We start from the raw sequence: 57,671 nt of genomic DNA, 5'->3' as shown, positions 1-57,671 counted from the left end.
CTACGATGCTTGTTCTTGCTGGTACTGGAGTCGTAACAGCTGTTCCATTGCTTCTTTTTGCAATGGCCGCTCAGAAGCTGAGTTTTACCGTTATCGGTTTTTTGCAATACATTGCTCCAACCTTTATGCTGATTATTGGGGTATTCATTTATCATGAACCCTTCTCGAGCATACAACTGACCGCCTTCATCTGTATTTGGATCGCTTTAAGTTTATTCACATATTCAAAACTACAAACAAGAAGGCGTCTTAAAAGGCTAGCCGCAATTAATCAGCCTGCATAATTATAATAAACTGAATGGAGATGAGTGAAATGAGTTTATTTAGAGGGTATATTGGAACCTATACAAAAGCCGAGAGTAAGGGTGTTTACACCTTTACGTTGGACACGGAGAAAAAAACCTTCCAAGAGCTAGAACTAGCAGCGGAGCTTGGAAATCCTACATATGTAAATCTGGATGAGGATCAAACGAATTTATATGCTGTGGTAAAGGATGGGGACAAAGGCGGCGTAGCCTCCTATACAGTCGATGCAAAGTCTGGTGCATTAACTCACCTAACGACAGAGCTCACGGATGACGGGTCACCTTGCCATGTTAGTGTAAATGAACAAACGGCTGTTACCGCAAACTATCATAGTGGTCGCATTACCTTGTTTCCTCTTCAAGCTGATGGAGGTGTCACTCCTGCTTCTTCCTTCGCTCAGCATGAAGGGACGGGACCACATGACCGTCAAGAGAAACCACACGCTCATTTCTCAGGATTCACTCCTGATCAACAATACATTGTCGCCGTTGACCTTGGAACAGACAAGCTTGTTACGTATACGTTTGAGAACAACGAGCTTATTAAAGCAGGCGAGTTTTCCTTTAATCCAGGATCAGGTCCTAGACATTTAGCGTTTCATCCTAAAGAAAAATATGTCTATGTGTTTACAGAGTTAAGCAATGAGATTGTGACACTTGCTTACGAGGATGTACCAAATGCATTTAGAGAAGTACAGGTTGTATCTACCCTACCTGATGATTTCATTGAAAATAGTCAGGGAAGTGCGATTCACGTTTCATCAGATGGTCGATTTGTATATGCAGCGAACAGAGGACACGATAGCATTGCGGTCTTTGAAGTAAATCCTTATTCAGGAGAACTGACATTAGTCCAGCGTGTATCCTCAGCAGGAAATTGGCCACGAGACTTTGTCTTAGACCCAACCGAATCATTTGTGATTGTGTCTAATGAAGAGACGGGAAATGTTGTCTTGTTTGAACGAAACAAGGAGGACGGCACCATCATAGAGCTTTCTTCCACTTTAGAGGTATCCAAACCCGTTTGCCTTAAATTTGTGAGTGCATCGATCAATTAACCTAAAGAACCAGGCTTCCTTACAGCAATGTTATAAGGAAGCTCGTTTTTTGTTTTACAGCATAAAGGAGTCCATACATCATGTCTACACATAATCAAAAGAAACAGCTTTTACTGCTGGTTGGTATTGCTGTCATTGCCTTTAACTTACGCCCAGCCATTACTTCCGTTGGTCCAGTTATAGCAGCTATTCGTACAGATTTTGACTTATCTAATGGAGCAGCTGGTCTCATCACAACATTACCGCTGTTATCCTTTGCCATCCTCTCTCCTCTCGCACCTAAAATAGGACAACGGCTTGGCTTTGAAGGCGCGATTGTTGCTGGTCTTCTTGTTTTATTACTTGGGATACTGCTTCGAGCGAGCGGCCTGCTTTCATTGCTTTTTGTTGGTACAGCTCTGATTGGTATTGGCATTGCGGTATGTAATGTGTTGCTCCCTGGCCTTGCCAAACTCCATTTCCCGTTGAAAGTTGGTCTCATTACAGCTTTGTATTCTACGTTAATGTCCGTCTTTGCCGCACTCGCTTCGGGTATTACTGTTCCGATTGCAGAAGGAGCTGGATTAGGATGGAATACGACACTTCTTTTATGGGCAGGTTTAGTATTTATCGGTTTAGCCGTCTGGCTGCCACAGCTACGTGGTAAAAATAGTGAGCCTCGTCCAGAAGAGGTTCAACCAGTAACTGGTTCGCTTTGGACATCCACCATTGCTTGGCAGGTTACTATTTTTATGGGACTACAATCCTTTTTATTTTATTCATCTGTCGCGTGGCTACCAGAGATCATGAAGAGCCATGGCATGAGTGTAGCTACTGCCGGTTGGATGCTTTCACTCATGCAATTTGCCGGCTTGCCGGGGAACTTTCTTGCTCCTATTCTTGCTGGGAGAATGACGAATCAACGAGTGTTAGTAGTAGGCATTGGAATTCTTTACACATTTGGCATTTGTGGAATTTTAATTGGTGGAAGCACTACCCTACTTATTCTTTCTATTTTAGTCATGGGACTGGCCTCAGGTTCAAGTATTAGTCTCGCGCTAACGTTCATAGGCCTGCGCAGTGCAACCGCGCACCAAGCTTCTTCCCTATCTGGTATGGCCCAATCACTTGGCTACCTATTAGCCGCTAGCGGTCCTATTCTGGTTGGCTTATTATTTGACTGGTTCCATACCTGGACCGTACCTCTTGTGCTTTTTCTTGTCATATTATGTGCCATGGTTTGGATTGGTTTAGGAGCAGCGAGAAACCAGTATGCACTTACGGAAAAAGAGATCTGACGCAACTAAGATTAGAAGGGGCCATTGCTGAGTCCCATCCCTTATACGTTCTGGCCTTTTGCAAGTTATAAACGTGACCTTCGCGCATAAAGCCCCGAGCGTCCACTTGCACCTGCTCCTTAACCCTCCCCCAATAAAAAACAGCTGGGCACTTAGCCAGCTGTTTTTCCTTATCCTAATGCCTCTTCAACGGTTGCATAGGTATAGCCAAGATCACGTGCAACGGCTTCATAGGTAATTCGACCGTTTGCTACGTTCAGGCCAAGTGCCAGCGAGGGGTTATCAAGCATGGCTTGTTTTGGTCCTTTGTCGGCGATAGCTTTTGCGTATGGAATGGTTACATTTGTTAATGCGATCGTTGAGGTACGAGGCACTGCTCCAGGCATATTCGCCACTGCATAGTGGATAACGCCATGCTTTGTATAGGTTGGATCATCGTGTGTGGTGATGGCATCTGCCGTTTCAATGATACCTCCTTGATCGATGGCTACATCAACGACAACGCTACCTGGTTTCATAGATTTAATCATATCTTCTGTTACCAATTTTGGCGCTTTAGCTCCTGGAATAAGCACGGCACCTATCACTAGATCGGCTTCGCGAACATGCTCTGCGATGTTTAATGGGTTGGACATAATGGTGTGGACGTCTCTACCAAATTGATCATCTATTTGACGTAGACGCTCAGCACTAAGATCAAGCATTGTGACGTCTGCTCCAAGTCCCACAGCAATTTTTGCTGCATTGGTGCCAACAACACCTGCTCCAATAATGGCCACTTTCCCACGTTTTACGCCTGGTACGCCGCCAAGTAAAATTCCTTTTCCTCCCTTAGGCTTTTCTAAAAATTGAGCACCGACCTGAGTCGCCATGCGTCCAGCCACCTCACTCATCGGTGTAAGAAGTGGTAACGTGCGGTTCACTTCAACTGTTTCATATGCTATCGCTGTTACTCCAGAGTCGGCTAAAGCCTTTGCTAACTTAGGCTCAGCAGCCAGATGTAAATACGTAAATAAGATTAATCCCTCACGAAAATAAGCATATTCTGATTCAAGTGGTTCCTTTACTTTAAGAATCATTTCAGCTGTGTCCCAGGTTTCTTTGGCTGTTGGTAGAACGGTGGCACCCGCTATTTCAAATTCGTGGTCGGAAAAGCCGCTTCCTTCTCCTGCTCCAGCTTCAATAAAAAGCTGATGTCCGCCATTTACCAATGTCGTGATACCCGCTGGCGTGATCGCTACTCGATTTTCATTATTCTTAATCTCTTTAGGTATCGCAATAATCATGTCTATTCCTCCTAGTCTCTACTGTTCCCACTTTTAGTATAGAAAAAAGAGGTAGTTTTTTCTTTGTAGAAATACAAGAAGTTCCACGACTCCATTTGTTTAATTTAACAAACAGACGGTTCTTACTTCTCCATCATGAGAATGTCGATATATAATCCCATTCGTGTTAACGGTTCTTTCAGTGAAAATTCGCCAATACTTTCTATCCGTTTGATCCGGTAGGTAAGGGTATTCACATGAACATGAAGCTGCTTGGCCGTGTCATTTGTGTTGCCGTCACGTTTGAGTAATTCAATCAGTGTCTCTAACAATTCGGTTCCTTGCTTCGTATCGTACTGTTGAATAAGCAAAAGGCCCGGGTGAGGGTTCTTTGAGCGGGTCATCTGATCTATATATTTTAAAATGCCAAGATCCTGATAAATATGAGCCGTATCTAGCTCTTGCGGAAAGCGTTTTTTTAAGGAAAGGATACTTAATGCCTCCTGATAGCTTTCGGAAACATGGTTTAAATGAAAAACATACGAGCCACAGCAGCTTTCTTTTTGCTTTATGACAAAACGATCTTGTAGCTGCCCAGTCAATTTTTGTAGAAATTGACGCTGATTCATCGTCTCTTCTGCTTTCACCAAACAAATCAGTTGGCGATCGTCCCAGAGGTACAATGGGATCATATCTGGATAAGAGGCCTGCAGCATATACTCGATGTGTCGTTTTGATTCATCATCTTGTTCTTCAAAAACAAGGATGCTCACAAATACAGACTCCTGCTCTTGCATTCTTGTAAGGTGCAGGTCGTTTTTGACTTTATCTGTAGATTCTCCAAGCAAGAGCTGCCATAACAATTCCTGCCTGCTTTTGTGAGTCTGCTTGCGCTCACGACTTAGCTTTAACAACTCCTGCTTAGCTGTAGCTGCCGCTTCCTTTAATAACTCCAACTCCAGATCCGTCAAGCTTTGTTTATCATCTGATACCCAGATATAACCAAGCACTTCATCCTGCTTCCAGATGGAGACGGCTACTCGGCTCCCTAAACCAAACTCAGCAATTTCCGTAACTCTTACAGGCTCCCTTGTTTGATTAAGTGCTGGAATAATGCCATCCTTCCAGAATCGATTAATCAAATGCTCGGGCACTCTTCGACCGATAATTGTCTGGACTCTGGCTTCGTCCGCACCATCTACATGCGTACTATATGCCAGCAGCTGATGATTTGCATCCTCAATTGTCACGGGACCATGCAAATGGTAGCTGATCATCTCAGCAAATTCTTCTAATGAACGAAATGGCTGGCGGAAAACGTGAGGTGTTACATGTGTCATAGGCTACCTCTCCATCGTACATTTTCTTGCATTAATTATAGCAAGCCAATTGACGATTTGACTATAGCACTCGGGTATTAACCCCTTTCTTTATAAAGCTCCAGAGCCTTTTTGCGTTGAAGCTTATGATCAACGATGGGTTTTGGGTAATCCTTCCCAATGACACAGCCTGCTTCCTTTTGAATCTCATCAGGCATGGTTTCCGGAGAATGGATATACTTTTTTGGCACATCCTTTAATTCAGGTAGGTATTTCTTTATGAAAGTCCCCTCAGGATCAAACCGCTCTGACTGGCGTGTTGGATTAAAAATTCTGAAATACGGAGCTGCGTCCGTCCCTGTGGAAGACGCCCATTGCCAGCCACCAATATTGGAAGCTGCTTCATAATCAATGAGACATTCTTCAAAATAACGCTCTCCTTCTCGCCAATCAATCAGTAAATCCTTTGTTAAAAAGGACGCTACCGCCATACGTAACCGATTATGCATCCAGCCTATTTGATGTAACTGCTTTATAGCGGCATCAATTAACGGGAAACCTGTTCTGCCTTCCTTCCATGCCTCAAGCAGCTGTTGATCGTCTCCCCAATCCATACCTCGATATTTTTCTATTAATTCCTCATCTTTACTTTTAGGATATTGTTTATAAATCATATTATAAAAATCGCGCCACGCCAGCTCCTGAACGAATGTCTCCATTCCTTGTGTCTGACTTCGATCCCCTTTCTCATCTTCTATCCAATGATAGACGGTACGAGCAGATACGGCACCTGTCCGTAAATAAGGAGAAAGCATACTTGTAGCAGATAAAGCAGGGAAATCTCGCTTTTTTTGATAGTCATCTACCTTTGATTCCGCAAAGTCTTCTAAACGTTTTAATCCATGCTTCTCTCCTGCATACTGCCATTTTCCCGTCTTTTGTTCCATTAACTTGTCATATGCATTTTGTCCCCGCTTAAACTGATCTCGAATATCTAGTGCGTGATGTTTTAGCTTATTTAGGTCAACATGCTGAAGTCGAGGCTTATCCTGCTTCAGCCATTGCTTATAATATGAAGAAAAGACTTTATAATGCTGCTCGTCCGGCTTTTTTACTTCATTAGCCCCATGAATCGTATGGTCGACACAAGGAAATATGGGGATAGATTTCTCCTCAAAAAAATCAACGACTTTCTGATCTCGTTTAGCTCCAGCTCCAGCTTCATCTACATTAAAATATACTTGATCAACATCTGGAAGCTGGTTAACGACTTGATTAAACGCTTCTTCAAGACTCCCCGTTATAAAATGAATGGGAAACCCCACTTCTTCACAATTTTCCACATGCTTCATTAATGTTTCATAATAATAATCGTGTCGTGGTGTAAAGGTTTGATTTAAGCCCGGTTGAATATAAAACAATCCCACTACTTGATCTTCATCTGTTAATGACTCTAACGCTTTCGAAAGAGCTGTGTGGTCATGTAAACGAAGATCCCTTCTAAACCATATAACCGTAGTACTCATAACGTTCCCCTTTTCATTTAATCTAACCTCTATTACCTACTTTTAAGCATTTTAAACAACTTTTCACTTACTACCACATGGTATAAATTACCATGTTTCATTTATAAAAATTAAGGAATTGTAGGAGTAAGAAACGGAAAGGATGATCTGACATGGTTCGAACAATTCTAATGATAATTGGTGCAATTGTAGTCATTGGTGCAGTGCTCTCATTTGTATTTTAGTCTTAAGCATTAATAGTATTTATATTAAAAAACACAGGAGCTCGCTAGAACACGAGCTCCTGTGTTTTTATTTGTCGTTTATCTTTTCAGCACGTCTCCTTTTTTTAATAATGGGAGATCCAGCTTTACAGTATCAGGGTACTTTATACCTTGTCCTGTATTTAAGATAACAACTGTTTCTTCATCACCAATCCATCCTTTTTGCTTTAGCTCTCTAGCCGCTGCAAAAGCTGCCGCTCCCTCAGGACAAATAAATGCACCTTCCATGGCCCCAATCGTGTGAAGCTCCTGTAGCATCACTTCATCATCAATGGCTACGGCACAGCCATTTGTTTGATAAATAGCATCCAGTACTAAGAAATCACCAAGCGCTTTAGGTACATTTATCCCAAATGCTTGGGTTTGGGAGTTTTCCCAGTACTCCGATAATGTTTTCTTATCTTGCCATGCCTGTACGATAGGAGCACAGCCTGTAGACTGTACAGCTACTAAACGAGGAAGGTTACCCTCTACCCAACCTAATTCCTTTAATTCTAATAAAGCTTTATAAATACCAATTAATCCGACCCCGCCACCTGTTGGATATAAGATAACATTGGGCATAGACCAATTTAATTGTTCCGCTAATTCTAGCCCCATGGTTTTTTTACCTTCGATTCGGTAGGGTTCCTTTAATGTAGAAGCATCATACAAGCCATAATCCTTTACTGCCTGAGCTACAACCTTACCCGCATCGCTTATTAATCCATCAATAAGATGAAGGCTCGCACCAGCAACCACACATTCTCTTCTCGTGATTTCAGGAGCATCTTCAGGCATAACAATGGTTGCTTTGATTCCAGCCCGCGCTGCATACAAAGACCACGCAGCTCCGGCATTTCCATTTGTAGGCATCGCAATCTCTTTAATACCAAGCTCCTTCGCTTTAGAAATTCCTACAGCAGCTCCTCTTGCTTTAAAGGAACCACTTGGAACCATCCCCTCATCCTTCATAAGCAGGTGAAATATCCCCATATCTCTTCCTATATTAGTCATGGGTACAAGCGGCGTCATGCCTTCTCCTAAGCTAACCAAATTTGTGGGCTCTTCTAATGGAAGCAATTCATGATACCTCCAAAGATCAGACTGACGTTCTGAAGGAATGGGTTCAGGCATGTCCTTCTTTAATGCTTCAAGATCGTAATGAACTAATAAGGGAGAGCCACATTCACATAAGTGATGAACCTCATTTTTTTGATAAGCTGTGTGACATTTTGGACATTCAAGATGCGATACATAACTGTACTTCATAGCCAATCCTCCTTCATGAACTCGATCAGTTGATCTTAAAAGAGCTGTACCAGATAGTGGGCACCGCTGTATATCTAATCGTGGATAGTGCGTTTTATGATTCGTTACAACAATTCGATTCTGTTAATCATCATCGTCTAAATAATCAGCTTCTTCAAGCATTTTATCGCATATCTATATAATTCGAATCTTAAGACCTATGTCCTCTACCTTAGTGAAGTAAACGATCCCTTATAATTACAAAAAAAAGATGGCCGTAGCCACCTTATACCTTATGCTTAGAATCCTTTTTCAATTGGACTATCCTCGTAACTGACCCAGTCGCTCCAGCTTCCAGAATAAAGCTTTACATTTGTAAAACCTGCCTCTTTTAACGCCAAGACATTTGGGCATGCTGTCACACCTGATCCACAATAAACAATGATTTCTTTAGTCTTAGGTAAGGATCTAAAGTGCTCAGTGAGCGCTTCATTCCTTTTCCAATGACCAGATTCGTCGAGTAGGTCCTCCCAGAAATAATTGAGTGCTCCGGGAATGTGGCCGCCTTTCTTATCCAGTGGTTCTGATTCGCCTGAATATCTTTCTGGCGCTCGTGCGTCAATTAAAATGGCATCGTCGTCCGCAAGTCTTTCAAGAACGTCTTGACGAGTAAGTCGCGCCTCTTGTCTAACATTAGCATCAAACGTTTTTGCTGTAGGCTTTGGTTCCTCTGCGCTGACATCATAACCTGCACCCTGCCACCCCTCAAATCCCCCTTCAAGAATATAGGTTTGGTTGTGTCCCAGATATTCTAATTGCCACCATAATCGACTAGCAAATGAGCCTTTGTTCTGATCGTATGCTACAACAATGGTATCTTGGTCTATTCCAATTCCACCAAAAAAGGAAGCCAGTTCTTGAACTTCAGGCAGTGGATGGCGACCGCCGTGCTTTCCACCTTTTTTAGATAAGTCCTCACCTAAGCTAACGTAAACAGCACCAGGGATGTGCCCTTCCTGATAAAGCTCCCTACCCTTATTTGGTTCGGTAAGTACATAACGTACATCTACAACAAGCAGAGATTCCGGTTTTTTATGCATCCATTCTTTTAATTGACCAGCGTTAATTAATTTGTCCATGCCATTCATCCCCTTTCTCAGAGTGTATATTTCTATCCTAGCACAGTTTGTTTTGTTGAGAAGCTACAAGTCGTTGCAGTCGATAAAATGAAATAGAAAACCCCTGTACCACATGTTCCTTGTGTGATACAGGGGTTCACTTAATGTTAGGCAATAAATTTTAACCCGATATAACGACTTCTTCCCTTTTTTCGCACCCAGCATATTTGAGCTTGTCGTTCAGCTAACTCTCTCTCAGCTGTTGTCACCGTAACAATCTGATCAATCTTTAAGCTACGATTTAGCTTAACACTGCATCCGGCTTCGCTGTAATCCAGTACAGTTGCCTCGACATATTGTCCATTTATGTCAAGCTGGCCGGGTAATGTGACATCTTTTCTAATAGATTGTCTGTTAAAGCTTGGGTCTTCTTTTTTTGTTCTCCGAATGAATCGATACATAGCACTTCCTAGATAAGCTTTGTCATAATACTTTTCAATGTTTGCGTTCACTGGCTCACTAAACAACACACGAATTAGCTCAGCGTAATTGCTTTGCTCAAGGTCAATAAACTTAATCCCCATCAACAATTTTCCATCCTTAGGATTAATCCATCTCTTCTCAATCTTTACATCCTTAACTCCAGCAAATGATACTGTAAAGACAGACTCATTTGACAAATAGCTCTCAAGGGATAAAGCATCTAACTCTATACGTGCTCCACTTTCACTGATGTTTAACACTCTAAAGGACACGGAAGCATCTTCGGCGTGCAGAACCCCTTGTAAATCAATAGGAAATCGCTCCGAGTTACGATGGCGCGGTCTCTCAAATGATAGAAAAATGGCCAAAATGATAGCTGCAGCATTATACAGCACCCAAAAAATATTAATATACAGTACATCTGGATTCACATGATATTGCTCTGGAAAAAGGTAATAGAGAACGACCTTAACCAACGCTGCTACTGTGAGACCAGCAAGCACCAGATATGGCATACTCGTCATCCATAAAAAGCGCCGTTGATCGGTTTGCACACCCTTCCTGGTGACATTAAACTTAAATTTCTTCTTTAAGAAGATTTCAGAAAGAACAGATATGGCCATATACGGGGCCATCGCTACCTCATATACATGGCTCCACAAAACGGTACGCTTCTTGTCGGCTAATGCTTTAAACATTAGCTGTGAGGATAAGAAGGCCGGTACCCAAAACCATAGGAGCTCATTAAAACTGACTTCAAGACTATAGATGTTAAATACTAAAAATAAGAGCGGCGCTAATAGAAACACCATTTTATAAAGACCAAAGAACCAGTAATGAATTCCATCCATATAGAGAAGCCTTTGCATAAAGCTTAGACCTTTTAACGTTAACGGATTCCATTTACGAATGACTTGAATATTTCCGCGACACCAGCGATCACGTTGCTTTAAGAGATCCGCATAGGTTTCAGGAGATAGTCCTACAGCCAGGGTTTCATTAATAAAGGCTGAATTGCGATTGTCAGATTGCAGGAGCATACCTGTTGCCATATCCTCCGTGATCACACCTGTTGCAAAGCCACCAACCTCTTCTAACGCCGTTCTACGGAAAAGAGCGTTGCTCCCTACATACATGGTCGCATTAAAACGGTCCTTCCCCTGCTCAAGATGGCGCATAAAGAAATCCTGTTCATTTGTTATACGGTCCTCAAAAAATAAATTATATTGAAATGGATCATCATTATAAAATACCTGAGGTGCCTGCACAAAGACCATTTTTTCATCTGTAAATTGACCGATTGTTCGCTCAAGAAAATTAGCTTGAGGAACCATATCAGCATCCATTGTAACAACAATTTCACCCTTCGATTTAGTTAACGCGTGATTTAAGTTTCCTGCCTTTGCATGACTATTATCCTTACGATCTAAATAGTGAATTCCAAACTCCTGACAGAGCTCTCTCACACTTTGACGACGGCCATCGTCACAGACATAGATGGTCAGAAGGTTTTTAGGGTACCGTATAAGCGTAGTTGCCGCAATTGTTCTTTTTAGAAGATCCTCAGATTCATTATATGTAGCAATAAATATATCCACAGTTGGAAGCTCTTTAAACTCAGATAAAGGAATATGCTTTCGGTTAAAAGGACGCCACGAAATAATACTAAATACAATAGATTGCAAGAAGCCTGCAATTTCCGTTAGCAAAAGCACGATACCAGCTATTATGCTAATCGTATTCATTGTTGGAAGAGTGTACGCTGCTCTCCACCCTAAATAAATGGCGTTTATCGCCAAGAATAATACAATTAATAATTGCTTAGACCAATGAAATTTCTTCGACAAAAGATAAACAACAACTAGGAAGATCGTCGATAACCCTAACCATTCCAGTAATGCAATTTCCATTTTTACTATTCCTCCTCAAATGGACATAAGTCTATTTAACTAGAAGCTTGGATTCATACTATAATTTCACGTAAAAAATAGCAATAGATTTTCAGACAAAATCCGCTAATTATCCCCTTATTTCACCTGTTAACGCTTCCAGATAAAAATAATCTCTTTTTGGCTTAAATAATAGTTGCGAGGCACGCTCTATTCGACTAAAATAATCTCAGTCAAAAATAAAGAAGATAAATTAAAGGATGTGGTTAACTTGGAGAAAGAACAGAAATTAAAGCGTACGCTTACGCTGGTTCCGCTTATTGTTATCGGACTAGCTTATATGGATCCGCTTGTTGTATTTGATTCTTATGGAATCGTGGCTCAAATCACGCAAGGACACGTGGCTGCTGCTTATATTTTCACAATTGTAGCTCTTCTGCTTACAGCCTATAGCTACGGAAAAATGGTCCAGGCATACCCTAAAGCGGGCTCAGCGTATACGTACGCACAGAAAAGTATTCACCCTCACGCAGGCTTTATCGCAGGTTGGACATTACTGCTAGATTATCTATTTCTACCAATGGTCAACTTTGCCATTGGTGCAGCTTATTTAGAAGCTGCCTTTCCTGGCATTCCTCCATTCCTATGGATACTTGGATTAGCCATCGCCATCACCACCATTAATGTATTCGGAATTAAATTAACAGCTAACATCACAGCATTATTTGTTACCTTTCAAGTAATCGTTGCGTTGGTTTTTGTTGGCTTTATCATTAAAGGCTTATCTTCCGGACTTGGAACAGGTGAAGTCGTTTCCTCTGCTCCTTTTATTAGCCCAACCTTAGACATGTCGTTACTTTTCACCGGCGCCTCAATCCTTTGTTTTTCGTTTCTAGGGTTTGATGCCATCTCTACAATGTCTGAGGAAACCGTTGATCCAAAGAAAACCATACCTAAAGCCATCTTTCTAGTGGTACTAATCGGAGGGGTCCTTTTTACATTAACCTCCTACTTTTTGCACCAAATCTATCCTAACTTTCAAAGCTATCGAAATGCGGAAGCTATTTCACTTGAGATTGCCGGATATATTGGAGGGAGCTTCATGCACTCCCTGTTCCTAGCTGGAACCATGGTCGCTGTCATCTCTTCCTCCCTGTCCTCCCATGCCAGTGCATCCAGACTACTCTTTGCCATGGGACGGGATGACTCTTTACCTAAACGCTTTTTTGGATACCTGCATCCACGACTAAAAACACCCCTGTTTAACGTTGTGTTTATTGGTATCATTTCATTAACAGCCATCGTAGGTGAATTAGAGATTATCTATTCTTTTATTAGTTTTGGAGCATTAATCGGCTTCACCAGTGTGAATGCCTCTGTTATTGCTCACTACTATATTAGAGGAAACCAAAGAAGCTTCACCCAGACCGTTCGTTATCTTGTGATCCCCGGAGCCGGCGCAGCCTTCTGTATTTGGCTTCTAGGAAGTATTAGCACCAATGCACTTGTCATTGGAACTGGCTGGTTATTCTTAGGTCTAATCTACTTTATTATGAAAATCCGCCGCAATCCAAATTTCATTCTGACTTTACAGGAGAGATAGGTATAACTGCATTATGTAAAAATCCCGTGTGACGGGGTTTTTTGTTTGGGATTTGATGCATGTGCGTCTGGAGGTCGAGGAGGGGGTCGCAGTAAGTGCTGCTGGCTCTTGGTGTTAGGTGTTTTCTTCTTGGTAATGGCAATCGGGTCTTGGTACTGTGGCGGTTCTTCTTGGTGGGCGAGGTTTCTTTCTTGGGTTCGGGGTCTGGCTCTTGGTAATGCGCTGGTTCTTCTTGGTATTGAGCTCTGGCTCTTGGTAATATGCTCGTTCGTCTTGGTATGCGGAGCTTCTTTCTTGGTATTGATCTCTGGGGCTTGGTAACGCGCTGGTTCCTCTTGGTGTGCGGGGCTTCTTTCTTGGTATTGAGCTCTGGCTCTTGGTAATATGCTCGTTCTTCTTGGTGTGTAAGGCTTCTTTCTTGGTTTCGGAATTTGGCTCTTGGTGCTGTGCTCGTGCTTCTTGCTATGCGGAGCTTCTTTCTTGGTGCGGGCTCCGGCTCTTGGTAATGCGCTCATTCTTCTTGGTGTGCGGAGCTTCTTTCTTGGTATTGAGCTCTGGCTCTTGGTAAGACGCTCATTCTTCTTGGTGTGCGGGACTTCTTTCTTGGTATTGAGCTCTGGCTCTTGGTATGCGGAGCTTCTTTCTTGGTATTGATCTCTGGGGCTTGGTAACGCGCTGGTTCCTCTTGGTGTGCGGGGCTTCTTTCTTGGTATTGAGCTCTGGCTCTTGGTAATATGCTCGTTCTTCTTGGTATGCGGAGCTTCTTTCTTGGTATTGAGCTCTGGCTCTTGGTAATATGCTCGTTCTTCTTGGTGTGCGGGACTTCTTTCTTGGTATTGAGCTCTGGCTCTTGGTAAGGTGCTCGTTCCTCTTGGTATGCGGTAGTTCTTTCTTGGTTTCGGGCTCCGGCTCTTGGTACTGTGCTAGTTCTTCTTGCCACGCGCGGCTTCTTTCTTGGTTTCGAGCTCCGGCTCTTGGTAATGCGCTCGTTCCTCTTGGTATTACGACCATTCTTCTTAATACTGCCTCTTCGACTTTTTATCATTCAACATAGTTATCCCCACAAGCTTCTTAGGTTCAAAAAACTATGAAACTACGTTACAATAGGTAGAGTTTCGACATTTTTCGTTTAGTTGCTAGAAAAGGAGATTTGCTTATATGAAAGCACAAATAGGGGTCACTTTCTCTTGGCTTCTGATTGTATCCATCTTATGCTTCTTTTTAATTATTTTGTATAAAGAAAAAGAACTCCAGCTTCCACATGAAGCGATAGCCAAGGAGGATGTGGACTTTGAGCCTCCTACAGACCTTCACCCTACTGTTGCCGAAAAAACAGAGGAGCTTGTTGAAAGAGCTGCAGATTTAGAAATAGATGTTGTCATAACTGATGATTTTCGTTCAATAGAAAAGCAAGACTCTCTTTACGATAAAGGTAGAGAATCCGAGGGACGAGTTGTAACCAATGCGAAGGGTGGCGAATCCTATCATAATTATGGGTTAGCTATTGATTTTGCCCTCAGAAAAGAGAATGGCGATGTGATTTGGGATCTTGAATATGATGGCAACCAAAATGGCGAGTCAGATTGGATGGAGGTCGTATCCATAGCAAAAGATCTTGGATTTACATGGGGTGGCGATTGGAAAGGATTTAGAGATTACCCTCATCTGCAGATGGATTTTGGATACAGTATTAATGAACTTCAACGAGGAAAGTACCCTTCTCATTAAATCACCATGTATCTTTTACTAAATCCCTGTGAAGTAACGTAACGATTTCACTTAGTTCACCATGAACTCTACATTGAAACACTTCATCCATCATTGTATGCTCTCGATTAATTATGGCAGACTTCATATTCAGTTCAAATACAGCATACTCCGGCAGAAGATTGAAGGGGCTAACTTGTAAAGAAGTGCCCATTGTTAACAATAAGTCACTAGATTGAATAAAAGCCTCTGCCTCTCCATGCTTTGTAATGGGGTCTCCAAATAATACAATATCCGGCCTAACAATTTTGCCACACTCTTTCATTGGGCAAAGTGGTGTCTCGTTAGCAAGAATCTCATCCAACTTTATTTTAGTCCCACAGCGTGGACATGAGGCTGTATCAAGCGAACCATGATACTCAATGATTTGATTACTACCCGCCGCTTTATGCAGACCATCAACATTTTGCGTAACAATGTATATTTTTTTACCAATTCTCTCGAGATCTTTAAGAAAAAAATGGACCGGATTAGGCTGGAACCCTTTTAACAGTTTAATTCGGAAGATTTCTTTATACTTTCTCCAAAAATCTACAGGATCCTTTTGAAAATACCGATTAGACATATAGTACTCTCTTGAACGGTCCTCGGACCATAACCCACCTGCTGAACGAAAGTCAGGGATACCACTTGCAGTAGAAACTCCTGCTCCCGTCAAAACAGTAATCGTTGACGCTTCTTTGATCAGCCGTCTTAGCTGAGTATAATCTGTCATAAAGCTTCAAACCCCTTTATTGCTCAACATTGTTCTATTATAACAAACTAGGAATCTCTATAAAAATTTCGACCCTTTTCGAAAAAAACTTCATATTTCCCAATATTCAAATAGAATATAAAACTAAATCAAAGCGCCCAGAACATAAGGATAAATTACCTAGCAAATCACCATATGCTATCTAGCATTTCTGATATTTACATTTACATGTTTCAAAGGACCGGATTCACCTAATTATTCCAATATATTTCTTGATAATCAAGTAATAGCTTGCTACAATCGCCTTAAATAAGCGATAAGACCTAGTAGTTACCCTTGTTTTTCCCAATAGAAAAACAGAACATAAGTCTCCAAATTACGTCATTTTGTTTTATAATGAAAACTATACACACGGGTTGGTGAATCATGGAATTTGGACCGATTATAAAATACTACCGGTTAAAAAGTGGAATCACTCAAGCAGAGCTAGCAGACGGAATTTGTTCGATCCCTCACTTATCCAAAATTGAAAACAATGCTTATAGTGTGAACAAAGAAACTGCTGCGCTGCTAATGGAACGTCTTGGATTGGATATGAACGAGGAAGTTGAGAGGTATGGAATTTTACAAGAAAGACTTGAAGAATTTACAGATGCCATTTTTTATTACGAGTTGGATAAAGCGAAGGAGATTAAGGATCAGTTAGAGCTTGATGAGGAGTACTATAGTAAAACTAACTTAGTGCAACTTTATCACATTTATATGGCTAGATTTTTTACTACACAATATGACTTTAATTCAGTTGAGTCCCACTTATCAATAGTAGAAAAGAATAGAGCTAATTTATCTCCCGTAGAAGAGCTATTATATCGACACGTTTACGGAAGTGTTCTTTTTGCAAAAGGTAAACATAGAGAATCTTTAGACTATTTGTTAGGGATTAGAAACAGCACCGCTTCGATCAATTCATATATAAGTATGAAAGAACTCTCCTACCAAATTGCCTTGTGTTATAGCGTTCTCGGACAAAGGGACAATTCAATCCCATATGCGCATGAAGCATTGCAATTCTATATAGAAAAAAACAATTTTATACGGACTCTCCATTCTCAGATTCTTCTAGCTATCAACTATGAAAGTATGAATCTTTTCGAAGAGGCAAAAAAACTATACATTTCTATTCTTAGAAATACAAAGCTTTTAAATTTGGAAAATCTCTATTATCATAATTTATATAACTATTCACTACTTTTAATATCTACAAAAGAGTTTAAAAAAGCTATTATAAATATAGAAAAATGTATTAGCTATTTTGAAGAAGATAGTGAAGATCATATACTAGCAATTATTGAATTAGTTAAAATCTTCATAGAAGTTGATAATAAAAATCCAGAAATAGATAGCTATTTAAAAAAACTAAACACTTTTAAAAACACTAAAGATGTGCCCAAAAAAATGAAGCTGTTAATTAAAGAAGTAGAGCTAAACCTTGCTGGAGATCAAGATAAACAAATTAACTTTTTAGAAAAAGAAGTTATGCCGTTCTTAGAAAAAAATAATGATGAACTGTTTCTTCGTCACTATAGTCTCATCTTAGCAAAAATGTATGACTCTAAAGGTAGTTTAAGCAAAGCTTTAAGTTATTATAGAAAATATAATATTAATTAAAAAAGGAGGGTTGCACAATGAAAAGAATATTACAATTTGGTTTTGGATCAGCACTTGCTGCCGGTTTAGTCTATTCAATTTATGATCTATCTTTAGCAACATATGCAGCAGACTTTTTTATTCAAGGTAGTGGCAGTCATGTAAGATACCCACCAGGCGGCTGATCATAAAAAACTCTCCTTCACGGAGAGTTTTTTTATTCCTTATTCTACTGCCCGACCGCCGCTTCTGCATCAACCAATCCGCTTCCGAAGAATTCTTCATTTCCTAGTGGAGTGGCTGTCTCTTGTAGGATTTGACCAATTTGTTCGGCTGTTGCTAGTGGGTTTGTTGCTTGTACAAGAGCGGCGACTCCTGCTACGTGAGGTGAAGCCATAGAGGTTCCGCTCAGTTCTGTGTATTCTCCGCCAATATAGGTACTAAGTACGTCTACTCCTGGGGCTGCGATGTCGTTCTCAGGGCCATAGCTTGAGAAGTTTGCTTTATTGTTAGCAGAATCTACCGCTGCGACTGAGATGACATTGTCGTAAGCTGCTGGGTAGCCGATGCCTCTTGTTCCTGAGTTACCTGCTGCTGCGATGAGCAGTGTGCCTTGCTCTTCTGCGTAATCGACAGCTTGTTCAAGGACGGTTGATCCTGTTGGGCCACCTAGGCTGAGGTTCGCAATGTCGATGCCTTGATCTGCAGCCCACTCAATGCCTGCTGCAATGTCACTTGTATACCCGCTACCAAAGCTGTCGAGCACCTTTACAGCGTATAAGTCGACATCAGGAGAAACGCCAATGACTCCAATTATATTATCTAAGGCTGCAATGGTTCCTGCTACGTGAGTCCCATGTCCATTTAAATCTTCATAGGTTGGCTCTGAGCTAACAAAGCTTTCGCCACCTACTATATTTAGATCTTCATGTTGTGCAATACCTGAATCTATTACCGCGACAGATACTCCCTCACCAAAGTTTCCTGCCTCGTGTACAGCTGGTGCATTCACTTGCGGGATGCCGTATGGTACTTCTTGATACGTATGCATCTTTACATCTTTTTCAACATATTCAATGGTAGCTTGCTCTTCTAAAGCTGTGGCTTCCTCTTCGGTGAGCTCAGCGTTTATGACTGGTAGATTTTCATATTCTCGTAGTATTTCTGCGTCTACTTGGCTTTCAAGTGTTTCTGCTTGGGTCGTAAAGGTTGCGGCATCTGCTTCTTCTTTAAATCCAATGAGATACCTTTCCTTTGCTTCTTCGGCTTCAGCAAGTGCTGGTACTGCTGAAAATGCTACAAGTACTGATAAACCTACCGTCCATTTGCTTGCATGAAATTTCATGAAACCCCTCCTAGTAGTCTTGCCAGTCATCAGTAGCTGGCTTGTAACCACCCTAGCAAAATTATCCTTGGATGAGTATTGGGAAATTTCAAAATGCTTATGTAATTTCCGTGTATGATTCGAGTTTTAAGATAGTACAAGTCTCTTAGTTCGATTGTCACTTTCTACTAGAAACCATCGGTTATACTTATATGAATTAGACCATTCATAATAACTAGTTTGTGTGATAAACTACTTAGGATTTTAATTAAACAATAGGCAAGTGGGAGATGGAATATGGCAGAGTCAGCTCAGAATAAATTTATTGTTGCAGGACTACTATTAGGTATATTTATGGCAGCTATTGATAACACAATTGTTGCAACTGCGATGGGTACAATCGTTTCAGATCTTGGAAGCTACGAAAAATTTGTTTGGGTGACTGCAGGGTATATGGTCGCAGTAATGGCTGGTATGCCGATTTATGGTAAATTATCTGACATGTATGGTCGAAAGCGATTTTTTCTGTTTGGTCTGCTTGCTTTCCTTGTTGGCTCCGTGTTGTGTGGAACAGCTCAAAGCATGAACCAGCTCATTACATATCGAGTCATCCAGGGCATAGGTGGCGGCGCTTTAATGCCGATTGCCTTTACCATCATCTTTGATATCTTTCCACCCGAAAAGCGAGGCAAAATGACCGGTTTATTTGGTGCCGTATTTGGTCTTTCAAGTGTACTTGGTCCTTTATTAGGAGCTTTTATTACCGATGCATTTAGCTGGCACTGGGTCTTTTTCATTAATCTACCCATTGGTGCTGTCGCCTTTTTCTTTATTCTTAAACATTATCAAGAAGAACGACATGCGACTAAACAGAAAATTGACTGGCTTGGTGCCTTTACCCTTGTTACCGCCGTAACTGGATTAATGTTTGCACTTGAGCTTGGAGGAAAAACATTCGCTTGGAATTCTGCTTTTATTATTTCATTATTTAGCTTATCTGGTTTAGCTTTTGTCGCTTTTTTCTTTACCGAACGAAAAGCAACCGAACCGATTATTTCGTTTTGGATGTTTAAAAATCGCTTATTTGCCACCTCACAAATTCTCGCTTTTTTATATGGTGGTACCTTTGTTCTCTTAGCTGTCTTTATTCCTATATATGTGCAGGCCGTGTACGGTGGTTCCGCTACGAGCGCTGGGTTTATTCTTATGCCCATGATGCTTGGCTCCGTTGCAGGAAGTATGGTCGGAGGATTACTACAAACCAAGATTCCCTTTCGCTCATTAATGGCCGTGTCTGTCATCAGCTTTTTTATTGGCATGCTGCTTCTTTCAACGATGTCAGTTGATACCTCAAGAATAGCTATGAGTTTGTATATGACATTGGCTGGATTTGGGGTAGGTTTTTCTTTTTCTTTATTACCTGCTGCTTCCATTAATAATATCGAACCAAGATTCCGAGGCTCTGCCAATTCAACCAACTCCTTTCTTCGCTCCTTTGGAATGACCGTAGGGGTTACAATTTTCGGAACGATTCAAACAACTGTGTTTTCCTCTCGCATTGCAGAGGTTATGGTCAAAGATCCGACCGGCCTATCTGGATCAGGTGATATCCAGCAAATTTTTCAACCAGAAACGAGGTCCAACATTCCACCAGAGCTATTAACTGAGCTATCGCAAGCGATGTCCGATTCTATTACACTAATCTTTAGCTTAGCGCTTATTCCGATCGTGTTTGCTGCCATTACCGTTTTCTTTATGGGTAATGAGCGTGTACTAACCTCTCAGGAAATGAAGAAAAAAGCAACGTAACTCATTCGCTTCTAAAAGTTATAAGAGCTTGTCGACCGTATTTGGTTTACAAAACGGTAGACAAGCTTTATTTTTTTCTCTTTATATCTATTCGTCGCTTGGACATTTTTCCCGTTAGCTTTTGAGCCAGCCTCTTTCGTGATATAGTAGGTACAATACTTACATAGAGGTGATGAAGTGCACACACCAGATTCAAAAGCGCGTTCAGATTGGTCTGCGTTAAATGATGTTCAGACTGTTACAATCAGCCCGCTTAACCAATCCATTCATAAAGATATTCGAATACCAGGAAGCAAAAGCTTCACCAATCGAGCATTAATTATTGCTGGATTAGCAGAAGGTTCTTCTAAGCTTTCAGGCATATTAAGAAGTGATGATTCTTATTGGTGTATTGATACCTTGAATAAACTCGGCATCGAAACTCAGGTCGAAGGAGATACCATTCACATTCAAGGCTGCAATGGAGATTGGCCTACGAAAGAAGCTAGCTTGTATATCGGTGCTGCTGGAACAACAGCAAGATTCCTACCAGGAGCTCTAGCCGCCTCGCACGAGGGAGAGTGGACCATTGAAGCAAGCAAACGAATGAGCGAAAGACCTGTGTCTCTGCTTTTGGATGCGTTAAAGACATTAGGCGCACACATTGATTCGAATGACTACTACCCCCTAACGATTCATGCTCAAGGATTAAAAGGTGGCCCTGTTACGATCTCGGGGAAACAGTCCAGTCAGTTTATTAGTGGTTTATTAATAGCCAGTCCTTATGCTGAAAATGAAGTAACCATTACCATTCCTGATTACATCGTCCAGCATGCGTATGTGAATATTACAATTGAACTCATGAAGCAATTTGGTGTTAACGTAGAGGCGAATGAGGATTTAACTCGAATGACTGTTGAACGTAAAGCTTTTAAAGGGCGAGAGCTACAATTAGAAGCAGATGCATCTACGGCGAGTTATTTCTTTGCATTAGCTGCTTTAACGAACAGCCGCATCAAAGTAACAAATCTAACAATGGACACCAATCAGCCGGATATTTTTATGGTTGATCTGTACGAAAAAATGGGATGTAAAGTGACAAAAGGTGATACGTATATCGAAGTAGAAGGAACCGATCAATTACAGGGTGGATTTGATATTAGCATGAAGGAGATGTCGGATCAGACACTGACACTTGCTGCCCTAGCTCCATTTGCATCTGGTCCAATTACTTTACGTGATGTTGAGCATATTCGACACCATGAGTCTGATCGCATTTCTGCAATTTGCACAGAGCTAACCAAGCTAGGTATTAAGGTTGAAGAATTTGCTGATGGACTAACTGTTTATCCTGGTACGCCCAAACCAGCATTGTTAGACTCCTATGATGATCACCGAGTGGCCATGTCTCTTGCTCTAATCGGGTTAAAAGTACCTGGTATCACCATTAATGACCCAGGCTGTGTATCTAAAACCTGCCCAACCTTCTTTGATCTACTACAAGACCTTGGTGTAGCGATTGAATATGATAAATAATAGAATTTTAGACATTGGGATCTGTATGTACAAAAATAAATAGGACTTAATCGTATGTTAAGCTTGTCGACGAAATTGGAAAACAGTGTCGACAAGCTTTTTTTATGAACAAACCTTTAAAACACCATCCTATTTATCTTCAAGGGAAAGCCCTTTAAGCAACTGAACGAAAAGGGAGGCACTGAAAAAGTCATCTAGAAATGAGCATATGTACACCGCTACAGGAGAAACCTACGCTTTCCACGGGAACGGCCTCAGCCCTTGAAGTGGAAGGGCACCACTTCAATGTCTTCAGACGCGTTCTGTTCCGTAGGAGTCTACGTTTTCTCCTTCCGCTCATGTTCCCGATCAGACAAATGACCAACATTCCTGTCTAAAGAAATGAGGGCTGTTTTTTTGTTGAAAAGAAAGTTCACTATCATATAAAGCTTCTTTTTCGGTGGCCTCGATATAAGGTGCAGAGTTAGATTATCGCAAGTGCCTCCTGCGGAAAGTGTGGCCCCATTTTTGGTAGCACAGCCGAAAACCCATACTCAGATACACTCCACTTCCTCCGTGTTCTTATGCTAGCGAACTTTACTTAAATACCAGCATTCATGCGTAGGAAAGCTATATAGACTCTACTTGTGTCATCTCTCATATCCTGAATGCCCACCTCTCACCAAGCGGACGAAAATGGTGGGCCGACACCTGCGGGATGAAAAGGTTCAATGAGCTAAATCGACGGAGTCGAGTTAGCTCATTACCTTCCCGCGGTAAGCGTGACCCCATTTTCGGGAGCGGCAGCCGAAGAGACAAAACATCATCCGTCCACCTTCTCTTTACATCGAGATCATTTACACACAATCATGAACTCTATTTACTTCCATGTTGTTTATAAAAAGGAAAATTGGGTATTAAAAATGGGAGGTTAGAAGTAAAATGTATTTTCCGAATGTTCTTTTTAGTTATACGTATTTAACTACTATACAGAAAGGATGAGTGCTGTTTGACCTTATTAAAACCCTATAAGACCGCCCCTTACTATGATGAGATGTTTCAACGGGATGGAACACTTATGGATCATTATGTTCACTTTCATAATAGGTTGAATGTGTTCTCATCCAACGAGTTAAAGGAAAAACACGAGCTCGCTCAACAATCTTTTCTTCGCCAGGGCATCACCTTCACCGTGTATCAAGATAATACAGGTACCGAACGAACCATGCCCTTTGATTTTATTCCGATCATCATCCCTCCTTCCGAATGGAAACGTATTGAAAAAGGCATGATCCAACGCACCAACGCATTAAACCTGTTCCTCGAAGATATTTACCATCACCAACGAATCTTACACGATGGCGTCATTCCCAAAGAACTAGTTTATAACAACAACCATTATTATTCAGTCCTACGCCATTTGCCATTCCCCATCCAGAATCACATCTTCCTAGCTGGCATCGACTTAATTAGAGATGAACATGGACAGTACTGCGTGTTAGAAGATAATCTACGAAATCCATCTGGCTTATCCTATGTCTACCAAAATCGATTTGTTATGCGCCAAGTATATCCCGAGTTCTTTCAATCACATTCTTTGTACACATTAGAAAATCAGTTGATGTATCTTCGTGAAGCCATTATGGATTACAAGCCGCAAAATCACTCAGGCTCAGAGGCAACAGCTGTGCTGCTAACACCAGGTATATATAATTCTGCTTATTATGACCATGTCTTTTTAGCACAAAAAATGGGCATAGAGCTTGTAGAAGGCTCGGATTTAGTGGTTAAAGATCATAAGGTTTATATGAAAACCATCTACGGACCAGAAAGGGTAGACATTATATACCGACGAATTGATGATGATTATTTAGACCCTCTGACCTTTAGAAAGGAATCACTCCTTGGTGTGCCAGGATTATTTAATGCGTTTAAGGCAGGCAATGTCTCTATTCTTAATGCCATAGGAAATGGCGTGGCTGATGATAAAGCCATGTATGCCTACGTCCCTGATATGATTCGCTACTACTTGCAAGAAGAACCGATCATTCCAAATGTTAAAACCTACTTCTTAGATGACCCCGAACAAAGACAGTGGGTACTAGACAGACTGGATCAGTTAGTGATTAAAAATGTTGGTGCCTCGGGCGGTTATGACATGTTAATTGGTCCTCATGCAAATGAAGAAGAGCTTATACTGTTTCGAGAAAAAATTATTGCCAAGCCACATCAATATATCGCCCAGCCAACCATTAAGCTTTCAAGGGCACCTGCTTATCAGAATGAGCAATTTTATCCGTGTCATATTGATTTAAGGGTGTTTGTAATGTCCGGAGAAAAAACACATGTGATACCTGGTGGATTGTCTAGGGTAGCACTTAAAAAGGGCTCCCTCGTTGTTAATTCGTCTCAAGGCGGAGGAGGAAAAGACACGTGGGTACTAAAAACATAGGAGGTATAGGAAATGCTTTTAAGAGTAGCAGATTCACTATATTGGATGGCGCGTAATATAGAACGTGCTGAGAACCACGCACACGTTCTATCCGTTAAGTTAATTCAAGCTCTAGAAGCATCTGACGAAGATCAGCTAATGAATGATGAGTGGGATGTCATCCTTGATATTAGCGCAGTAATTAATAAACGAAGCAGCTTACTGACTGATGAAGGCTTTGATTTAGACAAGCTCATCCATCATTTAACGTTTTTGACCGATAACCCTAGCTCCATCTATTCCTGCCTTAAAATCACCAGGGAAAATGCCAGACAATGCCGCGATCATTTATCTAATGATTTTTGGATGATTATCAATGAATTCTATCTTTATTTAAACAAATGGAAGGACAGCCAATGGTCTAACTATCATATACAAAATACACTGCACCGTGTTAAAATGACTTCACTCTCGGTACAAGGAGTCATTGAAACAACCGCAAACCGTAGTGTAGATTATCGCTTGTTTAAGATTGGTTGTTGGATTGAGCGGGCAGATCACACCCTGCGTATTCTTCATGCGATTTGTAGCAGGCTTCAAGAACAACCGGATCACACGGGTTATTATTCAAATCTCGCTCTTCAATTGACAAAAGGTTCTGATACGTATTTAAGAGGGCAAATGGCCTACATGAGACCCGAGGACGTCTTCACGTTTTTAATCGTTGATGCTAATTTCCCTCGATCTCTGCGTTACTGTATGGATCATGCATGGTATGCGATTAAACAGGTGGAGGGTGAACAAGGTTCTGGTTACGCTACACAGCTCAAGGATGTTCTATGGCAAATGACAAACCGCATACAATATCTTCACTTGGATCATTTTTCGCTCACTGAATCAAAAGACTTCTTTAAACAACAATATGCTGGAATAAAAGTCGGATAAGTATTAAAACCTATCACTTATTGCCTTCTTTAAAGAGACAATATTGAGGAGTGCTGCATGTGAAGTTTGAGATCATTCATACGAATTTGTTCACCTATGATTCTCCAGTTGAGCAAAGCTTAAACACGATACGCTTAAAGCCTCGAACGGACGAGTGTCAGCGCTTAATTTCATATCGGGCAGATATTACACCTTCCTCGTTAACATCTTCGCACGTTGATTTATGGGGGAATCATGTAGAGACATTTTTTATTGCGGAGCAGCATCAATTACTAGAAGTTAAAACTAGTTCGATTGTTAGTATTCAAAGAAGCCCATTCATTCGCAAATTGGATTACTCGATGGAGATGCAGAAAATTTTTATCTCTTCCATTTTTCAAAATCAGTATCTTGCTTTTTTAACTCAAACGAATTATACATTTCTACCTTACGACCAAATTCAACAAGTCACAACCAACATCGGTCCAATGAAAAATCCTTTGCAATTTTCCTTGGATCTCATGGAGTACTTATATCAAACATTTGAATATAAGCCAGGGACTACGGATGTAAACACAATGGCCAGTGATGCTTTTTTACAGATGAACGGAGTTTGCCAGGATATCACTCATATCATGCTAGGAATTCTGCGAGCTCACAAGATCCCAGCAAGATATGTTAGTGGGTATCTTTACGTTGGTGAAGATTCAGCACTTGTGGGCGACGCTGCTAGTCACGCCTGGGTTGAAGTTATGGCGCCAGGGATTGGCTGGATTGGACTTGATCCGACTAACAATGTAGAAGCTTTAGAGAATCACGTTCGCGTTTGTATCGGCCGAGATTACGCCGATGTCAGTCCCGTTCAAGGGGTGTATAAAGGTGGTAATCAACAGCTTAGAGTATCTGTTAGTGTGGGTCTTTTAGAATCTTAATTTACTGAGGATGCTTAATAGGGGGAGCTATTTTGATAATCAGACAAAAAGCACAAGAAATAGAGTGCATTAAACAACATGATCATGCCTATATCTCCGGTAAGGTAGCGGAGCATTGGATTGAGGCCGTACATGATGAGGTGAAGGTTGGGATTTTTGAACATGATCGAGCTTGGATTCCTCTGGATGAATATATTGAAAAAGACCCGGAACGAAACCTTCCGCATGACTTTATCTCCTACCCTCTCCAGCCCAAATTACAGGCTTATACTCGGGGGTTGGATGAGGTACAAGAACAATCCGCCTATGCTTCACTACTTTGTAGTAGACACTATTGCTCCTTCTTTTCAGGAACAATTACTTCTCAGCCTGAGGTGAAACAATTTTTGGAGCAGGAAAGGCTTAGGCAAACGCAAATACTGGAGCAGCTTCAGCCTGGTTCGGAAGAAGATATTGAAAGGGAATTTAAATTGTTGCAGTTTTGCGATGATGTCTCCCTTTATATTTGTATGAATCCTCCTGGCATTCCTAAGTCTGATGAAGTTTCTTGGTTTAGAGATGGATTTTCTCAGACGTTTTCGTTTGCTCCAGATGGTATTCACGCTAGATGGCTTAATGATACGGACATACAGTTAAAACCTTTTCCGTTTATCGAGCCGTTAACCCTTTCATTTCCCGTCTACACCCTGCCGCAATCTGCTTTTAACGAAAGGCAGAGTCAACTTTCTTTTGATCAATTACCTAACTATACTCAAACCGTTACATTTCTACCGTAGAAGCCAAAGGAAGTTGGTTGGGACAGGAGTATTTAACTAATAGAAAAGCTGAAGAAGGTTGGAGTCTCTCCATTCACTCTTCAGCTTTTTGAGTGTATTAAAATAAATGAGCGTGGCTGTCACATCGAAAATATACTTCGCTTGTATAAATGAGGTAGATACGTCGGGGGGAAAGTGAAAAAAGTCTACATACCAAGAGGAGCAGGTGATTTAGCAAGAAGCCAGAGCTCTTACCAAGAGAAAAGGCCTGCATACCAAGAGAAGCTGGTGATTTAGCAAGAAGCCAGAGCTCTTACCAAGAGAAAAGGCCTACTTACCAAGAGAAGCTGGTGATTTAGCAAGAAGCCAGAGCTCTTACCAAGAGAAAAGGCCTACTTACCAAGAGGAGCTGATGATTTAGCAAGAAGCAGGAGCCCTTACCAAGAGAAAAGGCCTACTTACCAAGAGGAGCTGATGATTTAGCAAGAAGCATGAGCTCTTACCAAGAGAAAAGGCCTGCATACCAAGAGAAGCTGGTGATTTAGCAAAAAGCAGGAGCTCTTACCAAGAGAAAAATCCTACATACCAAGAGAAGCAGGTGATTTAGCAAGAAGCAGTTGCTCTTAGCGGAAATATCAAGCCAGTGAGCGAAAAAAAACGGAAATGCACGAAAATCATCATGTGATACGCGGAAGGAAAAACGCAGCTCCACCGGATAGCACATGGCAGACCGACCTTGAAGTGACGCCCTACCACTTCAAGGGTTGAGGCCGTACCCATGGAGGTTCCTGTAGCGGCGCCATTCAGCTCATTCTTACATGACTTTTTCAGTGATATTCTTTTCATCCCGCAAGTGCCGGCCCTCCATTTAACTCCGCTTGGTGAGTGGCAGGCATCAAGTGAGGTGACACACGCAGAATCTAGATAAAAAGCAACCCATTCTGCAGCGGCATTGTGTTCGTTTTTTTCTTATAAGATATCATTCTATCCCAGCCTCTTAGTGCTTAGGAACCAACTACCTTTAAATGATTGGCGATAAGTTGATTTACAATCATTGGCTGTTCATGATTCACCCAATGAGTGGCTTCCCCGACAAACGTCAGCTTGCCATTCTCACAATGTTCGATGCTTTTTTTAGCTAACTTCTTTGATAAAAAAGGATCGTTCACTCCCCATATGATTTGGGTGGGCACTTGGATTCGTTCAGGCTGAGCAAAGCCTTCAGGAAGGCCTGCGCGGATTGCACGATACCAATTAAGCATTGCAGTCATTGCACCAGGTTTAGCCCAGGCCTCTTTATACTTATCGAGATCCTCTTGCGTAAAGGCCTGATTTGTACTTGCTGATAATTTAATTCCTTTTGCCATACCGTCAAATCCATCCGCTGATAACAATTTTTCTGGCCACTCAGGTAGCTGAAAGAATGCCATGTAAGAGCTTCGTAACCATTGCAATGGGAGCGTGAGCATCGCCTTTGGCATAATAGCCGGGTGAGGAATATTTATTGCTATCAGTGTTTCTACATATTCTGGCCGCGTAGAAGCAAGATGCCAAGCTACAGCTCCTCCCCAATCATGTCCAATGATGTGGGCTTTTTTACGATTGTATAGCTTAATCAGACCAATGACGTCATCTCGCAGCGTATCTAAAGTGTATGGCTCTATCCCTTCCGGCTTTTGACTCTTATTAAACCCGCGCTGATCCGGTACAAGTACCCGATATCCTGCCTCAGCTAATGGTTTAATCTGGTGGCGCCACCCGTACCAGAATTCCGGAAATCCATGTAGCAATACAACGAGCGGCCCATTTCTCGGCCCTGCGGTTACTGCATGAAGGGTCATTCCATTCGTTTTAACCAGTTGAAATTCCAATTCAGACATTCTGAACCTCTCCTTTCACAGGCTTTTCCAATTGCCGTTCCCTTTCTTCACTACAGTAAAACGTGACCTACTTCCCTTTTAAGGAATACAAACGCTCTTGATCTACCTTTGGTACTAAGCCTTCCTCTGCCGCTCTTGATAACAAGGCATCAATGGCATGATAGCCGTCATCTCCAAGATTTCGAGAAAACTCATTTACATAGAGCTCAATATGCTGATTCGCCACATCCTCAGACATTTCCTGCGCATGCTGCAAGACATATTCTTTTGATGCTTCTGGATGGTTAAACGCATACTCCACAGACGAACGAATCCATTTGGTTATTTGCGTTGTATCCTGGTTACGCTTTGCAATAATCGCCCCTAATGGAATAGGTAAACCTGTATCCTCTTCCCACCATTCACCCATGTCTGCAACGACTTGTAAACCGTATTGCTGATAGGTGAACCTTGCTTCATGTATCACCAACCCTGCATCAATGCTTCCATCTTGAACGGCTGGCATGATTTCATGGAAAGGCATTACTACAATTTCACCAACGCCGCCTGGCACGTTTTGTGCTGCCCATAGTCTAAACAATAAGTACGCCGTAGAACGCTCACTAGGCACAGCCACTTTTTTACCTGCTAGAGCTTCTGGATTCTGACTTCCCTTTGTTAAGACAAGGGGTCCACAGCCTCGTCCAAGAGCTCCACCACAAGGAATCAACTCGTAGTTATCAAGAACCCAAGGAAGAGCAGCAAATGAGATCTTCATCACCTCTGGCCCCGTATGATCGGCGGCGAGGGAATTCGTAATGTCAATGTCCGCAAAGGTTACATCTAATTTTGGTGCTCCTGGAATCAAACCATGCGCCAATGCATGAAACACATATGTATCATTGGGACAAGGGGAAAAAGCTATATTCATGACCATACCTCCGTTAGTGCATGTCCAACACCCTCAAGTGCTAGAAGTGCCTCTTTTATTCTCCATGCTTCACGGTCTCGGGGACCAATTTGATTTGAAATTGTACGTATCTCCATAACTGGTACGTCTGCAAGCTCGGCAGCTGTTGCTACTCCGTGCCCTTCCATTGCTTCAGCTGCCGCTTCCGGATAACGCTCTTGCAATGCTTGCGTCGTAGACGTTGTTCCGGTAACAGTCGCCAGAGTTAAAATAGGTGCATAACAGACCTCCACTTGTAACTTGTTCAGCGCTTCAACGATTTCAAGGGCACTAACCGTGTCTGTAGCGATTACAGATTGACCCATGCCAAGCTCCTCAATAGGAAGAAAACCCTCTTCCGATTCAGAACCAAGATCAGCGGCAATAATTAAATCAGCTACCACCGTTGAAGACACACCCGCCTTTCCAACAAAACCTCCACCAATGCCCATATTAATAACAAGCTTATATGTATGCTTTGTTAGTTCTACTGCCGTGGTTGCTGCAGCCTTTGCGGGTCCAACTCCTGTGGTCACAACCTTAAATAAGTGAGAACCCTTTAATCCTCGTTCAATCGCTTCCTTTTCTGCCTTAACACTAGTCATGATTAAAACGACTGGTTCTTCCGTTTTTAATGTAGGATCTTCCATATAAAAAACTCCTTGCCCTCCAATTAAGTTTCCTTTCTAGTGTATCTTCCTTTATGGTTCGAGTGCTAGTAATCCGCCTAAAAAAAAGAAATAGTTGACAGATTTCTCGTCTCGGTATACTATCATATTAACTTCATATCGGTTTCTTCCAAAGGGGAGTAGCGTCAGGTTTATATTGATAAACCTGAAACAAAGTCGTCATTTCGTGGGCCTCATCGTCCGCCGGCTTTGTTGGCATGGCTATACATATGCTCAGCAAGACCTTTGCCAATATCATGGCAGAGGTCTTTTTTCTATTGAATTTTTGACCTCTCGCTTATATTGGCTCGGCAGAAGCACATCAGAGAGGAGATTAATGTCATGGATGTTGCTCTACTATTAGAATATAGCTGGGTGTTATTAGTATTAATTGCGTTGGAGGGTGTACTATCAGCAGATAACGCATTAGTGCTAGCTATTATGGTTAAACACCTTCCAGAAGAGGAACGAAAAAAAGCACTTCTTTATGGATTAGCAGGAGCCTTTGTCTTCCGATTTGCTTCTTTATTCTTAATTTCTTTTCTCGTTGACGTTTGGCAGATTCAAGCAATTGGAGCGTTATACCTATTATTCATAGCACTCAACCATATGTTTAGAAAACATGTGGTGAACAAATACGATACTAAAGATAAAGCAATCAAAAAGCCGAAGAAAAAAAGCGGCTTCTGGCCAACTGTTATCAAGGTTGAGCTTGCAGATATCGCTTTTGCGGTAGATTCCATCCTTGCTGCTGTTGCGCTAGCAATGGCACTTACTCCAACTGGTCTCGGTATGGTTGGAAGCTTAGACGTTGGACAATTTGCGGTTGTATTCATTGGTGGATTAGTTGGATTATTAATTATGCGATTTGCCGCAACGAAGTTTGTTGTCCTACTTGAAAAACGTCCTGGACTTGAAAGTGCTGCCTTTATCATCGTTGGGTGGGTAGGCGTTAAGTTGGTTGTTCAGGTACTGGCTCATCCAGATTTGGCGATCATTGATTCCCACTTCCCGCATTCCACTGGCTGGAAATTATTTTTCTATAGTGTACTCGTACTCATCGTACTGGGTGGTTGGTTCCTTTCAAAAAACAAAGACAGTGATGACCAAACGGCTAAAAGAAAAGAGCTTGAAGAAAACATCTAAAAAGTGTAGAAACAGGCGAGTACTCGCCTGTTTCTTTTTTTGGTGCTCATTTCATTCAGTGCTATATGCTCATTATCTTTTACAAGCTTTTAATGCAATAGACTGGCCTTGGAACGACTGAATACTTCCATTTTCTTCTTCAATGTGGAGGAAGTCCTTTACATGATCAGAGCTTTTAATCAACATCTGTTTCAGCCTATGTTTCGTCTCCTCATTGATCCCCGCTCGCCTTGACCAATCATCAATTTGAAAAGTCTTCCGAAACACCTTACATTGCTCAATGTCGAACCCACTTTTTTCTATAATCTGTAACCACTCCGATTTCTTATAGGCACGTACATGACTTGTGTCTCGTTGTTTTTCAAGAACGTTATAAAATTCATCAAGCTTATCATCCTCTAAGGCCACATTATCGAGAAGCCAAAACACTCCATTTTGTTTCAGCACTCTATGTGTCTCATTTACAAACTGCTGAATGTCAGGGAAGTGGTGTGCGGCAATTCTACAAATGGCTGTGTCATATGTCGAATCAGTAAATGGCATATTCATCACGTCACCTTCTACATATTGAACGTGCTTGTGACCATTCCCTTCAATATAATTCCTTGCTGCTATGAGTATTTCTGGCGTAAGATCGAAGGCTGTAATGTCATCTGAAAGACCTGCAAAAGCATGAGCAACATGCCCCCCGCCAGTGGCAATATCAAGAAGTCTCCCTACTTCAGTTTGCTCTCTTACTAAGTAGATCAAATCCTTTCCTTTTGCATGCAAATTGCTTTTGACATATGCCTCGGCATTTTGTCCAAAAAACGTTTGCACCTTCTTTGATTGAGACATCTTCAAACCTCCCCACATTTAGATTTATTCTTATCATTTCATGCATGAACTTTCTTTTCAAGGGCAGGTTATAACGAGTATCCCTATGAGGAAAGGAGTAAGGTGACTTATGAGAAAACGCCCGCGAAAGCTTAGGAGAAATCAAATCTCAAATAAAGTAGATGTAGTTCTAGCGACTGGTAACCTCAAAGAGGATCTTGCTTCCTTTAATAGTCTATATCATCATCCAGATGATTTTGGCACAAGATACTTTGAATTTCATGGTAAAAGAGGTTGTGTTCTTTATCTAGAGCCTTTGGTTGATACAAATCTTTTGGAACAGACGTTTTTTATCCCGCTTTCAGAAGACAAATTTGATGACCGGTACACGCTTGAGGACTTGATTGTCTCAACGAACTGGAAAAGAGATAGCAATGTAACTAAAGAAGCCACTCTTCTAACAAAAGGATATGCGGCTATTTTATTAGAAGGAGAACCAAGCATTTTATATGTCGAAGTAGGTATTTTCTTTGATCGGAGTATTGAGGAGCCGAGTAATGAAAAAATTGTAAGAGGATCGCACGAGGGTCTTGTGGAAAGTCTATTCGTCAATCTGAATGTTTTGAGAAGACGGGCACAAACAAGTGAATTAGCAGTAAAAAAAACCCGCGTAGGCGCTAAATTGCAGCGAGAAACGGCTATTGTTTATATGAACGACATTGCTGATCCAGAGATTGTTGAAACCATAGAAGATCGGATAAATGATATCTCATCTGATTTAGTCATTTCACCAGGTTTTATTGCAGAATATATCCAGGATCATTCTTATTCACCCTTTCCACAAGTGTTATACACTGAAAGACCTGACCGGATTATATCACATTTACTTGAAGGAAGAATTATTGTTATGACTGATGGCAGTCCAACAGCGCTCATTGCACCCATTTCGATATCTGCGTTTTTTCAATCACCTGATGATTATAATATTCATTTTATATTAGGTTCATTCTATCGTGTTATACGGTTTTTAAGTGTATTTATTGCGGTCACACTTCCAGCTCTTTATATTTCTGTGGTTGCGTTTAATTATGAGATTCTGCCAAACCCAATTATTCTTCCAGTTAAAAACTCCTTGGCTAATATTCCATACCCTCCATTAATTGAGGCATTAATTATGGAATTAACGATTGAATTAATTAGAGAGGCTGGGGTGAGGCTTCCTTCCCCGATCGGTCAAACTATTGGTATCGTAGGAGGACTTGTTATTGGTGAAGCGGTTGTTAACGCAGGATTGGTCTCCAACATGATGATTATTGTTGTTGCATTAACTGCTGTTGCTTCTTTTGTTATTCCTTCACCTGAGATGAATTCAGTTGTACGAGTCCTTCGATTCCCTTTTATGTTTTTGGCAGCTATTTTCGGAATTTTGGGGGTAACGCTTGCTTCTATGTTACTTCTCATGCATTTGTGTAAGCTCACCTCTTTTGGTAGACCATATCTTTCTCCTATTGCCCCTTTTCGCTTAAAGGACATGAAAGATACAGCCATCCGTATGCCGGTTTGGTTCTTAAACACACGGCCACTCGCGGTCAAGCCTCAGACACTCAAACAACAAGGATATTCTTGGTGGTGGAAGCAACGTGAAAAGTAGTAAATCCAGTGTAAATCTAGTTCAGTTTTTTTGGTTTTATGTACAGACTCAAATTGGCATAAGTATTATGACCCTTCCCTACAATATCTATCACGATGCAAAAACAGACGGATGGATATCTATAATTATCGCGGGAATGGTGACTCAGATACTCATCCTTCTCATTTGGTCTTTATCCATTCGGTTCCCTAATCAGAACCTTTACGAACTATTTGAAAAGCTCGTAGGAAAAGTTCTGGGTAAATTCATTAGTGTGCTTTATATTGTATATTTTTTAATCATTGCGGCTTTTGTGTTATTGGTATTTAATTTCCTTATTTCTGTATGGGTACTAAGTAAAACACCTGACATAATCAAAATTCCTTTGTTTGTAATCGCCTGCTTATATTTATTAAATAGCCATGTTCAAATCATTTCTAGGTTTATGGTAATAGTAGGTCCCATCGTACTCCTTACACCCATATGTGCAACATATGCATTCTTTGATTCAGAACCACTTTATCTATTACCCATTCTCACATCAAGTTGGTTCGAAATTGGAAAGGGCGTTATGTCTGCCTCATTTTCAATGCAAGGCTTTCTTATCGTCGCTATCCTACATCCAGTTGTTAAAGGATCAAATAAAGAAAAATTGCTGGCTGCGTCCTATGCCAACATTCTAGTGACAGCCATTTATACATTTACAATCATTGCTTCGTTTATATATTTCAGTCCGGGGCAATTCGAGATTCTTCCTGAGCCATTACTGTACATGATTAAAACCATTTCTTTAGTATTAATCGAAAGAATTGATTTAATTTTTTTAGCTTTATGGTCTGTGGTGGTTCTTGCCACTATTGTTAGTTATCTTTATATGGCTTCAATCGGAATGGCGACTGTTTTTAATCAAAAGAAAAGATTATTGTTTTCCAGTATAAGCAGCTTGATCATTACGATATTAGCATTAATTCCGCAAAATGTTTTAACACTCCGACATTTTTCTACCTTCATTAATTATGTAGGTTCTTTTTTCATAGCTGTGATTCCTGCCTTTTTATTATTGTATGCCGTCTTATTTAAAAGGAGGGCGCCTCGTGAACATACGTAAGCAGATACTAGGTTGTTTATTTCTGACCGTATTTCTTTCAGGATGTTGGGATGAGCAATTACTAAAAGATGTTGCCCTCATTAATAGTCAGGCTTTCGATCTAGATTCCGATCATGGTCTTATACAAATGACCATTGCGGTAGTTAGCGGAAATTCTAACGAAAAGATCCCTACTACCACAACAATAATTGCTGCTGAGGGTAATTCCGTGAGAGACGCTCGAACCGAGCTTGATAAAAAAATCGGCAGTGAATTATTTGCTTCTAAAAACCAAGTGACATTATTTAGTAAGAAACTAGCTAAAAAGGATATTTATGCTGTTCTCGATGGAAATTACCGGTCTCCACTAAGCGCCCTTACTGCTCGTTTAGCCGTTGTTGAGGAGCAAGCTGGAGAAGCCCTTCATGTGCAAACGGAAAACAAGCCCCTTATTAGTGACTATCTACAGGATGTGTTGATGAGTGCCGAAGAAACAGGAAGCATCCCTGTGGTTAGCCTTCAGAATACATTATCCGTTTTATATGATAATGATCAGGACCTTATTCTACCCACTGTCGAGGTACTTGAAAATCATTCGGGCATCAAGCTTACCGGATCTGCTTTATTTAATGGGAGAAGAATGACTGGTGAAATTAACTCGGATGAAACCATTATGCTGTTGCTTTTAGATGGAAGCGCTAATGGAGAACATCGGATGACAAAAAAAGTTCATTCCATGGGTTATGATGATTTGTACGATTTTATCACTGTCGATGTGGAAAAACTTGATCGGAATTTTACATTAACAAAAAATGACCAGGGGCAGTTCGAGGCACAAATTGATTTGATACTGAAGCTTGATGCCAATGAATATCCTGCTGATCATCTTTATAAGGAATCCATCGTAAAAAAAGTAAACACAGAGCTATCGGAACAATTCACTAAACAAGCAAATGAAGTCTTAAAAAAAATTCAGGAAGCAAACTGTGATTATTTAGCCATCGGCAGACAGGTTCGCGCTTTCTATTATGAGGATTGGCAACAATTAGATTGGAATGAAGCTTATCCTACTATAAAATTCAAGGCAAATGTCACCGCTGAGATTATTTATCACGGGATTATTAACTAAGGAAGAGTTCCTCACAGGAAATAGTATTAAGCTTTAATCTGGCTCTACCATCTTAATGAACTTTATCATCAAGGTCATTAAAAAAGTCATGAGCTCATTTGCATCGCTTCAGGAATCCCCATCGGGGGACGGTCTCAACCCTTGAAGTGCTAGGGTACCACTTTAATGTCGGTCTGCCACGTGCTGTCCCGGTGAAGCTTCGTCGCGTATGTTTCCAATCAGACGATTGAATAACATCCCTAGTTAAGTGGATTGGCTGCGCTTAACGAATTACGCACGCGAGTTTAGATCGTCTTCCGATGGATTTCTGATGAGTTTCTTGCTAAGAGCTTTTGCTTCTTGCTAAATCACCTGCTTCTCTTGGTATGCAGGTCTTTCCACTTGCTAAGAGCTCTTGCTTCTTGCTATATCATCAGCTTCTCTTGGTATTCAGTTTTTTTCTCTTGCTAAGAGCTCCTGCTTCTTGCTAAATCATCCGCTCCTCTTGGTATTCAGATTTTTTCACTTTCCTCCCAATGTATCTACCTCTCATTCCCGATTCCTTGTGATAAGAGAGACCTTGTTCATTTCTCACGTCATTAAACTAGCATTATATTCAAGGTAAACCATCTTTTACAGTGACCTCCTTTTCATCCCGCAGGTGTTACTCTTCCAGTTTTTATAATATTGTTTTAGGTAGGCATGAGTATGACTAATAATAAGTACTTGACTCAAAAAGACCCCAAACATTAGAAATCCTCTAACATTTGGGGTTTGGCGGTTTAGAAGCTCACTCTTATTTAATTAGAAGCTAGTTATTGAACCTCAACATGCAATGCATTTGGTTTGACCCAGCCCAATTTCTTAATAAGCATATATAGTGGCAACGAAATGATAATGGGAACGATTACTCCCATTAGTAAAAAGATCATAAGACCTGACCACCCTTGCATGGCAAAAATCGTTAAAGGTGCGATAAGAGAATTCATGCCAAGTCCAGCTAATTCGTACGTGGCTTCAAAGCTAAGAAGAATCGTTGCGATGGGTGCACACACAACCGCTGCAACAAAGGACGGAATAACCAATCTAGGGTTTTTAACAAGGTTTGGAAATTGAACCTTTGGTGTAACCACTGATTGTGCAAGAAAGCCGCCGAAATCGTTTTGTCTAAATGACATGGCCGTAAACCCTGCAAATTGAGCTGTACAACCAATCAGTGCTGCTGCACTAGATACTGGATCCAATTGTAAAGCAATCGCAAGGGCAGCCGATGAAGCTGGTGTCATTAAAAGTACACTCCAAACAAGGGCAATAACTATAGAAGCCAAAATGGGTGAGCCTTGAACCGAGCTCGTAATTTCTGCGCTCATAGCTGTTAATATAGGTGTCGCAACCGCTGCTGCACCTACTCCTGTGATTCCTCCTGCTAGTGTCGCTGCGAGCGGTATAGCCATAAGATCAAGCTTAGTTTTGCCTGTCACTCTTTTGCCAACATAGGTTGCCACAAGCGCAGCAATAAACGCACTAACGGGTTGTCCGGTTACCATAGTCATACCTGACTCCGTCACCTGCATGGCCGCTCCCCCCACGGTACTACATATAATGGAGCTGTAGATTACAAGGGTATTTCCTCCAAGCTGATAGGCTACACCAGCGCCTATAGCTGGTGCCAAAAGGACCTTCGCTATTCCTCCAATGGTCAGAAGCGCTTGCCAGCCAAGAAATTGACCAAATGTCTCAAATAATAAGCCAATGGCTAATGTGACAAGCACAGCGTTTGCCACTCCAGCCGATGCTTTATACATTCTATCAATAATATACTCCTTCAAAGACTCCACCCCATTTACATTCTCTCTTTTTACTCATTCGGTTTAAACCGATAAAGGATTATAACAAAAAAACACTCCCGGTAAGCTACACGAGAGCGACGCTAGTATTCAGTTATCATAGCACCTGATACAGACCCTGTAAATCCTTTTCTAGCGCCCTCCTTAATGTGTCCGCTTTCAATAAAAGAGGCACAGAGGAAATTCCACCTGTGCCCCTCTCACTTAACTACCTTTAATATAAGAATAGGCAACTTGAGTCGCTTTCTCTCCTTCATTTGCTTCAATATAGTGGTTAAACAATTGTTTCTCATAGTAACTAGCTAATGTGACATTCCCACTTTTACGTAAATAAGGAATTAAGCTCTCGTGAAGGTACGCGTAATATTGTTTCATCTGTCCTTTGATTAAATAAGAGAGTAATTTAATTTTCTTAGTATCTCCGATGTTCCCTATCTGTTTCGCAAGCTGCATGACGTCTCGAACACTCTTCATTAACTGTTGATCGGACTCCACGTCCTTTAATAGATAGCTTGTAAGAATATAACCAGCATATGGAGAAATATAATTTGGATAGTTACATTTTTGATAGAGCTCAAGGGATTCCTTATAGTAGTTGTTGGCCTCCCTGTTCATCGATTGCAGAAAATACTCGTATCCAAGATTATTTAATAGAATGGCTTTTTTCTCATACTCTCCAAATAGGTCACAGCTTCTAATCAAATCATTGTATTTATCTACTAATTCATCTAAGTCATGATGAACAATTTGAACACTCTGAGTTAGCAAAATTAACGTTTCGGCGTCAATAATTTTGCGGAAGTGATTTGCTTGTTTAAAAAAGTTCAAGCTCATCCTTGCATATTCATAGGCCTTTACATGATGTCCAAAGCGGTAGCAGGTAATGGCTAGATGGTAGTAGTATTCATCATTTCTATAAACCTCGGGCTCAATTTGTTTAAAGTACCCTAATGCTTTTTCATATTCACCAGTAAATAACCGATGAATGCCACACATGTGATAGTAAAGCTGTATATCTCTATCACTCAGTAGGTGGTTTTTTGTTGAAATCTGTTTTAATTCTCTTTCTGCTTCCTTTAAATGTTGCTTCGTCAAATAGTATCTTACAAGTAATAGCTGATAGTAGAAACCTAAAGTAGACTGCAGTAGCAGTGTATTCTTCTCAAGTACTTCTTTATAGCTTTCTGTTTTTGTTCGATCCTGCATAATCATTGAGACGTGCCATTGGTCAAGTGTTTCTTTCACCTTTTTAAACTTCTTTACTTCATGCTCAATATCGACACCAAGCCGATTACTTAATAAATAGGTGATTTCCGTTGAATAATGAGCCGTGCCCCTCTCTATTCGACTAATATGTGCCACCGAGCAGATCCCCTTGCTTAGCTGTTGCTGCGTAAGATGCTGCTGTTCACGATAGTACTTAATAATAAAACCTTCATGCATAGACCAATCACCACCTTGTTAATCTAATTTATGAACTCGGGACTCCCTTTTTTTCTGCCTAGTTGAGTACGACTTTTGGTTGAATGTAGACAAGGACTATTTCATCATTTCTATCTTTTTTTCTTATTATTTTAGATTATATCAAATTTTACGTGAATTTCAGCATGATTCTCACAACTATCTGAAAGTTCTCATTAATAAAACCCTATTAAATTGGTTGCTATCTAAGATCGTGCCTCATTCGTTATGTCTTTTGTCACAATTGTTCTCTACATATTCTCTCTTTATTTGTGTTAATGCCTGAAAGTGATCCAAAAAAGACATGGATTCGCTATACTTTTCTCGTAATCTATCAAAAAGTAATTAGGAAGAGAGGAGCGCTGCGATGAAGATCGGTATGAACCAAAAACCATGGAAGGTAATGGCGGTCACCGCATTATCAACAAGCTTAGTATTAGGAGGAGTAGGCTCCTATCCGCTTCATATTTCAGCGGAAACAAACACAGCTAGTCTTCAGGTATCTGAAGACATCAACTTAGATAGTACGGACATCGTCTCTGTTATTGTTGAGCTTGAAGAATCTCCAGAAACTCTGGCAATCGCCGAGGCTGAAGAAAAAGGCGAGAGCTTAAGTGCTGCTCAAGCAAAAGTACAGGTAGAAGAATCTCAGGATGAATTTGAAGAAGACTTATCTACATTAACTACAGCGTACACAATTACCCATACGTATCAAACCGTATTTAATGGTTTTACCATTGAACTCCCCGCAAATCAATTAGAAGCGCTCACAGAAGCTGAAGGTGTAAAGTCCGTTTGGAGTAATGACGAAGTACAGCTTATTGATCCAGTATTCTCTGAAAGTGTATTAGAGGAAGCAATTGAACCATACATGGCTGACAGTGTTCCCTATCTTGGAGTGGACAGGCTTCATGTAGAGGGAGTCACCGGTGCTGGTGTAAAGGTTGGTGTACTAGACACTGGTGTCGATTATACTCATCCTGATTTAGCAGAAGCCTATGTTGGTGGATATGACTTTGTGGATAACGATGATGATGCACAAGAAACAACCTATGATGACTGGTTAGCCTCAGGTATGCCTGAATTTAATAATAATGGAAACTCCTATTATACCTCTCATGGAACGCATGTAGCGGGAACAATAGCTGGTCAAGCTGACAATGATTCCGAGTACGCGACGTTAGGGGTAGCGCCAGATGTTGAGCTTTATTCCTATCGCGTTCTGGGTCCCTATGGATCAGGTAGTACGGCAGGAGTATTAGCAGGCATTGAACGTTCTGTTGAGGATGAAATGGATGTTATTAACCTATCTCTAGGAGCTAGTATTAATGATCCACTTTATCCAACCAGTGTTGCTATTAATAACACAGTTATCGCTGGGGTAACGGCAGTCATTTCGGCTGGAAATGCAGGTCCTAATCTAGCTACACTCGGCTCACCGGGAACTTCGCCGCTGGCCATCACAGTAGGTGCCAATGATGTTCCACTTGTGTTTACTGACTTTACAGGATATTTGGATGATACTTCTACATTTGATCTTGTGAATATTTCAAGTCACTTTGATACTGACTTTGATGAGTTGGAAGCAGGAGAATATGAAATTGTTTATGCAGGGCTTGGCTCTGTAGCTGAATTTGATCAAGTGGATGCGGAAGGTAAAGTTGCCTTAGTAGCTCGAGGGGATTTTGCATTTGTAGATAAAATTGCTAACGCAAAAGCAGCTGGAGCTGAAGCAATTATTATCTATAACAATATCCCTGGAGCAGGACACTTTCCTAACTACTTTGGAGAAGGTGTAAACTTTATTGCTGGGTTCTCTCTTCCTTATGAAGAAGGCATTGCCTTAAGGGATGCCATAAATGAGGATAGCCTATTCAGTTTTGGCGATCGTTCAGAGTCCATCTCTTCTGGAGGGATCTTAGCTGACTTCAGTTCACGTGGGCCATTAAATGGAACATTTGCCATCAAGCCAGAGGTTAGTGCACCTGGTGTAAATATCCTTTCACCAGTACCAGACTTTATGAATGGTCCAGATTATTTTGGTGATTTTGAATATGCTTATGGACGTAAATCTGGTACTTCCATGTCTGCTCCTCATGTAGCTGGAGTAGCGGCACTATTACTGGAGGTCAAGCCTGAACTATCTCCTGCTGATGTCAAAACAACATTAATGAACACAGCTGTTCCTATGACGCTAGATTATAGCGTATTCGAAATAGGTGCTGGCCAAATTAGTCCAGTTGATGCTGTACAAACAGACATGTTGATTCAAGCAAAGGGAGAATCGGTCACACTAGACCCTAACAATAGGATTATTCCACTGAAAGACTTAACAGGTGCATTGAACTTTGGCGCCATTGAAAGTAAAGGTAAAAACGTAAGGGAGTTCCAATCAGTTACATTTAAAAACACCGGTTCCCAAAGCAAAACCTTTACCATTGATTATGATCATCATGTTGATTTCCGTGGCTCAAAGGATGCTTTACAAAATGGTGTAATTCTCCAAACCTCGGATACGGTCACAGTTCCTGCTGGGGAAACCATTACTAAGAATGTATTCTTTATTAGCCCTAAGACAGCAGAAACAGGAGCTTATGAAGGCTATATCAACATTACCAATCAAGCAGACGGCTCAGAGAGCTATCGCATTCCATTTGCAGCTGGAATTATAGAATAACTGGACGTTAAAGAGCCGGACGGAGAGTGTGTTAAGACACTCTCCCAACTCTCTTTACTTGGTAAAAGAAATGGGCTCTTAGATAGGAGGTAATCATTTTTGATCAAGCGAACCCTTTCGTTCGTTATTACGGTTTGCGCTGTACTTTTATGTTTGGGAGTAGCCTTTCTTTTCATCCAAAGCCAGCAGCAAAGTAATCAAACCCCAAATCTATTTGGGTATTCCGCTTTAACGATATTATCTAATAGTATGCAGCCCGAGTTCAGTGAGGGTGATGTGATTGTCATCAAACAAACGCAAGCGAGTGAGCTTGCTGCACAAGACATCATTACGTTTGGCAATTCGGACGGGAACAGGGTCACACACAGAATTACAGATGTAACGAAGGAGCAGGGAAATCACTTCTTTACGACACAAGGCGATAACAACAATATGGCCGACGTTGAACCTGTTTTTGAAGGGCAGGTCATCGGCAAGGTCTTATTTTCTATTCCTAAGCTTGGATTTCTTTCTCGATTCCTCTCAGAACCAATTGGATTCATAACTCTTATTGTTCTACCACTTGTTGCTTATGCAGGCATAACCGTGTATGAACGGATGACAAAACCTACAAAAAACAATAATCAGGAGGCATTTAAATGAAAAAAACAAAAAAAGCATTACTTGCGACAGCATTAACAGGAGCGTTGGTACTCGGTGCAGGATTTGGTTCATATTCTTGGTTCACATCTGAAATCCAAGCAACTGGTCAGCTAACAAATGGTACGCTTGAAATTAACAACGGGAATAATTTTGAAGAGAACATCGTTAATTACAATGGCTTTGCTCCATCCAACCTTGTATTTGGTGACTGGTTGACTGTCGAAAATACGGGTACGCTTGATACACATTTAGAGGCTTCATTTTCACATGAGCTTGACCAAAATGTAGCTATTTCTGCCTATAAGGTCGGATACATTGCGATAAAATTTACTTCACAGCCTGGTAGAGATATCCGTGAAGCATCACAGATTAAGCTCCAGGAGTTATTTGATGGTGTGACAAATGAAGTGGAAGCACAAGCTGCCGTGGCTGCTTTGAGTGATGATATTGAAATTGTTACTGGTTTGGTTGAAGAAGCAGAGTTCAGAGCCTTTAGTGAAGGCGGCATTAATCAGGGTGGCTTTTTACTTGGAGATGGTGCTTTACCTGGCGTAGATAATCAGTTCTGGCAGCTGGATGAAGGTCAGTACATTGACTTAAACTTCGGGGTGAAACTTGATGAGAATGCCGGGAATGAGTATCAAGGCGTATCATACTCTGCTGTATTAGACGTTATTGCAAAGCAAACAGATGACGGAGCGGAGAAATAATATTACACATAAAAACGTGAACTAAAAGAAAAAAAGCTGAAGAATGTTGGAGTCTCTCCATACATTGTTCAGCTTTTTTTTGTATGATTACAAGTATAAATTGAAAAGTATCTGAGGATTGGTTCTTCGGCTGCCGCTCCCGAAACTGGGGGCATGTTTACCGCGGGAATACCTGAGCTAACTCGACTACGTCGAGTTAGCTCATTGAACCTCATCAGGTCACTGAAAAACGATCTTTCTGAACGTTCTTCAATTATTTAAGTCGAAACGTTAGCGAAAGGAGAACCCGAAGACTCCTGCGGAACAGAACGTGTCTGAAGACATTGAAGTGGTGGTTTTCCGCTTCGAGGGCTTAGGCCGTTCCCGCGGAAAGACTAGGGCCCTCCTGGCGATGTCATTCAGCTCATTTTTACATGACTTTTTCAGTGGCCGCCTTTTCATCCCGCAGGTGTCGGCCTTTCATTTTCGTCCTTTTGGTGAGAGTAGCAGACATCCAGTATACACGTAGAGTCTTCATTACTTTCCTACAGCCTTTCCATGTACATTTATCATGTCTATTCTAAAGGCAAACCTGTGAATGCATCTTTTCTTATGTTTTTCTTCGTTATGCCAATTTGTTTCAAATGGTTGGTCACAGACTCCACCATTGATTTAGAGCCTGCAATATAGTACTTCCCGTTATTTTTATGAGCTTCAACAAACTGATCAATTGCTTGATTCAGCATAGATTTATCTTCAATGAATGCTACTGTTATTGGTAGATCCTTACCTAAATTACGGAGCTCACTCTCATAAATAAAACCTCTTTGTCCTTGAAGATAAATAAGATGGATCTCCCCTTTAGGATCAGTCCCTTGACTTTCAATTTGTTTTAACATCGCTCGAAACGGTGTAATGCCTATTCCATTAGCAATAAGAAGCGTTGGGTGTTTATCACTTAAATAGAATGAACCAACAGGTCCACTCATGCTAAGTGTCATACCCTTCTCTAATTCAGTTAATCCTTTTTTGAAATGACTTGGATTATCAGTAATCGTTGTTGTTATTTTTAAGATATTCTCTTTTGGTGATGATGCAACACTTAATGGTCGCGTCGAATCCTTCATTTTCCGATGAGTAATTGTAAATAAACCATGCTGGCCTGAGTGCCAAGTTAAATCTGAAGGCTTTACGAAGTGGAAGGAATAAACCCCATTGACTACTTCTTCTCTCCCTATATACACTAGCTCATTTTTCTTAAATATGGTTAAAGAATCTTTTAAGAATCCCATGTTTTCTCCTTTACCTAATAAGCTCATTTAATTTTTCAAGCATAAATGTCCAACCGTATTTCGCGCCATTATATTCTTGGTTTTCTTCTACAAATCCAGTTTGTTCTAAGTGAACATATGTCGTATTCCCCTCTTGTCTTAAGGTCCAAGTCACAATCGTATTAATTGGTCCTCCTACCCATGTATACGAAAGCTTATAAGGTTTATCAACAATCAATACCTCGCTATTAACAGTAAGTCCAATTTTTTTATTATAAAACTGACATTTGTAACCAACAATGGGTCTGAAGTTATTTTCCATCACCCACTTTGCAAGTGTATCTGAATGTGTTAAAGCTTCCCAGACTTTTTCAATTGAACTATTAAATTCAAATTTAAGTATCATATTTGCCACTGATTAATCCTCCAAAATGTCTTTTAATAGTAATGCCCGGTCTGTCCAGAATTGCTCATAAAAATGAACCCACTCTTTTATTTCCTGTAAGGGTACAGCATTAAATTGGTATCTTGTCTCTCTACCAACTCGGCGGTTTGTAACAAGATTAGCCTCTTTTAAAATAGTTAAATGCTTAGAGACAGCTGTTCTCCCCATTTCAAAATGAGGAGTTAGCTTATGAAGAGGTAACTCCTCTGAATTAGCCAACAGATCTATCATTTTACGCCTAGTTGGGTCTGCAATGGCCTCAAATACATCACGCTCTTGGTATGCAGTATTCATGTTTCCTCCTTCAAAATAGAATATGACACTTTATGGTGTCATTATAGTACGACACTTGACGGTGTCCAGTCAATAGTAATTTACTGAAATTTTCATAAAACGAAAAAATCCGGACAAATGCGTGGATGCGCGTCTGCCCGGATATACGTATAATAGCAACTTATTTCACACATTTCTCTGCAATTAATTGCTTTAAAATGTCTGCTGTTTCTTCAATATCTTTTTTAGAAACGTCATAATGGGTAACCAAACGTACGATGGTTGGCGCAAAGGCATTTGCGAGAATCCCATTCTCCTTTAAAAGCGCAACAAATTCATTAGCTGTATGTCCTGTTTCTGAAACATCCATCATGAGGATGTTTGTTTCAACCTTTCCAACTACACTCACTCGTGGAAGTGCATTAATTTGCTCAGCCAACCAAGCTGCATGCTGATGATCTTCTTCTAAGCGATCAACCATTTCAGTTAGAGCAACGATTCCGGGTGCTGCCAAAACGCCAGCTTGACGTAGTCCTCCTCCTAAACGTTTTCTCCACTTTCTTGCTTTCGCGATAAATTCAGAGCTTCCAGCAATAATGGATCCAACAGGTGCACCAAGTCCTTTTGATAAGCAAATTTGAACGGTAGTGACGTATTGAGTAAAGTCTGTCATAGGCCTCTTCAAAGCCACTGCAGCGTTCATTAATCTAGCTCCATCTAGGTGAATTGGAATGTGGTGTCGTTGTGCTACGTCATAAATTTCCTTCATTTTCTTAGGAGTCGTCACTGTTCCCCCCGCTCGATTATGGGTATTCTCTAAACAAATAAGTCCCGTCTCCGCTTCATGAATGTCAGAGCCTTTTATCGCAGCCTCAACGTCTTCTGCGCTCATCATCCCGCGCTCTCCTTTAATTGGAAAAGGTTGAATGCCTGCAAATGCCGAGGTCGCTCCCCCTTCATATCGAAAAATGTGAGAGCCCTCTTCCAATATAATTTCCTCTCCTAGTGAGCAATGTACCAGAACAGCGATTTGATTCCCCTGTGTTCCACTTGTTACAAAAAGAGCTTCCTCTTTACCAAGTTTCTTAGCTGCAATCTCCTCCAACTCTCGCATGGTGGGATCGTCTCTATAAACATCATCTCCCACCTCAGCCTCAAACATAACCTGTCTCATTCGATCCGTTAGCTTTGTCACTGTATCACTTCGAAGATCAATCATCTCACAACACTCCTGCCCCTATTTTTATATGTAGTATATCATCATCAAATGCAATGAGTCTGTATCCACGTTAATTTCAATGACAGGGTAATGTTTTAGATTTTATGTATCGGGAACCTAGACAATACGATATATCATAGATAGGGTGTTAGCCATGAGTATAGAAGAAAAAGTGGTGATTATAACAGGTGCCTCAAGTGGAATAGGTGAAGCAACCGCTAGAGAGCTTGGCTCAAAGGGAGCAAAGGTTGTTCTTGCAGCGAGAAGAGAGGACAGACTTAAATTACTACAAGATAGTCTAAAAAAAGATAAGATTGAATCTTCCTATAAAGTAGTTGATGTCACATCAAACGAAGAAATGGAACAACTGGCACAATTTACTCTTGATCAATACGGTCAAATTGATGCCATTGTTAATAATGCAGGTCTTATGCCACTCGCAAACTTGAGTAAGAAAAAAATTGATGAATGGAACACGATGATTGACGTGAACATTAAAGGTCTTTTATACGGAATTGGAGCCGTTCTGCCTCATATGAGAGAGCGTAAATCAGGACATATTATCAATATTTCTTCTGTAGCAGGGCATGAGGTAATGCCGGGAGGTACTGTATACTGTGGAACCAAATTCGCTGTACGGGCCATTACGGAAGGTTTACGTAAAGAAGAAGCAGCGGAAGGAAACAATATCCGCACAACGATCATCTCACCTGGCGCGGTAGCGACTGAATTAGTTGAACACATTACTGATTTAGATGCTAAACAAGGTGCAGATGCATTATATGATATCGCCATACCGCCTGAAAGTATCGCCCGTGCCATTGCTCATGCCATTGGAGAGCCAAATGATGTAGCTACAAACGAAATCATTATCCGTCCAACGGCTCAAGAATTATAAACTTTACATGTTCCATCTAGCAGGGGAGACGAATTGTCTCTCCTGTTTTGTTGAGCTTTTTTTATGTAGGTTCAACTCTCCTTTTATTTATTTCTTAAACAAAGTAGAGTATGATAAAGCGAGGAAAAATTATTGAGAAAATGAGTGAAGATAGATGCATGATAAACAATATACAATGCCGGCTGAATGGACTCCTCATTCAAGAACCATGATTGCCTGGCCCGTAAAGGATTCTATGGTTTACCCTGAAAATTATACCCAGGTGTGTACTGGCTATGAGCAATTAATTCTTGCGATTAGTGAGTTTGAACCTGTTTTAGTAATAGTTAATCCTGAAGATGAAGAATCGGTTGCGCCACGATTTGCTCACGCACCTGTGGAGCTCATCTCACTTCCACATAACGATGCGTGGCTCCGGGATAACGGACCTACCTTTGTAAGAGGCGAAGAAAATCAGCTATTTGGGATAAACTGGGGATTTAATGCCTGGGGTGAGAAATATGAACCTTGGGATCTTGATGATGAAGTAGCACCTGCTCTCCTTTCATTTATGAAGGTTCCAGCTGTTGATGCACCTTTAATCTTAGAGGGTGGCAGTATTCATGTAGATGGTGAGGGAACGTTACTTACAACGGAAGAATGCTTGTTAAACCCTAACCGCAATCCACATTTAAGTAAAAAAGAAGTGGAGGATCAATTGCGTCCACTGCTTGGCGTTGATACATTCATTTGGCTTCCTCTTGGTTTAGAGGGAGATGAAACAGATGGTCATGTGGATAATGTAGCTTGCTTCGCCGCTCCGGGGAAAATCATCCTACAGGTTTGTCATGATCCTGAGGATACGAATTTTGCTAGAAGTCAGGAGCACCTTTCCATTCTAGCAAAAGCAACAGATTCACAAGGACGCCCGGTTGAAGTCATTGAAATTGAACAGCCTCCATATCGTGAATCCAATGGACAGCGTTTAACATTAAGCTATCTTAATTTTTATTTTGTAAATGAGGGAATCATCCTACCCGTATTTGGTGGGGATGCCAAAGCTTATGATCAGAAGGCCATTAAACAACTGAAAAAAACGTTTCCAGATCGAACCATACGTACAATTGATGGAATGGCCATTATTCAAGAGGGTGGAAATGTTCACTGTACCACTCAACAGGTCCCATCAGAAGGGAGTCGTTCATGACTAAAATAACCGTTGCAGCTACGCAAATGAGCTGTAGCTCCGATATCCAAACAAATATTCATAACGCGGATCGTCTTGTGCGAGAAGCGGCAGCTAATGGCGCTAATCTTATTTTGCTTCAGGAGCTTTTTGAGACTCCTTATTTCTGTCAAAAAGAAAAACCAATGTATTATGCGTATGCAACCAGTGTGGAAGAGAATCCAGCCATTCTTCATTTTCAAAAACTTGCTAAAGAGTTAGCAGTTGTCCTTCCGATTAGCTTCTATGAAAAGAAGAACAATGCACGCTATAATTCTGTAGCGATGATTGATGCAGACGGAAAGATTCTTGGTGTTTATCGCAAAAGTCATATTCCAGATGGTCCAGGCTATGAGGAAAAGTACTATTTTACGCCAGGCGACACTGGCTTTAAAGTATGGAATACACGGGTAGGAAAAATTGGCGTGGGTATTTGCTGGGATCAGTGGTTCCCTGAAGCCGCGCGTGCAATGGCCTTGCAAGGAGCGGAAGTTCTTCTTTATCCAACTGCGATTGGGTCTGAGCCTGAAGATTCCACAGTAGACAGTAAGCAGCACTGGCAGACCTGTATGCTTGGGCACGCCGCTACTAACTTGGTACCGGTTATCGCTTCTAACCGAATTGGTGTAGAAAGTGATGACGATTCAAGCATCACCTTCTATGGCTCCTCCTTTATTGCCGGTCCAACCGGTGCGGTCCTTGCAGAAGCCAGCAGAGATACTGAAGAGATTTTGTATGCTGAATTTGACTTAAAAGCGCTTGAAGCACAGCGAGTAGAATGGGGATTGTTCCGCGATCGCCGCCCTGATTTGTACCATGTCTTAACAACACATGATGGCGAATTAAATAGGTAAAATGAAAAAAACTCCAGACTGAGTGAGCAGCTGGAGTTTTTGATTTAGATCACCCTAAAGACGGAAGAGATACCGATAATTACAACGGTTTGCAGTACAGTCAGGGTGAACCAACGTGTACTGCTCACGCCCTTCTCTCCTCTTAAAAAACCAAAATATCCAAAAGCGTTAAAGGCCAACAGAATGAAGAAAAGAGCAAAAACAGAGATTAAAAGTTCCACCATCGAGACCCCTTTTCCCAAATAATAGTTATTTTTAGTATAATCGGAATTTGCATTGAGGTAAAGGTGGGGAATGAAAATGGTCGGGTTTATGTCATTTATTTCGTCAGATCGTTAGTCGGTAAATTCCTCTCCAGGTTACCGGTCTTGGTAAAGTGATCATTTTTCTTAATAAGGTCTCAGTTCCTCTTGGTACTTTATTTTCTTCTTGGTAATCTCAGCTATCCTCTTGGTTACACGGTAAAACGTCTTGCTAATGCCCCTTCTTTCTTGGTTACGTGCCCAAACCTCTTGATTAAGAACTAGTTCTTCTTGGTAACGCACTTTTGCTCTTGGTTAGATGCCTGTTCTACTTGGTTACACTCTTATCCTTCTTGGTAAAGCGTCTTTTCAAGATCAAGTCCTTATTATCGTGCAAATATTCATCAATGCCTACCCAAAAACAAGCTAACAACATTAAAGGGCCGACACCTGCGGGATAAAAAGGTTCAATGAGCTAAATCGACGTAGTCGGGTTAGCTCATTACCTTGTCTCGGGTAAGTGCCCCCAATTTTGGGAGCGACAGACGAAGAAATAAATCATGAGCAACCCTCTATCCATAAAACTTCCAGACTTATTTACATATAAACTTGGACGCTGTCCTTTTCTCTCAACACAATAGGCGGACATTCTCCATGTCCGCCCATCAACTATCTGATCACAGCAAAGCACGGAATCCGTTTTCCTCAATCTGCTTTAGATCCGCTGCTACTTGCTCAGCAAGCCCTGTTAATTCTGTTAAATCAGTGCCCCAGAACTCTTTTTCACTTAGCAGGCGCTGTACAACCTGCTCTAATGATAGCTCTGCTGATTTATATTGCCCCCATACCTGCTCAAGTAGCGCAAGCGTGGCTTCGTTATCACGAATGACATAGCGTGTTCCATCTCGATCACCTGCTAAAAAGGCTCCATCTCTCTCCACAGGTTTTGTATAGGCAAGCAGTGCTGACAAGCTGACAGTGAGTTTAGCTGGCAATGCAGACTTCTGCTCAACATAAGCCAGTAGGCTCGGCACAACCCGTGTTTTAAATTTGTACACTGGATTCATACCAATGTCTGTTAGTTGATGCTCAATAAATGGATTACTGAAACGCTCTAGCACGGATCCAGCAAAGTCTTGCTTTTCTTGTTGATCCGCCTCAACGGTAGGCAGGATCTCCTGAAAAACGGCTTGTTTTGTGAACTCAGAGAGCTGTTCATCTGTCATCGCTTCAAACACGGTGTTGACTCCAGCTAAAAAGCTCGCAGCAAACATTGTGGTATGAGCTCCATTTAACAGCTTTACTTTCAAATCACGATACGGAGCAGGGTCGCCCCACTTTACGTTTAGTCCTGCTTTATGAAATGGGAGCTTCTCCGCAACTTCTGCTGGAGCATCAATGACAAACAAATGATAAGGCTCTCCTACCGTAAGCAGAATATCATCATAGCCTAGTCTTTCACGGAAAACATCTTCTTCCCCTCTTGGAAAACCAGTTACAATGCGATCAACGAGGGTATTGCAAAAACGATTATTCAACAAGACCCACTCTTTAAACTCTGCCGGAAGCGACCAATCGTCTATAATTTTTAAAACGATTTCCTTTAAAAGATCCCCGTTCCCTTCTACTAGCTCACATGGGATAAACGTAATTCCCTTTGAGTTATCTCCGGAAAATGTTTGATAACGCTCATACAAAAAAGCAACGACTTTACCAGGGAACGATAGTGGTGATGTTGCATGATCATACTCTTCTTTCTGATAGGTGAGTCCAGCTTCCGTTGTATTTGAAAAGAAAAACTCAACATCAGCAGAACGAGCAAGCTCAAGAACCTCCTGCCAATGGTTATAAGGATCGATACCTCTTGATATGGATTCAACCAGTTCCGCCTCATTTACAGTTTCGCCATTCTCTACTCCTCTTAAGACGGTAGTATAGAGCCCATCCTGTGCATTTAGCTTCGGTACAACCTTGCCATGAGGTGTTGGTTGGATAGCAACGACTTTTCCTTCATAAAGTCCTTGCTGATGTAACTGATGAATCATCCAGTTAACAAATCCGCGGAGGAAATTCCCTTCTCCCACTTGTACAATGGTCTCTTTGACAACACCACCTTGCTGATTGGTACTGAATTCTTTTGTGAGACTATTCCACTCCATATACGATCAACCTCTCCCTATAAAATAACGCCATCCTTAAATAAGGCGATTTCCTTAAAGCCATGTTTTTCATTGTGCGTCCGTACATTCCCGGAGGCGAGCTCTACGACATAATCAAGCAGCTCCTCAGAAACCTCTTCCATTTTTTTACCTTGCACAAGCTCTCCAGCGTTAAAGTCGATCCAGTTTTTCTTGCGCTCAAATAGTGGCGTATTTGTCGACATTTTAATGGTTGGTACTGGTCCACCAAATGGGGTACCTCGACCCGTCGTAAAGATAACCATATGTGCACCTGATGCTGATAAGGCCGTGACAGACACTAAATCATTCCCAGGACCTTGAAGCAGACTCAAACCATTTTTCTTAAGTCTTCCTCCATACGGAAGTACATCAACCACCGGTGAGAATCCACCCTTTTGAACACAGCCTAAAGACTTTTCTTCGAGCGTTGTAATCCCACCTTCTTTGTTACCAGGGGAGGGGTTCTCATACACAACTTGATCATGTTTAATGAAATAGTCTTTAAAGCCGTTGACCATATCTACGATGCCGTTAAACACCTGTTCATCCTGAGCCCGATCCATTAAGATCGTTTCCGCTCCAAACATTTCAGGAACCTCTGTTAATACAGTTGAGCCGCCATGAGCGATGAGTTTGTCAGAGAACACGCCAACAAGAGGATTTGCTGTGATACCTGATAAACCATCGGAGCCTCCACACTTTAATCCAACCTTTAATTTTGAAAGGGGCAGTGGCTCTCGTTTAAACGATGCAGCATATTCCGCCAATTCTTCAATAAGCTCAAGACCTGCCTCTAATTCATCCTCCACCTGCTGTACGCTTAAAAATTTCACGCGGTCCTCATCATAGTCACCAATGACTTTTTTAAACGCGTCGATATAATTGTTTTCACAGCCTAAACCTAGCACAAGCACTCCTGCTGCATTAGGATGAGCAACGAGATTACTAAGGATTTTTTGCGTAGCATGCAGATCATCACCAAGCTGCGAACAGCCAAATGGATGTGGAAAATGAGACACAGCGTCCACACCTTCAAAATTCATTTGATCCCCTTGCTTAGCCAAAACCTCTGCCGTTTTGTTAATACAGCCAACCGTGTTTACTATCCAAATTTCATTTCTGATACCAATATCGCCGTTTTTACGAACGTAGCCTTGAAACGTTCGCTCTTGAGGCTCACTATGAGTATTTGATGACTCTTCCATTGGCTGGTAGGTATTATAGTCAAGCGTACCTTCTAAAGTTGTTTTGATGTTATGAGTATGAACCCATGTACCCTCTTCAATATCAACGGTTGCAAAGCCAATTGGGAAACCGTATTTATGAACAGCATCACCTGATTTGATTGGCTTGAGTGCAACCTTATGCCCTCTTTTTACATCCTCTTTAAGAGTAATCGTTTGCTCTTCAAGCTGAATGTTTTCTCCCTTTTCGTAATCTCTGAGCACAACAACTACATGGTCCTGGTCATGTACAACAATATGATCCATTTTGTTACCCCTCTCCAAATTCTCAAAATTTTTCCCAAGTTTATATAATCTATGAACTTGCCTTTATCTATTGTTTAACTATAAAAACCCATATAAAATTAATAATGAAAGCGCTTTCTGTCTGTGAATATATCCAAATGATTAGGAGGGATGATAGTAGACAGTACTTGTTCCATTAGAACATTCTGTGTTTCTTTCTCAGCAAGTAAATACTTTAAAAAGGAGTGCTTACATGAAAAAGGTCAAACTCTTTTCTCCACTTCTCGTTGTGTTTATTCTTGCAGGATTGTTTTATCCTTCTGAAATGAAAGCAAATAATGTAGTGACTCAAGCTGAACATCTACTTACTTGGCAAATGGAACACGGTGGTTGGACAAAAGACAAACCTGAAATCTACACACGTGATTGGAACGGTAGTGAATCTCGATCCGTCTGGGAACAAAACGGTGTAGAACTTGGTACTGTTGACAATGACGCAACCGTTTCTGAAATACTGGTTGTAGCCGAAGCCTATCAATTAACAGGTGATCAGCGTTTTCTAGATAGCGCTTACCAAGGAATTGACTTTCTCTTTAAATTGCAATATGAGAGCGGTGGCATTCGTCAAGTTTATCCCCAACGTGGATCTGATCCAACCAGCTCTGTATGGTATTCAAATTACGTAACCTTTAATGATCGGGCCATGATTAATGTGCTTGAGTTGCTAGAGCAAGTGTTAAACCAAGAAGCACCTTTTAATGGTGATTTTCTGAATGAACCGCTTCGAACTGATCTTGAGCATGCGATTAATCAAGGACTAGACTATATCCTCGCCTCGCAAATTGTTGTAGATGGAACCCCCACAGCATGGTGTCAGCAGCATGATCCCAACACCTATGAACCGATGCCCGGTAGAGCCTATGAACATGTCTCCATATCAGGAGATGAGTCTGTGAGTGTTGTAGAATGGCTTCAAGCACGACCTGATCAAACCCCTGAAGTGACAGCTGCCATAAATCATGCGCTCAACTGGTTTGAAGAAGCTACACTAACAGATACTAGATACGAGCGAAGAACCGAACCGCATTTCTTTGAGGATGCTGGTGTTGATACATGGGCCAGATTCTATGAAATAGGAACCAATCGACCCATATTCTCGGGTCGAGATGGTATTGTTCGCTACGATATCATGGAAGTTGAACAGGAACGCCGATATGGGTATGCCTGGGCGGGACAATGGCCGCAACGTATTCTTAACTAAATAAGTGACGAAACAGGTCTGCAATCACTTGTGCAGACCTGTTCGAATTTACGCAAATTCAAAATATTGTTCTGCATTGTGGTAGCAAATATTTTCAATCATTTGCCCAATCCACTCGTAATCCTCTGGTGCTTCGCCAGCTTCAATCCAGCCACCTACAAGATCACAAAGTACTCGGCGGAAGTATTCGTGACGCGTATAGGACAAGAAGCTTCTTGAGTCCGTCAGCATGCCTACAAACGTGCTTAGTAAGCCAATATTCGAAAGGTCCTTCAGTTGCTTAATCATGCCATCCTTTTGATCGTTAAACCACCAACCCGAACCGAATTGGATTTTCCCTTTTGTCCCACTAGACTGGAAGTTCCCAATAGCTGTTGCGATCACTTCATTATAAATTGGGTTAACTGTATATATGATTGATTTAGGAAGTTCATTGGTCTTTTCCAATTCATTCAAAAAGCCATTCAGCGACTCAGCTATAGGGGCATCACCCATAGAGTCAAAACCAGTATCAGCACCTAGCTGCTTAAACATACGACTGTTATTGTTACGAGCCGCCCCTAAGTGAAGCTGCATCGTCCATCCATGCTTATGATATAAACGACCCAAGAACTGCATCGTGTAGGCTTGATAGGAAAGCTCTTCATCTGCAGTGATGTTACTACCGTTTAAGGCTTTTTCAAAAACATTAGCTGCTTCACTCTCCGTCACCTGCTTATATGGTACCGTGTCAATTCCATGATCTGAAAGTCGACATCCCGCTGCATGGAAGAAGTCGGCTCTTTCTTCCAAAGCTTTCAGTAGCTGTTGATACGAGGTAATTTCTACCTGACTAGCTTCACTTAGCTTCTTAATATAACTAAGGAATGGCTCCGTGGTGATAGCTAGTACCTTATCAGGACGAAAGGCTGGATATACCTTGGTTTTAAAATTCCCGGATTCTGCTGCAAGCTTTTTATGTGATTCAAGAGAGTCAATTGGGTCATCCGTTGTACAAATTACATGTACATTCGACTGCTCAATGATGCCCCTTGTGCTCATCTCTTTATCTTGTAATCTTTCATTAACCTCAGTCCAAATTCGCTCTGCAGAATCTTGATTTAATAGCTCATCGACGCCGAAATATCGCTTTAGCTCTAGATGCGTCCAGTGGTATAAAGGGTTACCCATCGTGTGAGGAACAGCCTCTGCCCATTTTAAAAACTTATCTTTATCACTCTTATTACCAGTTACATAGTCTTCGTCGATTCCGAGTGCGCGCATCGCTCTCCACTTATAATGATCTCCGTGTAGCCATACCTCCGAGATATTATTGTATCGACGGTCATCTGCAATTTCATGTGGAGATACGTGACAATGATAATCAAGAATTGGCTTATCCTTGGCAAATTCGTGATACAGTCTTTTGGCCGGTGCATTTGTTAAAAGAAAATCATCGTGAATAAACGCTTTTCCTGTCGTAAGCATACGTAATCGCTCCTTTAGATAGTTGAACGCATTCTAGGTGCAGGTCGCATATTTGTTCGGTTACGTTCGATTTGGTTTGATTATATCATGATACCGTTTTCATAACAATCCTGTTTATGCGATCGTGATGGAGATGGTTGTCTGAGCCAATTGATGTTGAATCCTTTGATCCAGCTCTGAATCAGTAATCAGTTCATCAATGTCTTCAATTCCTGCAAACTTCATTAATCCTACCTGTTCAAACTTTGTTGAGTCTGCTAAAAGGCAAACATGCTTCGCTCGTCCAATGACCGAGCTTTTCCAATCGTAATGGAAACTATTAAGTACCGTTAATCCATGCTCAATTGAAATGCCTGTAGCTCCTAAAAATAAGCGACTAACATATATTTGAGAGAGGGCTTCTAGTGTTTGTTTGCCAAATAATGAGGTAGTTGCTCCAAGCTGTGAACCGCCTAACATCATTAACTGAACCTTTTCTTTAGCGTATAAGTTATGTGCAATTTCAATATCATTTGTAATGACGGTTACGGGGAATTCACCTAATAGCTCAGCTAAAGCATAGGTTGTGCTACCTCCGTCTAATAATATGACTTCTTGTGGCTGTATAGTCGCTAAGGCCTTCTGAGCAATTAACTTCTTCTTATCTTGATGTCTCGATTGTCTTTTCTTCTCTGGGAACAGGCTGTTATCGTCTGATCTTAAGACAGCTCCGCCATGTACTCTTTGTAACAGGCTTCTCTTTTCGAGTTCTTCAAGGTCGAGACGAATGGTTTTTTCTGTTACCTTTAGTAGTTCACTTACGACGGATACTTTGAGTGCTTTATGTTCATTTAAATAACCTAATAATTGTTCATGGCGTTCTAACGATAGCATCTCCATTCTCCTTTTAGTTTGATCTATTTTCTATTATCGAACAAAAGCAAACATAAGTAAACACAAAAAAATAACACACCTTTTGTTTAGGTGTGTTATTTTTTGTGCTGCTTCGTCTGTCGCTCCCGGGATGGCTGGCACGCTTTCCTAGGGCTAGCGTTGAACTAAACTAGCTACGCTAGTTCAGTTCAACCCTGCCCGTTATTCAACACCACTGAAAAAGTCATGTAAAAATGAGCTGAATGACGCCGCTACAGGAGAACCCTACGCTTTCCGCGGGAACGGCCTCAGCCCTCGAAGTGGAAAACCACCACTTCGATGTC

At 41.2% G+C, this 57,671-nt stretch carries 47 protein-coding genes (1 of these 47 running past the window's edge); 24 read left to right on the top strand and 23 right to left on the bottom strand.

What is annotated here, in order from left to right:
* From rarD to FN960_RS16095, 3 genes are all read left to right on the top strand, one after another.
* Positions 1-284 carry the final stretch of an EamA family transporter RarD gene (gene rarD / locus FN960_RS16105; protein ID WP_143849883.1) on the top strand. 637 nt of this gene lie to the left of the window's left edge, so the window shows 284 of its 921 coding nt (coding positions 638-921); the start codon falls outside the window, past its left edge; the stop codon is at positions 282-284.
* 29 nt (positions 285-313) lie between these two features.
* On the top strand, positions 314-1,363 hold the full coding sequence (locus FN960_RS16100; protein ID WP_143849882.1) for a lactonase family protein: 1,050 nt from the start codon (positions 314-316) through the stop codon (positions 1,361-1,363).
* Between the two features lie 80 nt (positions 1,364-1,443).
* Positions 1,444-2,640: a CynX/NimT family MFS transporter gene (locus FN960_RS16095; protein WP_143849881.1), complete on the top strand. Its 1,197-nt coding sequence runs from the start codon at positions 1,444-1,446 to the stop codon at positions 2,638-2,640.
* A 170-nt stretch (positions 2,641-2,810) separates the two neighbouring features.
* Here FN960_RS16095 and ald read toward each other — a convergent pair whose 3' ends face one another.
* The 6 genes from ald to FN960_RS16065 all read right to left on the bottom strand — a co-directional run bounded on the left by ald (position 2,811) and on the right by FN960_RS16065 (position 11,754).
* Positions 2,811-3,926: an alanine dehydrogenase gene (ald, locus tag FN960_RS16090; protein ID WP_143849880.1), complete on the bottom strand. Its 1,116-nt coding sequence runs from the start codon at positions 3,924-3,926 to the stop codon at positions 2,811-2,813.
* A 122-nt stretch (positions 3,927-4,048) separates the two neighbouring features.
* Entirely contained in the window at positions 4,049-5,245 is a 1,197-nt protein-coding gene (locus tag FN960_RS16085) for a PucR family transcriptional regulator (protein WP_143849879.1), read from the bottom strand.
* 77 nt (positions 5,246-5,322) lie between these two features.
* Positions 5,323-6,750, bottom strand: a complete 1,428-nt coding sequence (locus FN960_RS16080) for a cryptochrome/photolyase family protein (RefSeq protein WP_143849878.1) — start codon at positions 6,748-6,750, stop codon at positions 5,323-5,325.
* A 302-nt stretch (positions 6,751-7,052) separates the two neighbouring features.
* Complete coding sequence (locus FN960_RS16075) at positions 7,053-8,264, bottom strand: threonine synthase (protein WP_143849877.1); 1,212 nt, start codon at positions 8,262-8,264, stop codon at positions 7,053-7,055.
* Positions 8,265-8,542: 278 nt separating this feature from the next.
* Positions 8,543-9,382: a sulfurtransferase gene (locus FN960_RS16070; protein WP_143849876.1), complete on the bottom strand. Its 840-nt coding sequence runs from the start codon at positions 9,380-9,382 to the stop codon at positions 8,543-8,545.
* Between the two features lie 146 nt (positions 9,383-9,528).
* Positions 9,529-11,754 (bottom strand): glycosyltransferase, encoded by a 2,226-nt coding sequence (locus FN960_RS16065; protein ID WP_143849875.1) that lies wholly within the window; start codon positions 11,752-11,754, stop codon positions 9,529-9,531.
* Positions 11,755-12,004: 250 nt separating this feature from the next.
* On the opposite strand from FN960_RS16065, the gene FN960_RS16060 reads away from it, so the two are divergent.
* Positions 12,005-13,336 (top strand): APC family permease, encoded by a 1,332-nt coding sequence (locus FN960_RS16060; protein WP_143849874.1) that lies wholly within the window; start codon positions 12,005-12,007, stop codon positions 13,334-13,336.
* Positions 13,337-14,494: 1,158 nt separating this feature from the next.
* Positions 14,495-15,064, top strand: coding sequence for a M15 family metallopeptidase (locus tag FN960_RS16055; RefSeq protein WP_143849873.1), 570 nt, complete (start codon positions 14,495-14,497; stop codon positions 15,062-15,064).
* Position 15,065: 1 nt separating this feature from the next.
* On the opposite strand, the gene FN960_RS16050 is transcribed toward FN960_RS16055, so the two are convergent.
* Complete coding sequence (locus tag FN960_RS16050) at positions 15,066-15,818, bottom strand: NAD-dependent protein deacylase (protein ID WP_143849872.1); 753 nt, start codon at positions 15,816-15,818, stop codon at positions 15,066-15,068.
* 405 nt (positions 15,819-16,223) lie between these two features.
* Between FN960_RS16050 and FN960_RS16045 the strand changes: the two genes are divergently transcribed.
* Positions 16,224-17,465: a helix-turn-helix domain-containing protein gene (locus FN960_RS16045; protein WP_143849871.1), complete on the top strand. Its 1,242-nt coding sequence runs from the start codon at positions 16,224-16,226 to the stop codon at positions 17,463-17,465.
* A 17-nt stretch (positions 17,466-17,482) separates the two neighbouring features.
* Positions 17,483-17,629 carry a hypothetical protein gene (locus FN960_RS22895; protein WP_185971072.1) on the top strand — a complete coding sequence of 49 codons (147 nt, stop codon included), beginning with the start codon at positions 17,483-17,485 and terminating at the stop codon, positions 17,627-17,629.
* A 44-nt stretch (positions 17,630-17,673) separates the two neighbouring features.
* On the opposite strand, the gene FN960_RS16040 is transcribed toward FN960_RS22895, so the two are convergent.
* Positions 17,674-18,789, bottom strand: a complete 1,116-nt coding sequence (locus FN960_RS16040; RefSeq protein ID WP_143849870.1) for a S8 family peptidase — start codon at positions 18,787-18,789, stop codon at positions 17,674-17,676.
* Positions 18,790-19,065: 276 nt separating this feature from the next.
* On the opposite strand from FN960_RS16040, the gene FN960_RS16035 reads away from it, so the two are divergent.
* From FN960_RS16035 to FN960_RS16010, 6 genes are all read left to right on the top strand, one after another.
* Positions 19,066-20,577 (top strand): MDR family MFS transporter, encoded by a 1,512-nt coding sequence (locus tag FN960_RS16035; protein ID WP_143849869.1) that lies wholly within the window; start codon positions 19,066-19,068, stop codon positions 20,575-20,577.
* Positions 20,578-20,754: 177 nt separating this feature from the next.
* Positions 20,755-22,092, top strand: coding sequence for a 3-phosphoshikimate 1-carboxyvinyltransferase (gene aroA / locus FN960_RS16030; RefSeq protein WP_143849868.1), 1,338 nt, complete (start codon positions 20,755-20,757; stop codon positions 22,090-22,092).
* A 1,033-nt stretch (positions 22,093-23,125) separates the two neighbouring features.
* Positions 23,126-24,523 carry a circularly permuted type 2 ATP-grasp protein gene (locus FN960_RS16025; RefSeq protein ID WP_143849942.1) on the top strand — a complete coding sequence of 466 codons (1,398 nt, stop codon included), beginning with the start codon at positions 23,126-23,128 and terminating at the stop codon, positions 24,521-24,523.
* Positions 24,524-24,535: 12 nt separating this feature from the next.
* Complete coding sequence (locus tag FN960_RS16020; protein ID WP_143849867.1) at positions 24,536-25,447, top strand: alpha-E domain-containing protein; 912 nt, start codon at positions 24,536-24,538, stop codon at positions 25,445-25,447.
* Positions 25,448-25,506: 59 nt separating this feature from the next.
* Positions 25,507-26,358 (top strand): transglutaminase family protein, encoded by an 852-nt coding sequence (locus tag FN960_RS16015; RefSeq protein ID WP_143849866.1) that lies wholly within the window; start codon positions 25,507-25,509, stop codon positions 26,356-26,358.
* Positions 26,359-26,390: 32 nt separating this feature from the next.
* Positions 26,391-27,134, top strand: coding sequence for a DUF3891 family protein (locus FN960_RS16010; RefSeq protein WP_185971071.1), 744 nt, complete (start codon positions 26,391-26,393; stop codon positions 27,132-27,134).
* Positions 27,135-28,117: 983 nt separating this feature from the next.
* On the opposite strand, the gene FN960_RS16005 is transcribed toward FN960_RS16010, so the two are convergent.
* The 3 genes from FN960_RS16005 to FN960_RS15995 all read right to left on the bottom strand — a co-directional run bounded on the left by FN960_RS16005 (position 28,118) and on the right by FN960_RS15995 (position 30,571).
* Positions 28,118-28,993: an alpha/beta fold hydrolase gene (locus tag FN960_RS16005; RefSeq protein WP_143849864.1), complete on the bottom strand. Its 876-nt coding sequence runs from the start codon at positions 28,991-28,993 to the stop codon at positions 28,118-28,120.
* 67 nt (positions 28,994-29,060) lie between these two features.
* Positions 29,061-29,903: a 1,4-dihydroxy-6-naphtoate synthase gene (locus FN960_RS16000; RefSeq protein ID WP_143849863.1), complete on the bottom strand. Its 843-nt coding sequence runs from the start codon at positions 29,901-29,903 to the stop codon at positions 29,061-29,063.
* On the bottom strand, positions 29,900-30,571 hold the full coding sequence (locus tag FN960_RS15995; RefSeq protein WP_143849862.1) for a futalosine hydrolase: 672 nt from the start codon (positions 30,569-30,571) through the stop codon (positions 29,900-29,902). The genes FN960_RS16000 and FN960_RS15995 overlap by 4 nt, the downstream gene beginning before the upstream one ends.
* A gap of 360 nt (positions 30,572-30,931) precedes the next feature.
* On the opposite strand from FN960_RS15995, the gene FN960_RS15990 reads away from it, so the two are divergent.
* Entirely contained in the window at positions 30,932-31,735 is an 804-nt protein-coding gene (locus FN960_RS15990; RefSeq protein ID WP_143849861.1) for a TerC family protein, read from the top strand.
* 72 nt (positions 31,736-31,807) lie between these two features.
* On the opposite strand, the gene FN960_RS15985 is transcribed toward FN960_RS15990, so the two are convergent.
* Positions 31,808-32,572 carry a class I SAM-dependent methyltransferase gene (locus FN960_RS15985; RefSeq protein ID WP_143849860.1) on the bottom strand — a complete coding sequence of 255 codons (765 nt, stop codon included), beginning with the start codon at positions 32,570-32,572 and terminating at the stop codon, positions 31,808-31,810.
* 109 nt (positions 32,573-32,681) lie between these two features.
* On the opposite strand from FN960_RS15985, the gene FN960_RS15980 reads away from it, so the two are divergent.
* From FN960_RS15980 to FN960_RS15970, 3 genes are read left to right on the top strand one after another with little or no spacing between them, the layout of a single operon-like run.
* Positions 32,682-34,202, top strand: coding sequence for a spore germination protein (locus FN960_RS15980; protein WP_143849859.1), 1,521 nt, complete (start codon positions 32,682-32,684; stop codon positions 34,200-34,202).
* Positions 34,192-35,289 carry a GerAB/ArcD/ProY family transporter gene (locus FN960_RS15975; protein WP_185971069.1) on the top strand — a complete coding sequence of 366 codons (1,098 nt, stop codon included), beginning with the start codon at positions 34,192-34,194 and terminating at the stop codon, positions 35,287-35,289. Before FN960_RS15980 ends, FN960_RS15975 begins: the two co-directional genes overlap by 11 nt.
* Positions 35,276-36,397 (top strand): Ger(x)C family spore germination protein, encoded by a 1,122-nt coding sequence (locus tag FN960_RS15970; RefSeq protein WP_185971068.1) that lies wholly within the window; start codon positions 35,276-35,278, stop codon positions 36,395-36,397. The genes FN960_RS15975 and FN960_RS15970 overlap by 14 nt, the downstream gene beginning before the upstream one ends.
* Before the next feature lie 794 nt (positions 36,398-37,191).
* On the opposite strand, the gene FN960_RS15965 is transcribed toward FN960_RS15970, so the two are convergent.
* The gene (locus tag FN960_RS15965; RefSeq protein WP_143849941.1) at positions 37,192-38,181 is read right to left on the bottom strand and encodes a PTS sugar transporter subunit IIC; all 990 of its coding nucleotides are present in this window, start codon (positions 38,179-38,181) and stop codon (positions 37,192-37,194) included.
* Positions 38,182-38,427: 246 nt separating this feature from the next.
* On the bottom strand, positions 38,428-39,666 hold the full coding sequence (locus FN960_RS15960; protein ID WP_143849856.1) for a helix-turn-helix domain-containing protein: 1,239 nt from the start codon (positions 39,664-39,666) through the stop codon (positions 38,428-38,430).
* Positions 39,667-40,051: 385 nt separating this feature from the next.
* On the opposite strand from FN960_RS15960, the gene FN960_RS15955 reads away from it, so the two are divergent.
* The 3 genes from FN960_RS15955 (at position 40,052) to FN960_RS15945 (ending at position 43,713) form a co-directional block, all read left to right on the top strand.
* Positions 40,052-42,361, top strand: coding sequence for a S8 family serine peptidase (locus FN960_RS15955; RefSeq protein ID WP_143849855.1), 2,310 nt, complete (start codon positions 40,052-40,054; stop codon positions 42,359-42,361).
* A 99-nt stretch (positions 42,362-42,460) separates the two neighbouring features.
* Positions 42,461-43,003, top strand: coding sequence for a signal peptidase I (locus FN960_RS15950; RefSeq protein WP_143849854.1), 543 nt, complete (start codon positions 42,461-42,463; stop codon positions 43,001-43,003).
* Positions 43,000-43,713 (top strand): TasA family protein, encoded by a 714-nt coding sequence (locus FN960_RS15945; protein ID WP_143849853.1) that lies wholly within the window; start codon positions 43,000-43,002, stop codon positions 43,711-43,713. Before FN960_RS15950 ends, FN960_RS15945 begins: the two co-directional genes overlap by 4 nt.
* Before the next feature lie 554 nt (positions 43,714-44,267).
* On the opposite strand, the gene FN960_RS15940 is transcribed toward FN960_RS15945, so the two are convergent.
* The 4 genes from FN960_RS15940 to ltaE all read right to left on the bottom strand — a co-directional run bounded on the left by FN960_RS15940 (position 44,268) and on the right by ltaE (position 46,900).
* Entirely contained in the window at positions 44,268-44,984 is a 717-nt protein-coding gene (locus tag FN960_RS15940) for an FAD-dependent oxidoreductase (protein ID WP_143849852.1), read from the bottom strand.
* A gap of 10 nt (positions 44,985-44,994) precedes the next feature.
* Positions 44,995-45,378 carry an SRPBCC family protein gene (locus FN960_RS15935; RefSeq protein ID WP_143849851.1) on the bottom strand — a complete coding sequence of 128 codons (384 nt, stop codon included), beginning with the start codon at positions 45,376-45,378 and terminating at the stop codon, positions 44,995-44,997.
* Between the two features lie 3 nt (positions 45,379-45,381).
* Entirely contained in the window at positions 45,382-45,702 is a 321-nt protein-coding gene (locus FN960_RS15930) for an ArsR/SmtB family transcription factor (protein ID WP_143849850.1), read from the bottom strand.
* Between the two features lie 160 nt (positions 45,703-45,862).
* Positions 45,863-46,900, bottom strand: a complete 1,038-nt coding sequence (gene ltaE / locus FN960_RS15925; protein WP_143849849.1) for a low-specificity L-threonine aldolase — start codon at positions 46,898-46,900, stop codon at positions 45,863-45,865.
* 154 nt (positions 46,901-47,054) lie between these two features.
* Here ltaE and FN960_RS15920 point away from each other — a divergent pair, with 154 nt between their 5' ends.
* The 3 genes from FN960_RS15920 to aguB all read left to right on the top strand — a co-directional run bounded on the left by FN960_RS15920 (position 47,055) and on the right by aguB (position 49,856).
* Positions 47,055-47,798 carry an SDR family oxidoreductase gene (locus FN960_RS15920; RefSeq protein ID WP_143849848.1) on the top strand — a complete coding sequence of 248 codons (744 nt, stop codon included), beginning with the start codon at positions 47,055-47,057 and terminating at the stop codon, positions 47,796-47,798.
* Positions 47,799-47,952: 154 nt separating this feature from the next.
* The gene (locus tag FN960_RS15915; protein WP_143849847.1) at positions 47,953-48,984 is read left to right on the top strand and encodes an agmatine deiminase family protein; all 1,032 of its coding nucleotides are present in this window, start codon (positions 47,953-47,955) and stop codon (positions 48,982-48,984) included.
* On the top strand, positions 48,981-49,856 hold the full coding sequence (aguB, locus tag FN960_RS15910; RefSeq protein ID WP_143849846.1) for an N-carbamoylputrescine amidase: 876 nt from the start codon (positions 48,981-48,983) through the stop codon (positions 49,854-49,856). Before FN960_RS15915 ends, aguB begins: the two co-directional genes overlap by 4 nt.
* 44 nt (positions 49,857-49,900) lie before the next feature.
* On the opposite strand, the gene FN960_RS15905 is transcribed toward aguB, so the two are convergent.
* The 3 genes from FN960_RS15905 to FN960_RS15895 all read right to left on the bottom strand — a co-directional run bounded on the left by FN960_RS15905 (position 49,901) and on the right by FN960_RS15895 (position 53,768).
* Positions 49,901-50,080 (bottom strand): hypothetical protein, encoded by a 180-nt coding sequence (locus tag FN960_RS15905; protein WP_143849845.1) that lies wholly within the window; start codon positions 50,078-50,080, stop codon positions 49,901-49,903.
* A gap of 695 nt (positions 50,081-50,775) precedes the next feature.
* The gene (locus FN960_RS15900) at positions 50,776-52,257 is read right to left on the bottom strand and encodes a tagaturonate reductase (RefSeq protein WP_143849844.1); all 1,482 of its coding nucleotides are present in this window, start codon (positions 52,255-52,257) and stop codon (positions 50,776-50,778) included.
* Positions 52,258-52,274: 17 nt separating this feature from the next.
* Entirely contained in the window at positions 52,275-53,768 is a 1,494-nt protein-coding gene (locus FN960_RS15895) for a UxaA family hydrolase (protein ID WP_143849843.1), read from the bottom strand.
* 232 nt (positions 53,769-54,000) lie between these two features.
* Between FN960_RS15895 and pelA the strand changes: the two genes are divergently transcribed.
* Entirely contained in the window at positions 54,001-55,008 is a 1,008-nt protein-coding gene (gene pelA, locus FN960_RS15890) for a pectate lyase (RefSeq protein ID WP_143849842.1), read from the top strand.
* A gap of 48 nt (positions 55,009-55,056) precedes the next feature.
* Here pelA and uxaC read toward each other — a convergent pair whose 3' ends face one another.
* Entirely contained in the window at positions 55,057-56,475 is a 1,419-nt protein-coding gene (gene uxaC / locus FN960_RS15885) for a glucuronate isomerase (RefSeq protein WP_143849841.1), read from the bottom strand.
* Between the two features lie 114 nt (positions 56,476-56,589).
* Complete coding sequence (locus FN960_RS15880) at positions 56,590-57,348, bottom strand: DeoR/GlpR family DNA-binding transcription regulator (protein WP_143849840.1); 759 nt, start codon at positions 57,346-57,348, stop codon at positions 56,590-56,592.
* Positions 57,349-57,671: the final 323 nt, after the last annotated feature.

The sequence above is a fragment of the Alkalicoccobacillus porphyridii genome (assembly GCF_007293315.1).
In the GTDB taxonomy this organism is placed as follows: domain Bacteria; phylum Bacillota; class Bacilli; order Bacillales; family Bacillaceae_D; genus Alkalicoccobacillus; species Alkalicoccobacillus porphyridii.
Note: the sequence above shows the minus strand (reverse complement) of the source record. Positions and strands in the feature narration are given on the sequence as shown.

Excerpts from the sequence above, each read along its gene's own strand:
- FN960_RS16020 (WP_143849867.1), top strand. The coding sequence starts at position 24,536 with ATGCTTTTAAGAGTAGCAGATTCACTATATTGGATGGCGCGTAATATA.
- FN960_RS15880 (WP_143849840.1), bottom strand. The coding sequence starts at position 57,348 with ATGCTATCGTTAGAACGCCATGAACAATTATTAGGTTATTTAAATGAA.
- FN960_RS16100 (WP_143849882.1), top strand. The coding sequence starts at position 314 with ATGAGTTTATTTAGAGGGTATATTGGAACCTATACAAAAGCCGAGAGT.
- FN960_RS16025 (WP_143849942.1), top strand. The coding sequence starts at position 23,126 with ATGTTTCAACGGGATGGAACACTTATGGATCATTATGTTCACTTTCAT.
- ald (WP_143849880.1), bottom strand. The coding sequence starts at position 3,926 with ATGATTATTGCGATACCTAAAGAGATTAAGAATAATGAAAATCGAGTA.
- FN960_RS16070 (WP_143849876.1), bottom strand. The coding sequence starts at position 9,382 with ATGGACAAATTAATTAACGCTGGTCAATTAAAAGAATGGATGCATAAA.
- FN960_RS15990 (WP_143849861.1), top strand. The coding sequence starts at position 30,932 with ATGGATGTTGCTCTACTATTAGAATATAGCTGGGTGTTATTAGTATTA.
- FN960_RS15905 (WP_143849845.1), bottom strand. The coding sequence starts at position 50,080 with ATGGTGGAACTTTTAATCTCTGTTTTTGCTCTTTTCTTCATTCTGTTG.
- FN960_RS15920 (WP_143849848.1), top strand. The coding sequence starts at position 47,055 with ATGAGTATAGAAGAAAAAGTGGTGATTATAACAGGTGCCTCAAGTGGA.
- FN960_RS16045 (WP_143849871.1), top strand. The coding sequence starts at position 16,224 with ATGGAATTTGGACCGATTATAAAATACTACCGGTTAAAAAGTGGAATC.
- FN960_RS15940 (WP_143849852.1), bottom strand. The coding sequence starts at position 44,984 with ATGGGATTCTTAAAAGATTCTTTAACCATATTTAAGAAAAATGAGCTA.
- FN960_RS16000 (WP_143849863.1), bottom strand. The coding sequence starts at position 29,903 with ATGAATATAGCTTTTTCCCCTTGTCCCAATGATACATATGTGTTTCAT.
- FN960_RS15965 (WP_143849941.1), bottom strand. The coding sequence starts at position 38,181 with ATGTATAAAGCATCGGCTGGAGTGGCAAACGCTGTGCTTGTCACATTA.
- FN960_RS15895 (WP_143849843.1), bottom strand. The coding sequence starts at position 53,768 with ATGGATCATATTGTTGTACATGACCAGGACCATGTAGTTGTTGTGCTC.
- FN960_RS15995 (WP_143849862.1), bottom strand. The coding sequence starts at position 30,571 with ATGGAAGATCCTACATTAAAAACGGAAGAACCAGTCGTTTTAATCATG.
- ltaE (WP_143849849.1), bottom strand. The coding sequence starts at position 46,900 with ATGATTGATCTTCGAAGTGATACAGTGACAAAGCTAACGGATCGAATG.
- FN960_RS16035 (WP_143849869.1), top strand. The coding sequence starts at position 19,066 with ATGGCAGAGTCAGCTCAGAATAAATTTATTGTTGCAGGACTACTATTA.
- FN960_RS16050 (WP_143849872.1), bottom strand. The coding sequence starts at position 15,818 with ATGACAGATTATACTCAGCTAAGACGGCTGATCAAAGAAGCGTCAACG.
- FN960_RS22895 (WP_185971072.1), top strand. The coding sequence starts at position 17,483 with ATGAAAAGAATATTACAATTTGGTTTTGGATCAGCACTTGCTGCCGGT.
- FN960_RS15960 (WP_143849856.1), bottom strand. The coding sequence starts at position 39,666 with ATGCATGAAGGTTTTATTATTAAGTACTATCGTGAACAGCAGCATCTT.
- pelA (WP_143849842.1), top strand. The coding sequence starts at position 54,001 with ATGAAAAAGGTCAAACTCTTTTCTCCACTTCTCGTTGTGTTTATTCTT.
- FN960_RS15915 (WP_143849847.1), top strand. The coding sequence starts at position 47,953 with ATGCATGATAAACAATATACAATGCCGGCTGAATGGACTCCTCATTCA.
- FN960_RS16080 (WP_143849878.1), bottom strand. The coding sequence starts at position 6,750 with ATGAGTACTACGGTTATATGGTTTAGAAGGGATCTTCGTTTACATGAC.
- FN960_RS16075 (WP_143849877.1), bottom strand. The coding sequence starts at position 8,264 with ATGAAGTACAGTTATGTATCGCATCTTGAATGTCCAAAATGTCACACA.
- FN960_RS16055 (WP_143849873.1), top strand. The coding sequence starts at position 14,495 with ATGAAAGCACAAATAGGGGTCACTTTCTCTTGGCTTCTGATTGTATCC.
- uxaC (WP_143849841.1), bottom strand. The coding sequence starts at position 56,475 with ATGCTTACGACAGGAAAAGCGTTTATTCACGATGATTTTCTTTTAACA.
- FN960_RS16040 (WP_143849870.1), bottom strand. The coding sequence starts at position 18,789 with ATGAAATTTCATGCAAGCAAATGGACGGTAGGTTTATCAGTACTTGTA.
- FN960_RS15930 (WP_143849850.1), bottom strand. The coding sequence starts at position 45,702 with ATGAATACTGCATACCAAGAGCGTGATGTATTTGAGGCCATTGCAGAC.
- FN960_RS15980 (WP_143849859.1), top strand. The coding sequence starts at position 32,682 with ATGAGAAAACGCCCGCGAAAGCTTAGGAGAAATCAAATCTCAAATAAA.
- FN960_RS16085 (WP_143849879.1), bottom strand. The coding sequence starts at position 5,245 with ATGACACATGTAACACCTCACGTTTTCCGCCAGCCATTTCGTTCATTA.
- aguB (WP_143849846.1), top strand. The coding sequence starts at position 48,981 with ATGACTAAAATAACCGTTGCAGCTACGCAAATGAGCTGTAGCTCCGAT.
- FN960_RS15955 (WP_143849855.1), top strand. The coding sequence starts at position 40,052 with ATGAAGATCGGTATGAACCAAAAACCATGGAAGGTAATGGCGGTCACC.
- FN960_RS15900 (WP_143849844.1), bottom strand. The coding sequence starts at position 52,257 with ATGGAGTGGAATAGTCTCACAAAAGAATTCAGTACCAATCAGCAAGGT.
- FN960_RS15945 (WP_143849853.1), top strand. The coding sequence starts at position 43,000 with ATGAAAAAAACAAAAAAAGCATTACTTGCGACAGCATTAACAGGAGCG.
- FN960_RS16095 (WP_143849881.1), top strand. The coding sequence starts at position 1,444 with ATGTCTACACATAATCAAAAGAAACAGCTTTTACTGCTGGTTGGTATT.
- FN960_RS15985 (WP_143849860.1), bottom strand. The coding sequence starts at position 32,572 with ATGTCTCAATCAAAGAAGGTGCAAACGTTTTTTGGACAAAATGCCGAG.
- FN960_RS16005 (WP_143849864.1), bottom strand. The coding sequence starts at position 28,993 with ATGTCTGAATTGGAATTTCAACTGGTTAAAACGAATGGAATGACCCTT.
- FN960_RS16065 (WP_143849875.1), bottom strand. The coding sequence starts at position 11,754 with ATGGAAATTGCATTACTGGAATGGTTAGGGTTATCGACGATCTTCCTA.